This window comes from Bacillus tuaregi (assembly GCF_900104575.1).
Taxonomy (GTDB): domain Bacteria; phylum Bacillota; class Bacilli; order Bacillales; family Cytobacillaceae; genus Bacillus_BD; species Bacillus_BD tuaregi.
In genome coordinates, this window is record NZ_LT629731.1 from 2250924 (window position 1) to 2308594 (window position 57671).

57 protein-coding genes, 1 pseudogene and 1 riboswitch (1 of these 59 only partly in view) are annotated in these 57671 nt (G+C 38.2%); of the genes and pseudogenes, 20 read left to right on the forward strand and 38 right to left on the reverse strand.

Going from position 1 to position 57671, the window contains the following annotated elements; translation table 11 throughout:
* Nucleotides 1-208: 208 nt before the first annotated feature.
* Nucleotides 209-832: a DUF421 domain-containing protein gene (locus BQ5321_RS13085; protein WP_071394906.1), complete on the forward strand. Its 624-nt coding sequence runs from the start codon at nt 209-211 to the stop codon at nt 830-832.
* Nucleotides 833-905: 73 nt separating this feature from the next.
* Here the strand turns inward: BQ5321_RS13085 and BQ5321_RS13090 are convergent, their stop codons facing one another.
* The gene (locus BQ5321_RS13090; RefSeq protein ID WP_071394907.1) at nt 906-1352 is read right to left on the reverse strand and encodes a DUF6376 family protein; all 447 of its coding nucleotides are present in this window, start codon (nt 1350-1352) and stop codon (nt 906-908) included.
* Nucleotides 1353-1510: 158 nt separating this feature from the next.
* Here BQ5321_RS13090 and BQ5321_RS13095 point away from each other — a divergent pair, with 158 nt between their 5' ends.
* From BQ5321_RS13095 to BQ5321_RS13110, 4 genes are all read left to right on the forward strand, one after another.
* Nucleotides 1511-2653: an AbrB family transcriptional regulator gene (locus tag BQ5321_RS13095; protein WP_071394908.1), complete on the forward strand. Its 1143-nt coding sequence runs from the start codon at nt 1511-1513 to the stop codon at nt 2651-2653.
* 102 nt (nt 2654-2755) lie between these two features.
* Nucleotides 2756-3469, forward strand: a complete 714-nt coding sequence (locus tag BQ5321_RS13100; protein WP_071394909.1) for an ABC transporter ATP-binding protein — start codon at nt 2756-2758, stop codon at nt 3467-3469.
* Nucleotides 3462-4607, forward strand: coding sequence for an ABC transporter permease (locus BQ5321_RS13105; RefSeq protein WP_071394910.1), 1146 nt, complete (start codon nt 3462-3464; stop codon nt 4605-4607). Before BQ5321_RS13100 ends, BQ5321_RS13105 begins: the two co-directional genes overlap by 8 nt.
* A gap of 49 nt (nt 4608-4656) precedes the next feature.
* The gene (locus BQ5321_RS13110; protein WP_071396903.1) at nt 4657-5364 is read left to right on the forward strand and encodes an NAD-dependent deacylase; all 708 of its coding nucleotides are present in this window, start codon (nt 4657-4659) and stop codon (nt 5362-5364) included.
* 93 nt (nt 5365-5457) lie between these two features.
* Here BQ5321_RS13110 and BQ5321_RS13115 read toward each other — a convergent pair whose 3' ends face one another.
* Entirely contained in the window at nt 5458-6222 is a 765-nt protein-coding gene (locus tag BQ5321_RS13115) for an NRDE family protein (protein ID WP_071394911.1), read from the reverse strand.
* A 202-nt stretch (nt 6223-6424) separates the two neighbouring features.
* A complete protein-coding gene (locus tag BQ5321_RS13120) occupies nt 6425-6787 on the reverse strand; it encodes a YuzC family spore coat inner layer protein (protein ID WP_139187797.1) in 363 nt (120 codons plus the stop codon).
* Between the two features lie 156 nt (nt 6788-6943).
* Here BQ5321_RS13120 and BQ5321_RS13125 point away from each other — a divergent pair, with 156 nt between their 5' ends.
* A complete protein-coding gene (locus BQ5321_RS13125) occupies nt 6944-7126 on the forward strand; it encodes a YozQ family protein (protein WP_139187798.1) in 183 nt (60 codons plus the stop codon).
* Nucleotides 7127-7171: 45 nt separating this feature from the next.
* Here BQ5321_RS13125 and BQ5321_RS13130 read toward each other — a convergent pair whose 3' ends face one another.
* The 3 genes from BQ5321_RS13130 to BQ5321_RS13140 all read right to left on the reverse strand — a co-directional run bounded on the left by BQ5321_RS13130 (nt 7172) and on the right by BQ5321_RS13140 (nt 9629).
* Nucleotides 7172-8371 carry an MFS transporter gene (locus BQ5321_RS13130; protein ID WP_071394913.1) on the reverse strand — a complete coding sequence of 400 codons (1200 nt, stop codon included), beginning with the start codon at nt 8369-8371 and terminating at the stop codon, nt 7172-7174.
* A gap of 152 nt (nt 8372-8523) precedes the next feature.
* A complete protein-coding gene (locus BQ5321_RS13135; RefSeq protein WP_071394914.1) occupies nt 8524-8895 on the reverse strand; it encodes a replication termination protein in 372 nt (123 codons plus the stop codon).
* Nucleotides 8896-9017: 122 nt separating this feature from the next.
* Nucleotides 9018-9629, reverse strand: coding sequence for a cell wall hydrolase (locus BQ5321_RS13140; RefSeq protein ID WP_071394915.1), 612 nt, complete (start codon nt 9627-9629; stop codon nt 9018-9020).
* Nucleotides 9630-10065: 436 nt separating this feature from the next.
* On the opposite strand from BQ5321_RS13140, the gene BQ5321_RS13145 reads away from it, so the two are divergent.
* Nucleotides 10066-11715: a Na/Pi cotransporter family protein gene (locus BQ5321_RS13145; protein WP_187143742.1), complete on the forward strand. Its 1650-nt coding sequence runs from the start codon at nt 10066-10068 to the stop codon at nt 11713-11715.
* A gap of 86 nt (nt 11716-11801) precedes the next feature.
* On the opposite strand, the gene BQ5321_RS13150 is transcribed toward BQ5321_RS13145, so the two are convergent.
* From BQ5321_RS13150 to BQ5321_RS13160, 3 genes are all read right to left on the reverse strand, one after another.
* Nucleotides 11802-12521 (reverse strand): YebC/PmpR family DNA-binding transcriptional regulator, encoded by a 720-nt coding sequence (locus tag BQ5321_RS13150; RefSeq protein ID WP_071394916.1) that lies wholly within the window; start codon nt 12519-12521, stop codon nt 11802-11804.
* Nucleotides 12522-12756: 235 nt separating this feature from the next.
* The gene (locus BQ5321_RS13155) at nt 12757-13236 is read right to left on the reverse strand and encodes an aromatic-ring-hydroxylating dioxygenase subunit beta (protein WP_071394917.1); all 480 of its coding nucleotides are present in this window, start codon (nt 13234-13236) and stop codon (nt 12757-12759) included.
* Entirely contained in the window at nt 13233-14543 is a 1311-nt protein-coding gene (locus BQ5321_RS13160) for an aromatic ring-hydroxylating oxygenase subunit alpha (protein WP_071394918.1), read from the reverse strand. Before BQ5321_RS13160 ends, BQ5321_RS13155 begins: the two co-directional genes overlap by 4 nt.
* Before the next feature lie 792 nt (nt 14544-15335).
* Here BQ5321_RS13160 and BQ5321_RS13165 point away from each other — a divergent pair.
* On the forward strand, nt 15336-16220 hold the full coding sequence (locus BQ5321_RS13165; RefSeq protein WP_071394919.1) for a LysR family transcriptional regulator: 885 nt from the start codon (nt 15336-15338) through the stop codon (nt 16218-16220).
* Nucleotides 16221-16319: 99 nt separating this feature from the next.
* Here BQ5321_RS13165 and pepF read toward each other — a convergent pair whose 3' ends face one another.
* Nucleotides 16320-18107, reverse strand: a complete 1788-nt coding sequence (gene pepF / locus BQ5321_RS13170; RefSeq protein WP_071394920.1) for an oligoendopeptidase F — start codon at nt 18105-18107, stop codon at nt 16320-16322.
* 178 nt (nt 18108-18285) lie between these two features.
* Here pepF and BQ5321_RS13175 point away from each other — a divergent pair, with 178 nt between their 5' ends.
* Entirely contained in the window at nt 18286-19077 is a 792-nt protein-coding gene (locus tag BQ5321_RS13175; RefSeq protein WP_071394921.1) for a hypothetical protein, read from the forward strand.
* A gap of 162 nt (nt 19078-19239) precedes the next feature.
* Nucleotides 19240-20385 carry a CAP domain-containing protein gene (locus BQ5321_RS13180; RefSeq protein ID WP_071394922.1) on the forward strand — a complete coding sequence of 382 codons (1146 nt, stop codon included), beginning with the start codon at nt 19240-19242 and terminating at the stop codon, nt 20383-20385.
* 59 nt (nt 20386-20444) lie between these two features.
* Here the strand turns inward: BQ5321_RS13180 and BQ5321_RS13185 are convergent, their stop codons facing one another.
* Nucleotides 20445-21128 (reverse strand): TVP38/TMEM64 family protein, encoded by a 684-nt coding sequence (locus tag BQ5321_RS13185; RefSeq protein WP_071394923.1) that lies wholly within the window; start codon nt 21126-21128, stop codon nt 20445-20447.
* Nucleotides 21129-21471: 343 nt separating this feature from the next.
* Between BQ5321_RS13185 and BQ5321_RS13190 the strand changes: the two genes are divergently transcribed.
* Nucleotides 21472-21891 carry a hypothetical protein gene (locus tag BQ5321_RS13190; RefSeq protein WP_071394924.1) on the forward strand — a complete coding sequence of 140 codons (420 nt, stop codon included), beginning with the start codon at nt 21472-21474 and terminating at the stop codon, nt 21889-21891.
* A gap of 95 nt (nt 21892-21986) precedes the next feature.
* Here the strand turns inward: BQ5321_RS13190 and BQ5321_RS13195 are convergent, their stop codons facing one another.
* The 5 genes and pseudogenes from BQ5321_RS13195 to ilvB form a co-directional block, all read right to left on the reverse strand.
* Entirely contained in the window at nt 21987-22910 is a 924-nt protein-coding gene (locus BQ5321_RS13195) for a ketopantoate reductase family protein (RefSeq protein WP_071394925.1), read from the reverse strand.
* A 150-nt stretch (nt 22911-23060) separates the two neighbouring features.
* Complete coding sequence (locus BQ5321_RS25105) at nt 23061-23693, reverse strand: methyl-accepting chemotaxis protein (protein WP_390622188.1); 633 nt, start codon at nt 23691-23693, stop codon at nt 23061-23063.
* 129 nt (nt 23694-23822) lie between these two features.
* A pseudogene (locus tag BQ5321_RS25110) lies at nt 23823-24317 on the reverse strand (protoglobin domain-containing protein); the annotation flags it as partial.
* 180 nt (nt 24318-24497) lie between these two features.
* Nucleotides 24498-25367: a dimethylarginine dimethylaminohydrolase family protein gene (locus tag BQ5321_RS13205; protein ID WP_071394927.1), complete on the reverse strand. Its 870-nt coding sequence runs from the start codon at nt 25365-25367 to the stop codon at nt 24498-24500.
* Nucleotides 25368-25525: 158 nt separating this feature from the next.
* Nucleotides 25526-27229, reverse strand: a complete 1704-nt coding sequence (gene ilvB, locus BQ5321_RS13210; protein ID WP_071394928.1) for a biosynthetic-type acetolactate synthase large subunit — start codon at nt 27227-27229, stop codon at nt 25526-25528.
* Between the two features lie 273 nt (nt 27230-27502).
* Here ilvB and BQ5321_RS13215 point away from each other — a divergent pair, with 273 nt between their 5' ends.
* Nucleotides 27503-27811, forward strand: coding sequence for a phasin family protein (locus BQ5321_RS13215; RefSeq protein WP_071394929.1), 309 nt, complete (start codon nt 27503-27505; stop codon nt 27809-27811).
* An 81-nt stretch (nt 27812-27892) separates the two neighbouring features.
* On the opposite strand, the gene thiT is transcribed toward BQ5321_RS13215, so the two are convergent.
* Nucleotides 27893-28492 (reverse strand): energy-coupled thiamine transporter ThiT, encoded by a 600-nt coding sequence (thiT, locus tag BQ5321_RS13220; RefSeq protein WP_071394930.1) that lies wholly within the window; start codon nt 28490-28492, stop codon nt 27893-27895.
* A gap of 61 nt (nt 28493-28553) precedes the next feature.
* A riboswitch (TPP riboswitch) is annotated at nt 28554-28657 on the reverse strand.
* Between the two features lie 305 nt (nt 28658-28962).
* Complete coding sequence (locus BQ5321_RS13225) at nt 28963-29769, reverse strand: SIR2 family protein (protein WP_200798713.1); 807 nt, start codon at nt 29767-29769, stop codon at nt 28963-28965.
* Nucleotides 29770-30005: 236 nt separating this feature from the next.
* Between BQ5321_RS13225 and BQ5321_RS13230 the strand changes: the two genes are divergently transcribed.
* The gene (locus tag BQ5321_RS13230) at nt 30006-30506 is read left to right on the forward strand and encodes a MerR family transcriptional regulator (protein ID WP_071394931.1); all 501 of its coding nucleotides are present in this window, start codon (nt 30006-30008) and stop codon (nt 30504-30506) included.
* A 149-nt stretch (nt 30507-30655) separates the two neighbouring features.
* Here BQ5321_RS13230 and BQ5321_RS13235 read toward each other — a convergent pair whose 3' ends face one another.
* The gene (locus tag BQ5321_RS13235) at nt 30656-32611 is read right to left on the reverse strand and encodes a lipoteichoic acid synthase (RefSeq protein WP_071394932.1); all 1956 of its coding nucleotides are present in this window, start codon (nt 32609-32611) and stop codon (nt 30656-30658) included.
* Between the two features lie 482 nt (nt 32612-33093).
* Between BQ5321_RS13235 and BQ5321_RS13240 the strand changes: the two genes are divergently transcribed.
* The 3 genes from BQ5321_RS13240 to BQ5321_RS13250 all read left to right on the forward strand — a co-directional run bounded on the left by BQ5321_RS13240 (nt 33094) and on the right by BQ5321_RS13250 (nt 36177).
* Nucleotides 33094-33630 (forward strand): ribonuclease H-like YkuK family protein, encoded by a 537-nt coding sequence (locus BQ5321_RS13240; RefSeq protein WP_071394933.1) that lies wholly within the window; start codon nt 33094-33096, stop codon nt 33628-33630.
* Between the two features lie 498 nt (nt 33631-34128).
* Complete coding sequence (locus BQ5321_RS13245) at nt 34129-35625, forward strand: MFS transporter (RefSeq protein ID WP_071394934.1); 1497 nt, start codon at nt 34129-34131, stop codon at nt 35623-35625.
* 123 nt (nt 35626-35748) lie between these two features.
* Nucleotides 35749-36177 carry a hemerythrin domain-containing protein gene (locus BQ5321_RS13250; protein ID WP_071394935.1) on the forward strand — a complete coding sequence of 143 codons (429 nt, stop codon included), beginning with the start codon at nt 35749-35751 and terminating at the stop codon, nt 36175-36177.
* A gap of 35 nt (nt 36178-36212) precedes the next feature.
* Here BQ5321_RS13250 and narI read toward each other — a convergent pair whose 3' ends face one another.
* From narI to BQ5321_RS13275, 5 genes are all read right to left on the reverse strand, one after another.
* Nucleotides 36213-36917, reverse strand: coding sequence for a respiratory nitrate reductase subunit gamma (gene narI, locus BQ5321_RS13255; protein ID WP_071396907.1), 705 nt, complete (start codon nt 36915-36917; stop codon nt 36213-36215).
* Nucleotides 36918-36956: 39 nt separating this feature from the next.
* The gene (gene narJ, locus BQ5321_RS13260; RefSeq protein ID WP_071394936.1) at nt 36957-37505 is read right to left on the reverse strand and encodes a nitrate reductase molybdenum cofactor assembly chaperone; all 549 of its coding nucleotides are present in this window, start codon (nt 37503-37505) and stop codon (nt 36957-36959) included.
* The gene (gene narH, locus BQ5321_RS13265) at nt 37480-39045 is read right to left on the reverse strand and encodes a nitrate reductase subunit beta (RefSeq protein ID WP_071394937.1); all 1566 of its coding nucleotides are present in this window, start codon (nt 39043-39045) and stop codon (nt 37480-37482) included. Before narH ends, narJ begins: the two co-directional genes overlap by 26 nt.
* Nucleotides 39035-42724 carry a nitrate reductase subunit alpha gene (locus tag BQ5321_RS13270; RefSeq protein ID WP_071396908.1) on the reverse strand — a complete coding sequence of 1230 codons (3690 nt, stop codon included), beginning with the start codon at nt 42722-42724 and terminating at the stop codon, nt 39035-39037. Before BQ5321_RS13270 ends, narH begins: the two co-directional genes overlap by 11 nt.
* 155 nt (nt 42725-42879) lie before the next feature.
* Nucleotides 42880-43842: a phosphoglycerate dehydrogenase gene (locus tag BQ5321_RS13275; RefSeq protein ID WP_071394938.1), complete on the reverse strand. Its 963-nt coding sequence runs from the start codon at nt 43840-43842 to the stop codon at nt 42880-42882.
* 205 nt (nt 43843-44047) lie between these two features.
* Here BQ5321_RS13275 and BQ5321_RS13280 point away from each other — a divergent pair, with 205 nt between their 5' ends.
* Nucleotides 44048-45007, forward strand: coding sequence for an endonuclease I family protein (locus tag BQ5321_RS13280; protein WP_084786786.1), 960 nt, complete (start codon nt 44048-44050; stop codon nt 45005-45007).
* Between the two features lie 144 nt (nt 45008-45151).
* Here the strand turns inward: BQ5321_RS13280 and BQ5321_RS13285 are convergent, their stop codons facing one another.
* Nucleotides 45152-45649, reverse strand: coding sequence for a hypothetical protein (locus BQ5321_RS13285; protein WP_071394939.1), 498 nt, complete (start codon nt 45647-45649; stop codon nt 45152-45154).
* Nucleotides 45650-45819: 170 nt separating this feature from the next.
* On the reverse strand, nt 45820-46029 hold the full coding sequence (locus BQ5321_RS13290; protein WP_071394940.1) for a DUF1540 domain-containing protein: 210 nt from the start codon (nt 46027-46029) through the stop codon (nt 45820-45822).
* 248 nt (nt 46030-46277) lie between these two features.
* On the opposite strand from BQ5321_RS13290, the gene BQ5321_RS24455 reads away from it, so the two are divergent.
* Nucleotides 46278-47117, forward strand: a complete 840-nt coding sequence (locus tag BQ5321_RS24455) for a hypothetical protein (RefSeq protein WP_071394941.1) — start codon at nt 46278-46280, stop codon at nt 47115-47117.
* Between the two features lie 45 nt (nt 47118-47162).
* Here BQ5321_RS24455 and BQ5321_RS13300 read toward each other — a convergent pair whose 3' ends face one another.
* A complete protein-coding gene (locus BQ5321_RS13300; RefSeq protein ID WP_071396910.1) occupies nt 47163-47501 on the reverse strand; it encodes a hypothetical protein in 339 nt (112 codons plus the stop codon).
* 210 nt (nt 47502-47711) lie between these two features.
* Here BQ5321_RS13300 and BQ5321_RS13305 point away from each other — a divergent pair, with 210 nt between their 5' ends.
* The gene (locus BQ5321_RS13305) at nt 47712-48329 is read left to right on the forward strand and encodes a LysE family transporter (RefSeq protein ID WP_071394942.1); all 618 of its coding nucleotides are present in this window, start codon (nt 47712-47714) and stop codon (nt 48327-48329) included.
* Between the two features lie 59 nt (nt 48330-48388).
* Here the strand turns inward: BQ5321_RS13305 and BQ5321_RS13310 are convergent, their stop codons facing one another.
* From BQ5321_RS13310 to BQ5321_RS13325, 4 genes are all read right to left on the reverse strand, one after another.
* Nucleotides 48389-49093, reverse strand: coding sequence for a hypothetical protein (locus tag BQ5321_RS13310; protein WP_071394943.1), 705 nt, complete (start codon nt 49091-49093; stop codon nt 48389-48391).
* 156 nt (nt 49094-49249) lie between these two features.
* Nucleotides 49250-49735 (reverse strand): hypothetical protein, encoded by a 486-nt coding sequence (locus BQ5321_RS13315; RefSeq protein WP_071394944.1) that lies wholly within the window; start codon nt 49733-49735, stop codon nt 49250-49252.
* Between the two features lie 598 nt (nt 49736-50333).
* A complete protein-coding gene (splB, locus tag BQ5321_RS13320; RefSeq protein ID WP_071394945.1) occupies nt 50334-51362 on the reverse strand; it encodes a spore photoproduct lyase in 1029 nt (342 codons plus the stop codon).
* Entirely contained in the window at nt 51340-51618 is a 279-nt protein-coding gene (locus tag BQ5321_RS13325; protein WP_071394946.1) for a transcriptional regulator SplA domain-containing protein, read from the reverse strand. The genes splB and BQ5321_RS13325 overlap by 23 nt, the downstream gene beginning before the upstream one ends.
* Nucleotides 51619-51825: 207 nt before the next feature.
* On the opposite strand from BQ5321_RS13325, the gene BQ5321_RS13330 reads away from it, so the two are divergent.
* On the forward strand, nt 51826-52185 hold the full coding sequence (locus BQ5321_RS13330; RefSeq protein WP_071394947.1) for a carboxymuconolactone decarboxylase family protein: 360 nt from the start codon (nt 51826-51828) through the stop codon (nt 52183-52185).
* Between the two features lie 133 nt (nt 52186-52318).
* On the opposite strand, the gene BQ5321_RS13335 is transcribed toward BQ5321_RS13330, so the two are convergent.
* The 7 genes from BQ5321_RS13335 to BQ5321_RS13360 form a co-directional block, all read right to left on the reverse strand.
* On the reverse strand, nt 52319-53176 hold the full coding sequence (locus BQ5321_RS13335; RefSeq protein WP_071394948.1) for a manganese catalase family protein: 858 nt from the start codon (nt 53174-53176) through the stop codon (nt 52319-52321).
* Between the two features lie 100 nt (nt 53177-53276).
* Nucleotides 53277-54305 (reverse strand): ABC transporter substrate-binding protein, encoded by a 1029-nt coding sequence (locus BQ5321_RS13340; protein WP_071394949.1) that lies wholly within the window; start codon nt 54303-54305, stop codon nt 53277-53279.
* Nucleotides 54302-55045, reverse strand: coding sequence for an ABC transporter permease (locus BQ5321_RS13345; protein ID WP_071396911.1), 744 nt, complete (start codon nt 55043-55045; stop codon nt 54302-54304). The genes BQ5321_RS13340 and BQ5321_RS13345 overlap by 4 nt, the downstream gene beginning before the upstream one ends.
* Before the next feature lie 5 nt (nt 55046-55050).
* Nucleotides 55051-55788, reverse strand: a complete 738-nt coding sequence (locus tag BQ5321_RS13350; RefSeq protein WP_084786788.1) for an ABC transporter ATP-binding protein — start codon at nt 55786-55788, stop codon at nt 55051-55053.
* The gene (locus BQ5321_RS23765) at nt 55742-56239 is read right to left on the reverse strand and encodes an ABC transporter ATP-binding protein (protein ID WP_084786790.1); all 498 of its coding nucleotides are present in this window, start codon (nt 56237-56239) and stop codon (nt 55742-55744) included. Before BQ5321_RS23765 ends, BQ5321_RS13350 begins: the two co-directional genes overlap by 47 nt.
* Entirely contained in the window at nt 56232-56906 is a 675-nt protein-coding gene (gene tenA, locus BQ5321_RS13355) for a thiaminase II (RefSeq protein ID WP_071394950.1), read from the reverse strand. The genes BQ5321_RS23765 and tenA overlap by 8 nt, the downstream gene beginning before the upstream one ends.
* Before the next feature lie 26 nt (nt 56907-56932).
* A protein-coding gene (locus BQ5321_RS13360; protein WP_071394951.1) for an acetylornithine deacetylase crosses the window boundary here: on the reverse strand, nt 56933-57671 show its 3' portion. 536 nt of this gene lie beyond the right edge of the window; 739 of the gene's 1275 nt are visible here — the last part of the coding sequence; its start codon lies beyond the right edge, outside the window; it ends in the stop codon at nt 56933-56935.

Consider the following 57671-nt stretch of genomic DNA (forward strand, 5'->3'; position numbering starts at 1 on the left):
ATTAATAAATTTTATCAATCCTACAGGGAATTATCAGAGTTTTCTATTGAATATTCCCATATACCGCTAATAGACTCGTCACGCGATACAAAAAAAAGATGATTATGGCGGAATATAAGTGTTGGGAAAAGAATAATTTCCCTCGCCGTTACGGATGCTAGTTATTGGAAAAGAATAACAATATTGTTATAAAAGGAGTTTTTATTGTATGGATTTGAATTGGATATGGAAGTCGATTTTAATTGTTTTTGGAGGAACATTGCTGCTTAGAATTGCAGGACGAAAGTCCATTTCACAGATGACCCTTGCCCAAACGGTCATCATGATTGGAATTGGTTCCCTATTAATACAGCCGCTAGCAGGGAAAAGCATTTGGACAACACTGGGTGTAGGAACTACGCTTGTTATTACCTTGGTCGTAATGGAATATGCTCAGCTTAAAATAGATAGTGTTGAAAAGTTCATTACAGGGAAATCAAAAATAATTATCGAGAATGGAACGATACATGAGAAGAACTTAAGAAAATTAAGGTTCACGATTGATCAATTAGAAATGAAATTAAGACAGCTGAATATTTCCTCGATTCATGATGTAAAATGGGCTACTCTAGAACCTAATGGACAAATTGGTTATGAATTAAAAACAGAGGCACAGCCAGTGACAAAAAAGGAATTTCAGCAGCTGCAGCAAGATGTCCAAAGCATCCTTCTACTGTTAAATCCCCAGGCGAAACCAGAGACTTACACAGATACTTCAGAGAATAAGCATGATATTTTTTCGGAAGTAGCCACTAAATCCCATAAAAAGTCTCCACCAAAATATTTACAATAATAGCCCAACAGGAAGTGCTGCAGAGAGATAATCTCCCTGCAGCACTTCCTGACTTTTAATCACGTCAGCACTTCTAGTTTATAAGCTGCTCAATATTTTCCATCAAACTGGTGATTTCGGTTATGGTGGTTAAAAGGCCTGTATCCTCAAGGATATCAGGATTTAGTGTGCCATTTTCTACATTAGTTAAATAAACATCGATACCCTCTGAAAGCTTAGTATTTGAACTGACGATTTGGCTATGAATCTCAGTTGCAATGGAAGGTGGTTCCATTTCATTAAACCTTTCAATTTCGTCCTTCATCGATTGCAATTCACTTTCTAAGCTTTCCATGGCGCTAGCATCTACGACAGCTTCTTTTGCTAATGTTGGTATTTGGCTAGAAAAATCTTTCACGGTATTCATATATTCTGTTGCCTCATTTGCATATTCGACCGTACTATTAACCTCGCTAATCAATGAGCACCCGCTCAAAAACAGCAGACAGCTTATTGTGATCACTGATATCAGTTTTCTCATTTTTCCCCCTCCTCGTTACTATTAATAGTAACATGAAAATTTCGCAAACTCGAAAAGAAGCCAATAATAAATCAATTTGGTTTCTTTATTTTTAAAAATGTACTATATTAATACATATTAAATGGAAAGACATCCATAAACAAAAAAGAAGGTATTATATGAAACAAAACCAAAACTTGTATCACAGTATATTATTTATTTTAGTCAGCAGTATGGGTGGCTTTTTACTTTCTTTGACAGGTCTTGGGATTGGTTGGATGCTCGGAACCATTATTTTAGCTGCTCTGCTATGCTTTCGACAGCCTGAGTGGCTGAGGATGACCAGTTCCCCCAAGGGGCTTCCTGTTAGCTGGCTGAATATTGGTCAATGGCTGTTAGCGATTGAGCTTGGAAAGCAAATTAATTACTCGATCCTACATATTTTTAGTGAAAATTGGATAACCATTTCGATTATGCTTCTTCTCTCAATTGGTTTTTCAATGCTTTCTGGTTTGTTGTTATGGAGGTATAGTAAGACAGATATGATCACAAGCTTCTTTGCCACTGCACCTGGGGGGATTGCTACCTTACCAGGGATTGCTGATGAGGTTGGTGCGAATACAGCAATCGTTAGTATTATTCAAACCATGCGAGTGTTTTTAACGGTTTTAACCATCCCGGTGATTGTTTCGGCATGGCTCGCCGCTCCACTGAAATCTACCATGGCAGTCGAAAACACCCTGATTTCAAGCGGGTTTTCATTGAGCCAGCTCTTCGGCACGGTATTATTGGGGCTAGCAGCTTTGGCCGGCTATTACGTTGGCAAGCTTCTTAAGATTCCTGCACCATGGTTAGTGGGTGGGATGCTTTTCGTAGCCATATTTCAAAGTGTCTATTCATTTTATACTGGACATGATTTGGCCATTTGGTGGCCAGCACTATTCATGATTTTATCACAGGTATTTATTGCAGCTAGTGTAGGTTCCCGTTTCCAAAAGAGTATGTTTATAGGGGTTGGAAGAACCGTATTGGTGGCCTTTATTGGTACGGTCGGATTAATTATTGCTATGTTCCTCTGTGCCGTTTTCGTTTCACAGGTTACAGGCATTTCACTCATCACTTCTATACTTGCTTTTGCTCCAGGTGGAGTAGCAGAAATGTCGACAACGGCGGTTATTCTACAAGCAGATTCTACCTTTGTTGTCGCCGTTCAAGTGCTACGGATTGTTTTCGTTATCCTGGTGCTGCCTCCATTTTTTAGATTATTAAATCGAAAAGACCTTGAGAAAGAAAAGAATTCAAAATCACAAATATCTATCTAATCAATTAAAAAGAGGATGTCCCGATTTGGGACATCCCCTTTTTTAGAATAATATGAAACTTTTTATTTCGCTGCATCGTAATGTATGTCAGGAGGAATGATTATGTCACTTATTTCAATAAAAATCAAGGAAGCTGGATATGAACCAGGGGAAACAAAGATTCAAAATCTCGAGTTTTCTATACATAAAGGTGAATTAATCGGCTTAATTGGAGCCAACGGAGCAGGAAAAAGTACAACGATTAAAAGCATTCTTGGCTATATTCCCTTTTTAGAGGGTGACATTAGGTTAAAAGAAGGTATTGCTACAGCCTATCTTCCTGAGCGTCCTGTCTTTTATGATGAATTAACACTACAGGAGCATATTCATTTTATTGCAGCTGTAGAAGAGCTGCCCGAGGAAATAGTGAAAGCTCGGGTAACACCGTTATTAGAGAAATTCAAGCTAACAAACCATCTCCATGAATTACCTGGTACATATTCAAAAGGAATGCAGCAAAAAGCAATGATTATCCTTGCCCTAATGATAAAGCCAGATTTGCTCATTATTGATGAACCGTTTATGGGCTTGGATCCAATAGCAACAAAATTACTGCTAGATTTAATCCTGGAGGAAAGCCAACGAGGTGTAGGCATCTTAATGTGTACCCATGTATTGGATACAGCGGAAAAAGTTTGTGATCGGTTTGTCTTAATCGACCATGGACAACAGCTTGCACTTGGAACACTAGAGAAGTTTCGTGAAATCTGTGAACGGCCGGACGGCTCCCTATTTGAGTGCTTTCATCATTTAATAGAAGGTAAGAATCATGAGTAGTTTAGCATTTCTATTCAACCGGCTGCTACAGGATTTTCGATTTCAATCTAAAGTGATAAAAATGGTTATGGACTGGACCGTTATGCTGTATATGACCATTCCAGCTGTCTTCATGGCTGGGTTTACCTATCGGTCGTGGTGGATAGAGCTTCCAGATTGGAGTGAATTTGTTGTTTTGCCGGGGCTTGCGTCTATCGTTTTTATCGTTTCTTGGTCCAGCCAGTACCGCTCTTTTGTGAAGGAAGCGGATGAGGTCTTTCTACTTAAATATAAACAGAAATATTTCCAACTGAAGAAATGGGCATATGGTTATTCCTTTATCAAGAATGTCGTGTCGATTCTACTAGCTGTTCTATTAGTATTACCATTCTTATCTCATAAATATTCGTTTTCCATAACGGAAGTGTTCTGTTTTATGCTGTTGTTTATCGGGTTTTCTTCCTTCATCATGTCGATTAAAATGATATTTTCCATGTATTTGCAGGGCTGGTTAGAGAAACTGCTTTTAACTCTTCTGTTTCTATTCTTCTTAGCGGCTACCCTTTTGTCCTTTTCTCAATATGTGTACATGCCTGCTTATCTGATTGGTATAGCACTCATTTTTATCGTGATATCATTCTTTTTATCCTATCGCAGGCTTCATACTACTAAATACTTCTATCAAGAAGTAGCTAAGGAAAATGAAGAATTTATGCGCTATGTTCAATTGGTCTTCGGGGCAGCTCCCGAGCTTGAAAAGCCCAAAATCATAAAAAGAACGAGACCGCTGTTATTTCCACAATCAAAGCGACTCTTTAAACGGAATCTTGCTACCTTTGGGTTTCTTGAATTATTTTTTAAAGTCATTTTGCGTAATTCAAGCTATTTTGGCGGATATTATAAGCTTTTTGCCGTAACGGCTCTAGCGATTATCCTTATTCCACCTCTTTACTTAAAGCTAATCTTATTACTTGGGTTTTGGTATTTTATTTGGATCTGGGCAGGTCATGTATGGGATAAAGTGATACTCACGAACCCGATTGGCAGACAATACGAAAATCATGATGCCTTCTTTTCTGCTCGAAAGCAAGCTTGTCTCGTTTTAACTCTACCGGCAATTTGTTTATTATCTGTGATATTGATTGTGAATCTGTTTTAGTTATCTTAAAATGAAGGCAAGATAATGAAGTAAGGGGATATCAATCATGATGTTGAAAAAATGGTTACGTGAATCAAGCTATACCGTTGTTTTTACTGGTGCAGGAATGTCAACCGAAAGTGGTTTACCTGACTTCCGCTCTTCAAAGCAAGGGATGTGGAATAAGAAGGATCCGAGCAAAATAGCCAGTACAACAGCTTTAAATAATAATGTTCAGGAATTTATTGCCTTTTATCGCGAGAGAGTCTTAGGCGTGAAGGAATACAAGCCGCATAAGGGGCATTTTATCTTAGCTGATTGGGAAAAGCAAGGATTGCTGCAATATTTGATAACGCAAAATGTTGATGGCTTCCACCAGCAGGCAGGCAGCGAAAATGTGGCAGAGCTTCATGGAACCTTGCAAAAGCTGCACTGTCAGTCCTGTGGCAAGGAATACAGCAGCGAGGAATACATCCATCAGGAATATTATTGTTCCTGTGGTGGTGTGCTTCGTCCTTCGATCATATTATTTGGTGAATCACTACCCGAGCCAGCCTTTCAAACGGCCTATGAGCAAGCAATGAGAGCGGAGCTATTTATCGTGTTAGGCTCGTCTTTAAGCGTGACCCCTGCCAATCAATTTCCACTGATTGCCAAGGAACATGGATCAAAGCTAGTTATTGTCAATATGGAAAAAACCGATTTTGATATTTATGCAGATGAAGTGATTCATGACAGGAAAATTGGCGAGCTTCTTGCAGAGCTGGATACCAAATAAAAGAATCGGACTGAAAAAGAAAAAACGGACAAGCTGAGTCCGTTTTTTCTTTTTTTCCTTTATCACTAGACTGTCTTTTTCAACCTTAGATTCCTAATCTTGCTCGATCTGAATCGTGTATTCTTGATTCTTCGTTCCTTCTGAGTTAAACATTCGTTCATGAAAAGAAATTTCAGCTTCAGTCATTCTAATCACAGTGGAGCTTCTTGTCCCATAATCATCGCTTTTAATATACATAGCTGAAAGCATTCTTTCTATATCTAATGGGACACCTGTATTCGGAAGCAGATGGTCTGGAGCATGATCTGAATCTTGCAGAAGCGTAAATAGCTCTTCCACCATATCGCCTTCCTGTTTCGCTATGATGGCAGACAAACCTGTCTTCCCCTTTTGAACCTTCGGCCATTCTGTATCGAGTAAATGATTACTGACCCCATAAATACCCGGTTTTAAAGTGTGTATTCGGTCATTTTTGTTGGAATAGTAGTACAATTGATGGAGATCTCCCGCTAATAAATTAAAACCGGGGTACTGTTCTTTTTTCGTCATTAACTGCTTCATATAGGTATGTAAATGATCCTGAGATTGCAGTGCATCTGCCACCAATTCACCGCGTGAACGGAGGTTTAGTGAAAACTCACGAGGGTCTCTGTAGTTCGTCAATGCTGAAAATCGCCCCTTTTTCGTAACACCCATCCAAGTGCCCATTTTTTCAAGGTCACGTCCGGCAAGAATAAATGGCTTGTCTTCCCATAAATGGGCAGGCTCTGTCGGTCTTTGATAGAATTCGTCTCTGTTTGCTGCAACAATTAGCTTATAGGTTGGATGTACATGATAGGCAAATAAAATTAAACACATTTTTTTCACAGCCTTTATTCTTTTTAGCTTGATCGCTATGCTTAGATGTTATGGTCTATTTTAACAAACTTCTTTGCAAATTGTCCGTATTTTGCATGGTTAAATCCTAAATAACATGGATGGAAAAGACACTGAAGGAAACAATAACGTTTTGTAGGATTGTTTCCCTCCCCTTTTCTTGTGTATTCAAACATTGTCTATTTCAATTCCAACGTAATGAAATCAACAGTCTACAGCATTCCGTATGCTCTGCTTTGGATTTAAACTCAAGTCGTAATCCATCTGGATTAAAATTAATATCAATATCGGAGGTAATACCAATGGATTGAATTAATCGCTTAACCTCTTCTGTATCTGATATCTGGGCTGCAGACATCAATTTCTTATCAAATTCCTTTGAATCCGCTAACTTATTCAATACCATACTCCCTTCCTTCATCAGTGTTTTGGTTTGATTTGCTGATTGATAAAGAATAGTTGGATCAACCGGTAAACTTTGACGATATGACACATACACAGGATAGTAATAAGGATGATAATAATAATTTGGTTGATAATAATACATATAAGGAAACATCCTCTCTTTAAGAATTTATATAACTATATGCATGACAGCTTATTTCGGTAATAGCCGTTATCGGTTATCCAAAATTTAAGTCATCCATATTCAAGAGGAATGGTTCTTCATTTTGAAAAAGCTATTAAAAAGGAGGAATTAGATATGAGTAAAGCAAAAGGGAATTCTTTTAAACCAGTTAATAAAATTTATGATTCAGGTGATTATGAAAAGCAAAATCAGGAGTCTCAAGGGTTAGCGGAAACACATGAACAAGTGAGTGATGCGTATATGGTGGGTGACATTCTCACACATGACCCTTCCAATCAAGATAAGGGTGACAAATAATATATAAAAAACCGCTTACCAGAGAAATCTCTGGTGAGCGGTTTTTTAAGTAAGCTCCAGTTGTCGGGTTTCTTTGCCAAAAAACGCAACGGCAGCTACGCCAATCACAATGCTAATGCAGAAAATCGTAAAAATATACGAAATAGAATAGTCAGCACTGACAAGAGTACCTACGAGGAGCGGACCTAGGATTCCTCCCACTCTGCCGACCGCTGCTGCCATACCTGATCCGGTTCCGCGGATAACAGCAGGATACTGTTCAGGGCTATAAGCATATAGAGCACCCCAGGCGCCAAGATTAAAGAATGACAATAAAACTCCTGAAAGCATCAGCATGAAAGTAGACTCTGCATTCCCAAAGGCAAGCGCTGAGGCTGCGGTGCCTAATAAATAGGTAACAAGAACAAATTTTCGTCCCATCCTTTCTATTAACCAGGCAGCAGAATAATATCCGGGCAGCTGTGCTAGTGTCATGATCAGCACATATTCAAAGCTCTGGATCATACTAAACCCCTTCATAACCATCACGCTTGGAAGCCAAAGAAACATTCCGTAGTAGGAAAAGACTACTGTGAACCAAAGCACCCACAGGACAAAGGTCGAGCGAGCGTACTCCTTTGACCATACCTCGGTAATGTTTTGCCAGGCTGTCCTTTTTTTCATTTTATTAGGTGAAAAGGCTGGAGAATCGGGCAATTTCAATCGTAGATATAAAGCATAAAGGGCAGGTAGAGCGCTGATAATGAGCGCAATTTCCCATCCGTAGGATGGAATGACAAAGTAAGAGATTAATGCAGCAAGCAGCCAGCCAAACGCCCAGAAGCTTTCCAGTAAAACGATGACACGACCACGATCTTTTGCCGGTACGCTTTCGGAAACGAGTGTTGAGGCAACCGGTAGTTCACCACCAAGTCCCATCCCCACAATAAAACGTAAAACAAGGAATGCAGACAGGGTTGTCGTGAATGCTGAAAAGCCGCTGGCTAGAGAAAACATAAGCAGGGTAATGATAAAAATATTCTTCCGCCCTATCCGATCTGCCATAATGCCAAATAAAAATGCTCCAACAGCCATACCGATTGAATTAACACTGCCAATCCAGCCCATCTGTCCTGGCGATAATCCCCAGTCAGCTGAAAGTGCAGCGATGATAAACGAAAGCATCCCGACATCCATGGCATCGAACATCCATCCAAGTCCTGCTACGCTCAGCAACTTTTTCTGAGAAATACTTTTTTTCGTCATATTGAAGCCTCCATCATGTTGTAAACATTTGTCTATATGGTTTAATATAAACAAAAAGTCGATGAATTAATAGAATAACTTTCTTTTCATATAGTTTTTAAGCATTGCTTCACACAAAAAAGACATTCATGAACGAATGTCTTCTGAAGTCATTATGAATAGTTATCCTCTAGTGCTTTTCTTAGTAATTGTGACGACCGATCCAAATCTGCTTTCACCATTTTTTTATAGGTCTTTGCTTTTTCCTTGTCCTTGATGGAGTAAACCGCAACCTCCTGGTATTTGGAATCACCCTTTTTAATTTTCCCTCTTGTTAAAACACCATCTTCTAATAGGTCATGTAAGGCACGGTATATCTCTGAGTGCTGTGGTTCAAAGCCAAATGGTTGAAACTCTTTCCGTATCTCCTCTAACAGCTGCAATCCATACCATCGTTCATTTTCAATATTGGTAATCAGGTATAACTTCAAAAATGCCCTCTGTTTAAGTAGAAAACCAGTGCTTTCTCTTTTTCGGCTACCCATATTCACACACCGCCCAATATTAGACTTTTCTGAATATATTATAACACAATGTGTAATTAAGGAAAAAGAATATGTATACAAAAAGGCTAACTCCAATGGGTCAGCCTTTTTCATTAAAGAAGTTATCTCGCAAAACGGTGGTTGCCGATGGTTACCGTTACCGGTCTTGAATAAATCCAGCTGCTTGAAGCCGTTTTTGGATTATAGAAATATAGTGAGCCATTCCCCTGTCCTCTAAAAGCAAGTGCCTCATAAACTGCTTTTTTCGAGTCTGCATCTGCAGCTTGATGAATCGTTCCATTTTGAACAGGAGTAAAAGCATAATGACCATGATCAATTTGATAAATAACCTCTCTAATCGTATGTGGGAAATCAGGGTGGTCTAAACGATTAAGAATAACAGTAGCTACAGCCACTTTCCCTGCATATGGCTCTCCATTTGCCTCTGCTGATACTAATCGTGCAATGAGGTCTTTGTCACTTTCGGAAATAGTAGATTGTGGAATAACTAGCTTCTGTCCAACATAAATCATATTACTAGACTGTTGATTTGCTTGTTTTAAAGTCGTTAGTCCTACACCATACCAATTACTAATTTTCCATAAGGTATCTCCTGAACGTACCGTATGCGTGGATCTTGCCGCCTCTGCGTCAACAGGCGGTTGAAAGGTAAATAACGATACCGTGGTAACCATAGCTAATGCTGCCATTTTTATTTTTTTTAGTTTTTTCATGTAGTGTCCTCCTAGTAGTCTCTCGTTCTTCACTACTACTAGGCTATCAGTTGTAACAATACGTTTCATGACCCAAAAAATGGAAATAGAATCAGAGATAGGGGGATTCATTGATTTTTCTACTGTTAGTCTATTGGTTGGAAAATTTTCCCTCGAATAAATAAACTTCAGTTTAATAGATGAATTGGAAAATCCCCCCTCTAATATGTCGATATATTTCAGGGAGGTATCAAGTTTATCGCTATTTTTAAGACATTACAGAAGTGTGAAGGATAATAATGGGAACTTGAAGAATGTACAATAGATTGTGAGGTTTTATTAAGTCGCAATAAAATTTCACTAAACTTTACAATATAATTGCTTTACCTTAACAATTCCTTCATAATTTAATAGAATTGTATTTTTTTGTCGAAGATTGTAGTCAGGAGTTGGAAATGTGGAAATAGTAATTCAACGAATGTTATTTGAATTGCTCGGAGGCGTTGGGATTTTTCTGTATAGCATTACAACGATGCGTACAGGTCTGCAGAGTATAGCCGGGAACAAATTAAAGGATATTCTTGATCGTTTTACATCCAATCCACTCATAGGTTTTCTAGCGGGTATTCTTGTTACAGGTATGATCCAAAGCAGTACAGCAACAACGGTTATAACAGTAGGCCTCGTAGGTGCAGGTTTTATGAACCTGCGTCAGGCCATCGGAGTCATTCTTGGCGCTAATATTGGCACAACGGTAACGGCTTTGATTATTGGATTTAATATAGAAGAATACTCTTTGCCTATTATTGCCATTGGGGCTTTTCTTTTGTTTTTCTTTAAAAAGAAAACAATGCAGAATATCGGACAGATTATCTTTGGTTTAGGAGGAATTTTCTACGGATTGGAATTAATCAGCATTGGAGTGGAACCAATGAGTGAGCTTGAGATGTTTAAAGGTCTGTCCCTTCAACTAAGCTCAATTCCTTTATTAGGGGTACTCGTAGGCACTATTTCCACCATGTTGGTTCATAGTTCAAGTGCCGCAATTGGTATTTTACAAGGACTTTATGCAGATTCATTGATTTCACTCGAAGCAGCATTACCGATTTTATATGGAGATAATATCGGAACGACGATTTCAGCTGTCATTGTATCAATAGGAACTTCAACAGTAGCCAAACGTGCTGCTAGCATACATGTCTTCATAAATGTAATGGGAACGATCATTTTTTTAATTCTTTTGCAGCCCTTTGCAGCCCTTATTTTATGGATATCAGGCTCTATTCATCTAAGTCCAGAGATGGCGATTGCCTTTGCACATGCCCTTTATAATATCTTTAGCAGTCTGTTATTTCTTCCGTTCATTAGTGTGTTAATTCTTTTTGCTAAGAAGCTCATTCCTGGTGAAGATTCAGTCATTGAGTATCGGGCTAAAAGGCTCGATCCCCATTTAATAAAGCAATCCACCTCCATTGCGTTAGGACAGGCGAAGGAAGAAGTCATATTTATGGGAGAATTCGCCATAAAGGGGCTAAAAGAATCGCTACTATTCTTCAAAACAAAGCATGAACCGCATGCCATGCATACAAAGCAAATGGAGGATTTTCTAAACAGCTTAGATCGAAAAATAACGAATTATCTCATTGATATTGGATTATATTCTTTAACGGAACGCGAATCAGAAGAACAAAATAAGCTGATAAGTATCGTCCGTGAGCTTGAGGGAATTGGTGATCTTTTTGATGATATTATTGACCATAGCGAATATGGAATCTCGCTGAAAGTTAACTTCTCTAAGCATGGTGTAGGTGGATTAGAGGAGTTGTTTGAATTAACGATTGCTACCGTTAAAGAAGCTATGAATGCGCTTGATCAAAATAATAAGGATGCAGCGAAATTGGCCATCGAAAAGAAAGACCTTCTTAATAAAATGGAGGAAGAACTTCGAAAAGAGCATGTACTTCGAATCCAATCAGGTGAATGCAGTCCCCAAGCAGAAATTGTCTTTATTGATATCATAAATAACCTAGTACGGATTGGGGATCATGCAGTTAATATTGCTCATGTTCTATTAAAAGAGGAAAATTTTTACGAGGTTGTCAGATAAGCGAAGTGAACTTATTTGACACCATATGTTCCATTAAAACGAAAATAAGGCTGTCCCGCTTGCTTTGGGGACAGCCTCATTTTTTATTATTCTCCTAAATCCACATTGTGGTAAACCTGTTGGACATCATCTAAGTCTTCTAAAGCATCAATCAATTTTTCAAATTGTGCAATCGTATCATCTGCTAATGTAACATCGCTTTTCGCAAGCATCGTGAGCTCTGCAACCGTGAATTCACTTACACCTGCGGCCTTAAATGCTTCCTGTACGGCGTGAAATTGGTCTGGTTCAGCATATACAATCACAGACTCTTCTTCTTCAAGAATATCGCGAACATCTAAGTCGGCTTCCATTAATAGCTCTAACACTTCATCAGATGTTTTTCCTTCAATTCCGATGACAGCAGTTTGATCAAACATATAGGCAACAGAACCACTTACTCCCATATTCCCGCCGTTTTTACCAAATGCTGCACGCACTTCAGAGGCAGTACGGTTTACATTATTCGTTAATGCATCCACAATAATCATGGAGCCACTTGGACCAAAGCCTTCATAGCGAAGCTCATCGTAGTTCTCCTCTGAACCGCCCTTGGCTTTTTCAATGGCACGGTCGATAATATGTCTTGGAACATTATATGTTTTAGCGCGCTCCAGCACGAAGCGCAATGCTTGGTTTAGTTCAGGATCTGGTTCACCCTGTTTGGCCACTACATATATTTCTTTTCCAAATTTGGCATAAATACGACTAGTATTCGCATCCTTTGATGCTTTTTTTTCCTTAATATTATTCCATTTACGACCCATAAAGTCCCACTCTCTTTCAACATTATATGTAATAATTCCTTAAATAAGCGATTTCATCCATTGAACATTCTTCATTGTTAGATGTTTACTTATTTATTCACAAAATATATTATACCTAATCAAAGAATAGGATAAAAGTCAAATGTAAGAAAATAGTCTACCTATTTATTTGGTTCTCTTAATGAAAAAACAATAAAAGCACGCATAGAAAGTTCTATACGTGCTTTTTTGATGATTATAGAAGAATACTAACTTTACCTTGTGGACGTAAAGCTTCTAAGTTAAGGATTACCTTCTTAGCAAGAATTTTTAATTCGCCTTCTTCTTGAACTAATTGGTATTCATTAACTCCAACATAAGTATCAAGGAAATCACGCTTCGCACGGTAAGTAACGAAGTTAGCCTTTACCGTAACAACACCATCTTCATTGCTAACGATTCTTACGTTTGATACATTATGTGTTGTTTTTGAATGTGGAAACTCAACGTGAGCTTCTTTCTTTAGTAAACGTAGAGCTCTCTGCTCAAGGCGTGCTCGATCGTCATGTACTAAGAATAAAGCCGTTTTGAAATCTGCATTTGGGCTACCGATAGGAGGGATCACATATGTGCCTTCTTTAGCAAATAAATCAGCCCATGCTTGCATTTTCCATTCATCAAGTAATTCTGCCTCATGGTATAAAAATTCTTCGACTTCTTGACGTGTTATATTCATGCGTTAACCCCCTTAGCTTCCTCTTTACCTTCTTGCTTTGCTTCTTCAGCCAGCATTAATTCATTCCATCTACGCCAGAATGCACGCATCTGTGCTTCGTCCGTTGCTTGAGGAACTTCTCTGTTCATCCCTTTAGAGATATCATTCCAGCCTACCTCTTTCGCATTTAAGAAACCTTCTTGACAAAGTTCAAGTGCTTCGTTATCGTCTGGAGTTGCAAAGCCTGATGGTCCTAAGAATTCTAAGAAGCTGTCGTTACGAACTTGTCTGAAGTTTTCACCTTCAGCTTTAGGTGCTAAGGCATAACCAGTCACTTCAATGTATCCAGGCTCGATTGGATAGAATGTTCTGATAGTGATCGCCATGATATCGTTAATGATTAAGTTAGGGAAAATCCAGATATTACGGTTCTTTTTAGCAATACGGTGTGCTCTTTCTTGCCCGAATTTTGCTTCTAGTCTTTCAATATTCTTATCGATAACTTCTTTCGCTTCTTCTCCGTAACCTTCAATCCACTTACCTACTGGTCTTGGCCAAGCAGAGTAGTATTCCATAACAGCATGTCCGCCGCCAAGGTCTTTCCCTTCACCTACAAGACTGTCTTTTTCCATTGTTCCACCACGAGTAGCAACAATGTCAAAATAAGTTTTGTGTGTTGGAACACCGTGATATAAGTCAACACTGTTTTCGCCTAATAGCTTCCAGTTAGCACGTACACTGTATTGTTGAGGATCTGTTAGAACTTCCATTCCAAGAGTTGGATCCTCAGCCGCATATGCTTGGTCTGCCACTAAATCAAGATATTCTTTAGCATTTCCTAAGTATTCTTCTAAAGAGACAGCGTTATCATCGAAGTTAACAAACATAAATCCACGATAGTTTTCAAGACGCTTTACTGTCGCAAGGTTTTTAGAACCATCACAGTTATGATCATTTGGGAAACCTGCTTTATCAGGCATACCAACTAATTCACCTTGGTTATTAAAGCTCCAAGCATGATAGAAGCAACGGAATACTTTAGAGTTTCCGCAATTTTCACGCGTAACTAAAGCGCCGCGGTGTGGACAGCTGTTATAGAATGCACGGATTTCACCATCTTGGCTGCGTGTGAAGATTAAGTTACGTCCTCCGACTTTTCTTCTATGGAAATCACCTTTATTTGGCAGTTCAGATTCATGTCCGATATAAAGCCAGCATTTACTAAAGATGGCTTCTCTTTCTGTTTCTAAAATTTCAGGCTTAATAAACGCTTGTCGGTTAACTTTGAATGACAACTTCTCTTTGTCTTCTCTTACATATTTCCCCATCAATGTCCCTCCTAGAATTCTTTATCTCATAAAATAATATATATAAAAATAATCTATCAAGATTATTTTTATTGCATCCACATGTTTAAGAAGCTGCCTTGTAGCCGCTTACAATTTCAATAAATAATCAAATGCATTGCATTGATATATCATGATAATAAAAATCCTATTATTCAATGATATTATTTATTGTTTTTTTCATTGTATCACAATATTAATAATTATCGCAAAATAATGATTGTTATTTTAACCTCTACTAATCACACTTTTATTAATCACATGACCTAGTATGCACCTTCATGATACATTGGCTCATAAAAAAAGTTATTATTAAAATTTTCTATGCATTTTTAATAACCTAAGGAATTTAAATATTTTCTTTTTTAACTATATTCACATTATATATGTAAAAAACATCAAAATCTAATCAAAAAAATCTTCTTTTTACATATCAATTTCAATATTTTTTTTATACACCTATTTTCAAATCAGATTATTTACTCTATATTTTTAATTATGTCTACTGTCTAAGCCTTTATTGGCACAATGAACAAATCCTATTTATCATAGCGATTTGTTTACTTAATTTATATGAAGGAAAAAATCACCATTATATTTACTTTTTCAATAGTTTTAATAAATTTTCTATATCTTTATAGAAATTTTTTTGAGAAAATATTAGATAACGACAAAGATGGATTTATTTATAAGACCCTATCGATCCTGCAGTTTTGCAGTTCACGATTAAAATAGGAATGAAGTAAATGGTTTATTATTATAGGAGGTATACTCGTGGATACAAGTCAACTTGAAACATTTCTCGCCATTTATGAGTATAATAATTATTCAAAAGCGGCCGAACATCTAAATGTAACCCAACCAACTGTTACGGCTCGAATGAAGAACCTGGAAAGTGAACTCTCTTGTAAATTATTTGAGCGTTCAGGAAAGAATGTCATTTTGACGAAAGAAGGAAAAGTGTTTCTTAAATATGCAACCACTATTCTTTCTTATGTAAGATATTCAAAAGAAGAAACGCTATCTTCTAAGCTACCAAGTTTAAAGGTTGGCTTTCCCCCTGGTTTTTCTTATTCCTTTATAACGGAGTTGATACAATCCATTATCTCTATTGATGATTTGAACATTACGGTGATTGAGGGCGAGGATTCCAGTAGGTTAAATGAACAGATCATAGCGGGAGAATTAGATTTAGTTCTGACTAGAAATGATGTTGCGTATAATCCCAATCTCATTTCCGAATATCTGTTTGAGGATACACTCGTACTAATTTGCGGCAAAAACCATCGACTCGCTGATTCAGATAAAATTGAAATGGATGATTTACATGATGAAACCATTATTTGGTATCGAAGGAATTCTCCATTAATATCAAACGTTGATCAACGCTTAATAGGCGTTCCAAATATTAAGCATATTGAGGTTGAAAACAATGAAATGTTAAAAAAAGTAGTTGCCAGTGGAATTGGTGTAGGGATTACTCCTTTAATTGGAATTGATCAAAGTGAACGTGATCAGCTGATTGTAAAAGAAATAAAGGAGCTTCGGTATATTCCCAATAAAATCTATATTCAATATCGAAAGAACCTCATTATTGAAAATTATTTAGAGAATATTATTAGCTCCATTATTAACCATAAGAATAATAAAAATGAATGAAAATAGGTGTCCGCACTTACCTGCTCGTTCTGGTAAGCAGCAGACACCTTCTTTTTTTATCACGGTCAGCTATTTAAGGACGAAATGGAATAGAAAACATTACAGCTTTGAGAACTCCTCTACCAAATCTTCAAAGCGTGTTAATGCATTTTCAATTGGTTCAGGTGAAGTTAAATCAACACCTGTTTTCTTTAATAATTCAAGAGGATAATCTGAGCTGCCACTTTTTAGAAATTCTAAATAGGATTGGATTGTTTCCTCATCACCTTCAAAGATTCTCGTAGCTAAATGAATGGCAGAGGCATATCCTGTCGCATATTTATAAACGTAAAATGGTCGATAAAAATGAGGAATTCTTGACCAACCGTATTTCACTTGTTCATCAAAAACCATTTCATTTCCATTGTATTCCCTAAATAATGTCTCATAAGTTTGATTAAACACCTCGACATTTAGCGGCTTTCTCGCCTCTGCCATTTCATGTGTCTTCTTCTCGAATTCTGCAAACATTACTTGAGTAAAGAAGGTACCTTTATATTGATCAATGAAATGATTGATCAGGTGCTTACGGACGTTCGGATCCTTTTCATTTTTTAATAAGTAGTTAATCAACAGCACTTCATTGACAGTCGAAGCAACCTCTGCAACAAATATACTATATCTAGCTGTAATTTGTGGTTGGTATTTCGAGCTGAGCATACTATGTACGCCATGTCCGCATTCATGAACCAATGTAAATAAACTATCTAAATCATCCTGATGATTTAAGAGGATAAATGGATGTACACCGTATACACCAAGGTTATAGGCTCCAGACCTTTTTCCCGGTGTTTCTCGAACATCAAGATACCGTGATTCTTTGAATTCCTTTAGAATCTGTATATAATCTTCCCCAAGCGGAGATAGGGCCTTTAGCATCGTATCGTACGCTTCCTCATAGGAGATAACCGGTTTTACTCCGCTGATTAATGGTACACTCATATCATATTGATGAAGTTCATCTAGATTCAGTTTTTGTTTCCGAATTTGTGTATATCGATGAAGCGGCTTGATATTTTTTTTAGTCGTCGCAATAAGATTTTCGTAGACTTCTTTAGGCACTTTGTCTCCAAATAACCCTTTTTCTAATGCAGATGGATAATGACGAAGCTTTGCCATCGTCACATTATTTTTAATCGCGCCTGACAGTGTGGCAGCTATGGAATTTTTTAATTGCAGGTAAGGCTTATAATAAGCGAAATAGGCTTCTTTTCTTTTTTCGCGATCCTCATCTTCTATTAATTTGGCATACATCCCCCTTGTCAGCTCAACAGACTCACCGTTATCACCTGTTACTTCACCAAATTTAATATCGGCATTATTGATCATCCCAAAGGTATGGCTTGGAACAGATAATGCTTCACCCAATTGGGAAAGGAGTTCCTCCTGCTCCTTGCTTAACACATGTGGTTTATAACGAAAAGACTCCATTAAATCTTCTGTAAAATAATCTAAGCCTTTTTCTTCATTAATATATGCTTGCAAGGTTTCTTCTTTCAGGCTTAATAAAAAGGGCATAAAGAACGAGGTAGATGAGCTTACTTTTACACTTAACTGTTTTGCCTTGTCCAATAATGATTGAGAGGAGGTTTCCCGTGTGTCTTCATCGACCTTTAACATCGCATAAGCATAGAGTTTGTTAAATAGATAGGAAAGGTCCTCGCTTTGTTTGAGGTATTGGTAGAGTGAATGACCATCGTGAATCTGGCCGTCAAACGTTTTTAATCTTTCTGCCATCTCTTCAATTTGTCGAAAATCCTTTTCCCAAAGATTTAGATCTGCATAGAGGTCCTCTATATTCCATTTTTCCTGCAAAGGTACTTCCTGTCTTGTCTTATAGGTAATCAAGTATATTCCCCCCACGTTTTAAAGTGTAATGAAATTCTTACTAAACATTATACCTAATATATTCTCAATTCCGTCCTTTAAACCCTTTTAAAGGGAAAATAAAGATAGCAGCTGCCCCCTTTCATTTCTTTATCAGGTATTATTTAGTGTACAATAGTCTAGAAAGGATGTGGATGAAATGGCTGCGACTTTGCCGCATATTGAGGATTCAAATAACACTACCTATTTTCCTCCAAAAGGAGATTTTGTGACTTTCGACAATGATGAACATTACATAGAAAAGCTTAAGGAATGGGGATTGTCAACGACCAAGGAATCGTTTTGGTATAAGGATAGAACTTTTCAAAGACTTGTGACCATTAAAGGCTATGAGGCTTATGGAGTAACAGATGAGTTTAATACGATTGTTCTTGAGTTTCAAGATGGAAACCTAACCTGTATTCACCCTGCCTATTTAAAGGAAATGCAATCACCAAGCTTTGAAAAAGCAAACGTAACCTTAATTGAAAAAGATAAGGATCAAGCTGCATCGAAAAAGACTACGCCTCCTTCAAAACAGTCACTTGAAAATGCTGAGCAGAAAAAAACGGTTGCAAAGAAAGCAGAGAAAAAAACAGAAAAGAAAACAAAAATAGGAAAGCTCGAGTTGCCGGTTGATAAGGTTCATTTTACAGCAAAGGTAAAGCAATTTGCTTTAAGCTGGAATAATTTTAATGAAGAGAATGATGAAGTCGTTGTCTTAGAAAACGTTGTGATTCAACAGGAAAGTCCACTTGAGGTAGGCCTCGCATGGTGCTCACATTCTAAAACATTAAAGAAGTTTGAGCTTGCTCCTGGAGATGTGCTTGAATTTGACGGTAAAATTGTGAAAAAGAAATTACCAAAAGGAAAGGATGCTGAGGAAGAATTTATTATCGAGGAAGCCGTTCCGTATAAAATAAACAATCCATCGAAGATTAAAAAGGAATAAGAAATCAAATTCGCCCGTCGATACAAAAAGTATTTTCTGAATGAAGTTAAAATGAATGAAAAACACATGCAGTCAAAAGTATGTGTTTTTCATATTTAATGGTTTCTTAGCTATTATTTTATAAGCGATAGATATATACTGATAACCAATACGAGAGGGGGAATGTGTTTGAAGGTTTTTTTTAGGCTCCTTGCTACCATCTTATTACTTGGTAGCCTTTGGATTCTATTTGTTAAGGATCAAGATGGACTGGACGGACAATCAACATATGAAACTATCATAATCAAGCTCGAAGTACTTAAGGAACATCCAAGCGTAACAACAATGTTTGATACAATCGAAACCGGGTTCGATAATCTATTGAATAGGATAGACCAGGCAATTAACTCCAAAAATAAAGAATCAGAGCATGAGAAAATTAACATAGCCAAGCCTGATTTAGAAGCCCCTATTACGCATGCTTTCTCCATTCATAACATTGAATTAGGCGATACAAGAGCAGAAGTGGAAGAATTGGCTGGTGCAGCCAAGCGTTCCTCCTATAATGAGTATGGGACCATGTGGTTTGCTTATCATGAAAACTACCATAACTTTTTTATGGCTGCATATGATGAAAAAGGGAAAGTTATTGGCCTTTATACAAACCAAGATTTGCTTTCCACCAAACAAGGCATTAGTATCGGTTCAGAAAAGGACTTCGTTCTTGAGCAGCTAGGGGAACCACGTTCAACCATTCAAAAGGGGTTTATTTCCTATCAGCTTAATCATAACGATGAGTATCACTTGTTTGAAGCAGACAACAGCTATGTGACCTTTTTTTACGATAAGCATAAGAATCATACAGTTACTGCTATCCAAATCATAAGTGATGAATTGGAGCAGCAGAAAGATTCCTACTATTCGCTTGAAAGCCCAGAGCTGAAAGAGGGCTTTGAATATCAGTTATTTGATTTAACCAATGCTTCGAGAGTGGTGCATGCCCTCCCTGTCTTATCCTGGGATGAAGCGGTTAAAGAAACAGCCCGTAACCATAGTTTAGACATGGCAGAAAATCAATATTTTAATCATACTAATTTAGAGGGCCAGTCTCCTTTCGACCGTATGGAGGAGGACAATATTTCCTTTCATACAGCAGGTGAAAATCTTGCCTCCGGGCAGGTAAGCAGTATTTTTGCTCATGAAGGTCTAATGAATTCTCTAGGGCACAGAGAAAATATTCTACAGCCTGATTTTGAAGCGCTAGGGGTTGGGGTTGCCTTTGACTCTGACTCAAAACCCTACTATACAGAGAACTTTTTAGCAAAGTAAAAAAAAGAAAAACCATTCGTCAGTGTGAATTGGTTTTTCTTTTTTATTTTATAGATAGGTTACATCCCTTTTGAATGGTTCGAGAGTGTCCTCTTCTCCCCTTTTTTCCTTTTTCGTTTATATAGAATCATTAGGATAATCGCTATCAGGATGAACGCTTCAATCAGAAATTCATTTATTTGTGAATTCATCAGACCTGCCGGAATTAGGGTGAGAATAAAAAAATAAATAAAATTACCAAATATCGTTGCTGTAATAAAGGAATTGAAACGGATGGAGCTGATTCCGCCAAGAATGTTGATTAGGCTTGTGGGAATAAAAGGCATAATCCTAGCTTGAAAAACAAATAAAAACCCCTTTTTTTCAATTTTATCAATAAACTCTTTATTAATTCTTGGGAGAACCCAGTCCTGAAACAAATATCTGCTGCCAAAAAACATAAGGGCAGCACCAGCAATGCTGGATAACCAGCTCCAAAGAAAACCGTTCATAAATCCAAACACTGTATAATTTATCGTGATGATGAGAATTAATGGAATAATGGTAAAGGTATTCTGAATAATCATCACCAAAAGCGTTATTAGCAGAGTTATCCATAAATTTTCCTGAATAATCCCTCCTATATCCCCACTTCTAAACGCTTGAAACCATTCAGCATGAAAGATGAAATAAATCATGATTGAAACCAGTAAAAGGAATGAAAGTGATTTAATCCAATTTTTAATGTGTACCACCTTTTTCATAAGGAGTCTTAACGTGTTAATTCTATTATAAACTTAAATAACAATGAAGTGTTCTGTGTTGATTAAATTCGCCCGTCGAATTTGCGTCCGGATTACCTGAGCTCGCTCGGGTAAACTACCTTTAAAAAATCGCATGACTCGCCGGAGGCTTAACTTCATTCAGCATTCATCCCCCACTTGTAGAAGTGGAGGATGAATGCTGAATGAAGTTAAAATAAACCAGAAAGACAATTAGAATTTGGGGCATCCTATAAAACGACAAAAAACGACAACAATATTCGATAAATTTATGTTATAATTAAATAATGTTATGTGAAATGACATTTATGAAGCGTCAGAAAGGATGTTCTCGTTGAGTTATGATATTGAAACCATTTATTATTTAGCCAATCCGGAAACCGATCAATTTGCCTTTGCCACTGGGAGTCAATTACGATATGAAGACATAATTAAAGAGATCTTTGGTGTTGCCAGTATTCATGATTTACCGATGATGATCCAGTACAATAAAAGCTTTCAAACATCTATTTGTAAATATTTCGGTGTCCTAGAAAACGAAATTAACCTTGAAATGATTGTACGTGTTGCAACTAAAATGGATTTGCTTCAACTAAAAAAACAGTCTGAAGAACAAAGGCAACAAATGGATGAAGATGGAGAGCATAACATTTCTTGTCCGTTTGATTCGGTGATACGCTTGCAAGAGGGTATATTCCAATGGGATGATGAACACTCTTCCTATAACCTTGTAAAAACCACTTAAATCTCCAAAATTTATACATCGCCCTTCCTTTCTACAACTTTTCGAGATAGAAAATACCCACCATCCTATAAAAAGTGGTGGGTTTTGTTGTATATTTATTGCTTTAATTGGGTCATCTCTTCAATGATTCGTATCATCTTATAGAGCTGTTCGTTAATGGGAGTTGCTACTCCGTATTTTTTTCCTAATTCACATACCTTTCCCGCAAAGTAGTCTACCTCGGTTTTTCTCCCGGCTTCAACATCCTGCAGCATAGAGGTTTTTCCGTCAGGAGAAAGCTTATTTAGAATTGGCCAGAACTTCTTAACATCCGTCTCGGTTAAGCCTGTTCCAGCTTTTTCGGATAAAGTGACCACTTCACGCATGGCTGCTTCAACCCACTCATACGCTATTGGCAATGATTGGAAAATGCCATACGAGGCCTTTAATACCGCTGAAGTTTGATTAATACCCACATTAATCATGAACTTCCACCACATTGTATGCGAGATATTGCGGGAAATTTCATAATCAATCCCGACTTCTTCAAATAATTCTTTAACAGCGAGCACATCTTCAGACATCGTGTTGTCCATTTCCCCATATTCGATTCGTCCTCGTGTTGTAAAACGAACTTCATTGTTAGTTCGAAGAGCATCAATTTCAACACTCATACTATAGAGGATATGTTCATTTTTATAGGCAGCGTAAATCTCCTCTTCACTAGAAATGCCATTTAGCAGGGATAAAATGATTGTATCTGGTCCGATATGGTGTTTTACATCGTTGATTGCCTGCTTCAATTCTGCATTTTTGACAGCAAAGATTACAAGGTCTGCTGGTTCTGTTTTGACTTCCGGTGTGATGAAATGAAAGTGGTATGGTTGATTATTAATCAGAATTCCCTTTTCTTGATAACGTTTGATTCTTTCTTCGTTCGCCACTACTTGAAATTCTTTACGAGAATCATGCAGTAAGCTTCCATAGGCCATTCCAATGGCGCCTAATCCAACTAATGTTACTTTATTGATTGTCTTCACCTATGTTCCCCTCGCTCTAATTATTTTTATATTACTAGAATATCAAATTATCAGTGTGTTCAAAATAAAAAAAGTAGAAACTAATCCATTCAAAAAGGAACCAGCTGGGTTCCTTTTATTTTTCATTATGATATTGAAATAAAGCAAAGTTTAGTTCATCTTTTGCGCAATCATTGTAAGACCATCGGCCGAAATGGCAACCTCCTCAAATGCTTTCCCTAATTCGCCAACAGAGTGAGCAAAGGAGACGATTTCCTGACTAATTTGATTATGTTTGATTTTTGTTTCATCGAGTGTTACGAGTATTTGTTCGAAATGATCCTCTGTTTCAGACATGCTGTTATTTCCTTCTTTGACGGCTGCTCTAATCTTTTCCAACGATTGTGTTAATTTTTCTACTTCCACATTGGTATTAGTAATTAAGTTAGACACATTGGTTACAGAATTTTTGGTTTCCTCCGATAGTTTGCGAACCTCATCCGCAACGACTGCAAAGCCTCGTCCGTGTTCGCCTGCTCTAGCTGCTTCAATGGCAGCATTGATGGATAATAAATTTGTTTGGTCGGCCACCCCTGTCACAATATTGATGATTTCCTGCATTTGATTCGAAATACTAAGCAAGGTTTGCACATCTCTGGATATATCGTCCACTGAATTTGTAATATTTGACATATTGAGGCTTTGTTTACCAATCTGTTTTTTTCCGGTATAGGCCCGGTCTTCTGCTAGTTGAGATAATTCTGTACCTGTATTGGATAAACTGACAATTTCTTCAGTCTGCATGTTTAATTGCTGCAAAGTGGCATTGGTTTCCTCCGCAATGGCTGCCAGGTTTTGTGAAGACGAAATGACATTATCCTTAATTTCCTCCTTTTGGTCTTCAATTGTTTGCCGCAGCCTTTCTGTTTCAGCGTCATAAGCCTCCAAAACAATCTGCTGTTCTAAATTCAGGATTTTTGATACGGCCTTCATAGCCAAAAAGGAATCAGCCCGTTCTGGGATACGTTCCTCAATGATAGACGTCAAGGATAGTAATAGATCCTGAAATGCACACATATACCATTTGGTTTGCAATCCGATTCTTACATGAACATGTGCAATTCGTATCCGTTTTTCAAAATAGGTTTGGTCTATCACACCATCAAACATCTCTGAAATATGTCTTTTTAGCGTGAATTTTAGTCTGTCAATGGTACTGTTATGATTAATGATTGTGAATAACGAAGGCTGGTTTTCAAGATTACGATAAAATTGATCCACAATCTGCTCAATATTCTCCAAAACAAAAGGCTGTAGCGTATTGATAATCCGCAGGTCTTCCTTTGTTAAACCAATCATTTTGATTTGTTTTGCAATCTCGTTACTAAGGCTCATTTCGAGCTCCGCTCTTCCTTTTGAAAAGTCCATTCTTTCTATTAACCTACTTTTTTTAAAAAACAAAATAGTCTCCTCCTATAATAGTCCCGTTTTTTCATTAGGTTAATAATACCATAAAATGATAATTATTAGTCTATTTTAAAATATTAAAATAGTAAATTTGTTATTTTTATATAAAAAAGAGCTTGAATTTCAAGCTCTTCCACATCATTATTTATTCTCCTTGCTTCTGTGAATCGGGAGTGAGCAACAACGAAACGACCCGCCTGCTTGAACAACTTCCAAGAAATCCACTTCAATTACTTCGAAGCCATGCTGTCTCAGCTGCTGATTGACTTTTTGATTTTGTGGCAAACTGATGATTCGATTATTTCCAATTGATAATACATTTGTTCCCAATGTTGCTTGCTCTCCTTCCGGAACTTCAATGAATTCAAAGCGTGATTGCAGAGTAGCTATGTCTTTCGAATGTAGTGCCTTTGGGTAAATTAAGGCATGGTCTGACGATACAATGTTAAACACGCAATCTAAATGTAAGAATTTATCATGGAAATCAATCGTGTATAAATGGAATTGCTTATGTAGTAGTTCTTTTAGGTGGTTTATTGCTTGTTGATTTGTACGCTTACTTAAGCCTACATAGATGGTATCCTCATCTATTAGAAGGTCTCCCCCTTCAATTCTATCGCCAATAATGTTGTAATAGGAAATCCCATCTTCCTCAAGCCATAGCTTTAAGTATTTCTCTTCACCTTCACGGACAGCATTTGCCATGTCCGCAACAAAAATGGTCTTTCCTAGTGTGAAACCAATATCACGAGTAAATACTTGCTCCGGATATCTCTTATGATACGGTACAGAAATTACCTCTATACCGTAACGTTGTAATGTAGAAAGGAATTCCTGATGCTGCTTTAGTGCCTTTTCAATTTGAATTTCGTCATTCTGAGCTTGAGTTTGTTTTTTATTGATTTCTTCACGGACTTTCAAAAATTGTGGTTGACATACAATCACCCGTTTTAAAGGATCATATTCATTGTAACAGCCCATTTGATGACTTTCGTTTGGAATGCTTACCATTTTTTCCCCTCCTGTTACTATTGATAGTATCCTCAAAAGTATGAGAAGTATGACCATTATATATAGGAAAAAATAATCACAAAAAACCCTTAGAACATCTGTAGAGTGTCCATTGATGTCCTAAGAGCTTAATAAAATCCTATGTATACTTGAATTAGTTATTTTTTATAAAGGGCTTCCGTGTTATTTCCGCCTGGAGGAACAATTGGAAATACATTTTCTTCCTCTGTAATATCAAATTCCATGATAAAGGGCTTGTTTTGTTGAAAAGCCTGTTGAATAATGTTATCTGCTTCTTTAAGATTATTTGCCTTTAATCCCTCGATTCCATACGCAGATGCTAATGCTACAAAGTTAGGTGATAACATCCTTACGGAAGAATAGCGACCTTGATAAAACATTTCCTGCCATTGTCGAACCATACCTAAATAACTGTTCTTAAGGATAGCAATCTTAATGGGAAGCTGATATTGGGCTACTGTGATTAATTCCTGAAAATTCATTTGGAAACTACCGTCTCCACTAACCAGAATAACCTCTTTTCCTGTTTTGGCCAGTGCGGCACCAATCGCAGCTGGCAGCCCATAGCCCATTGTTCCTAAGCCACCTGAAGTAATAAAGGTTCGAGGCATGTTAAATGGATAATAATGAGAAGTCCATATTTGGTGTTGTCCAACATCCGTTGCAACGATAGCTTGGCTATTTGAATAACGATTTAGCAATTCAACCACCTGCTGAGGCTTTAATTGACTGTTTGAATCGGAATCCGAATAACGGGCTACCTTCTTTTGCCAAGAAGATACTTCATTAAGCCATTCGTTTGTATTTCCTGATTCTACCATTGGATTTAATTGATATAAAAAATCCTTTACATCAGATACAATTGGAATATCAACCTTAATAATCTTATTTATTTCAGCACTGTCAATATCCACTTGTATTTTACGTGATTTAGGTGAGAATCCGCTGATTTTTCCAGTTACACGGTCACTAAAACGTAAACCAAGGCAAATGAGCAAGTCAGAACGATGGATAGCTTTGTTTGCTGCGTAAGTTCCATGCATCCCAACCATACCTAAAAAGCAAGGGTGGTCACTTGGGAAGGCTCCTAACCCCATCATCGTGCTGACAACGGGAATGTTTGTTTTTTCAACAAACTCTTTTACTAGTTGAGCAGCTCCAGAAATCGTTACTCCACCTCCAACAAAGAGGACGGGCTTCCTTGCGTTTATGATTTCGTTTTTTACCTGCTCTATTCGTTTAGGAGAAATTGTTTTAGTCAGCTTGTTTCTTTCCTTTTCTGCAAAATGAACTCTTGAATCTGGGATACTACGCATAAGTAATTCTTCCTGAATTTCGATTAGGATAGGTCCTGGGCGTCCTTCGAAGGCAAGCTTAAATGCATCTGTTATGATGTTTTGTACATTAATTGGATCAATTGCCTTGAAATAATACTTAACAATGGGTAACGTCATTCCGAATGTATCGATTGTCCGAGAATCGTCACATTCCATTTTTTGCTTTGGTGTAGGTTGAATGGAAATAATAACAAGCGGGACTGAATCCATTTGGGCAGTTGCAATACCTGTAATGGCATTGGTAATACCGGAGCCTGCAGGAATAATAACTACGCCAATCTTTCCGGTTGCTCGTGCATACCCATCGGCAGCATGGACAATGGCCTGTTCATGTTGCATTATTACTGATTGAATCTTCCCCTCCTGCTGAAGGTGTGCAGAAAACGACGACAGGGTTGGATCACTTGAAGTAAAGATGACTTCTACATTTTCTTTCATAAAGCACTCTTGAATTAAATCAGTTGTATTCAATGGGGTTGAGAGAATATCTCTTATTTTACTCATCACTATATCACCTTTCTTTTTCTAAAAGGTACTAGACTACGAAAGACTTGTAAGTGATGAGCATCACAAATATTCAAATAAGTTCGCCCTTTTTGTATTTTTTATAATATGATTAATCCTGCTATACTGCATATAAATTACGCAAGTTTTGACAAATGGTGTATGATAAGAGTATCAAGTTTGTGGTGCTCATTTGCTGGGTAAATATTTAATATTTACTTTATTTTTCATCAGTATCCATAAATGAAACTTATCAACTGGAGGTATTTTTGAATGGATCTTTTTAAACAGGTTTTTACACTCGGGTTAGGTGCAGCAGTTGTTACAAAGGAACAAGTTGAAAAAATGGTTGATACACTTGTACAAAAAGGTGAAGTGAGCAGAAATGAATCAAAAGAATTGATTCAGCAATGGGTTGAAAAAGGTGAACAAGCGAAGCAAGAAATAGATGATATCGTGAAGACTAGAGTGAATCAGGCTTTAACCAATTTAAATCTCGTGACAAAAGAAGACTATCAGGAGCTAGAGCGCAGAATCCAAGCACTTGAAAATAAACTATCAGCAAAAGAAGAAACCGAATAAGTTTTTGTCCAAGCCTTTCATGGCAGAGAGCACCATAATTAAACAAAACCCCCTTAGAGATTAGCTAAGGGGGGTTTTTTATTATGAGACATGTTTATGTGTTGTGGCAGTATCCTTTGTCTTACGAATAACTAATCTTGGCGCAGTGGACAAGAGCAGCCCGACAACAATGGAGCATAAGACAGCTGAACCGAGCATGGTTGCTCCATTTGCTAGAAACGAGAATAATACCGGTGACATTCCTTCAGGTGCATAGCTACCAAAGAAAAATACCCCTGCGAGGAAATGCCAGAAATATCGGGCAAAGCTGCCTGCAATAACTGCTACCACAATCCAAGCAATAGCTTTTTTCTTCTTGCTGCTTTGTAAATTGCTTTGGATTTGCTTGTGAAAAAGCCCTGCTAAACCAATAAAAGCAAAAGCAAGAAAATATTCAATAAATCCCTGTACAGGTGTGGCAATCCAGGCTTCCCCCATGGCAATTTGCAAGATTCCCCAAAGAAAACCTGAAATCACGCTTACCTTCACTCCCCAACGGAAAGCAAGGATAAAGATAGGTACCATCGCGAATGAAATGGAAATGGATGGTGAAAGCTTAATAGATGGCAGAAAATCAAGAATAATGGCAAATACAGCAAAAAAAGAAGCTTCTACCAAAGCTGTTAGCCTTACTTTATTCATATAAAACTCCCCTTTCATCAAAAAACGTTGAGCCTCAAGGGGAGAATAGATTCATGTTTTGTATCCATTCATACCACATTCCTACGCTAGAATTATCTAACAGGTTCAAAGGGTTAGAACAAATAATTGTTCACTCTCAGCAAATATGCACCCCTTGTGGTTACGTTTTGTTGACATTTTCATTTTTTAGTATAACCTACTTTTTCCGAGCATGAAAGGAAATTCGTGAAACTTGCTGAAATTTAGCAAAAAGTTTTGATGAACACTCACTTCCTAATTTCAATTTAAAATTATAGTATTTTTCAGAATAATTACAATTATTACTTAACTACTCCCCTATTTTACTTGCTATGTGGTATGATGAAACATATGAATGGAATTGATATTTGCATTCATCCTCCACTTGTAGAAGTGGAAAAGTTCTATACCGTCGCAAGCTTTTGCTACAAAAAGCATTTGCTGATTGAAGTTTATAGTTTTTCTTTAATTCCCTTTAGAAAGTTCGTTAAAGCTGTTCCTGGTTCTTCATTTGCAGAGACGATGGGAATAATACCTCTATCCTTTAATATACTTTCTTTAATAGGATTAGGCTCAACTAATAAAATATACGATTTTGGTCTGATATGCTCATGATTAGATTCTTTCCACTGTTTATGAAGCTTGTATAGCATATAGCGAATATTGATATCTGACAAGCTATAGCCAATAAATAAAATCGATTTTTCAAGAGAATCATAACGCAGCTTGATATCTAATGGCGATTCAAAGTCAAGTCGCTTAAAAAAACTCGATTCCGTTAATACAAGTGATGAATCGTCATCAAAGTCTCCATGGAACTTGATAATTTGTGTTTTATTCATTTTAATCCTTGCAATATCCGCTACATTAGTCACTTTTGTATATTCCTTTTTATAAAAATCGTACGCATACTCAAGCCAGCGATCGAAATTTGTTGTATAAATTACGGGAAAATCCAAGTCGATAATCAATTTATATATTTCTGATTTTCCAATATGAATATTGGAATGATGCCATAATCGATCCATCCAGCTTCTTAAAGCACCCAATGTCCCTTTTTGATTATAATAAAATTCAGCCATAATCAGAAAATCACCATTTCCCCAAGAGTTGAATTGTGATGGTTCAAAGCCAAGATTCTCAGCCATTTGGTTGATTAACTCTGAATACACAGGTAATCCTAAATTTTTGGGAACACCAGATCCAACAAAAAGGATAACATCTTTATTTCTAATGGCATTTGCCAATTCCTGTATCATAGGATCCCTCCCACATTTAGTGATTATTATACTTTGCTATTTACATCCTATGACACATATTTTCTTGAAAGAACTTTTATCATGAATCATCAATTCGATTCCTAACACTTGAAGCAATCCTTTCCTTCGATAAGTGGCGAAATCATCACTTTTATTGACGAATTCCTTCTTCTTTTGTCAGCCTTGAAGGAATGGTATAGAGAAAGGAGAATTAGTAGAAAAAGGGAGGGATTTGATTGAATACAAGAGCAGTTGCTAAATTGCTAGGAATCTCGACTAGTACTGTCCAAAGATGGGTAAAACAACTAAAATTAGAGATGGAAAGAAATGAACTAGGTCATTTTATTTTTTCCGAAGAGGATATAGAATTATTAAAGCAGGTGAAGAAGCAGCTTCAGGAAGGAACCCTATTACAGGATATTTCCATACAGCTTCCAAAACGGGCAGGTACCTTCAAACAAAAACAGCCGGATGGGGATATAGATGAATTGGCTCAAAAAGTCAAAAGTCTGGAAATCAGTCTCCAACAGAAAGCTGATGATGTTGTATCCTACCAAATCTTACAGCATCGAAGAGAAATGGAAGAGCTTCAAGAGCAAATAATCATATTAACGGAGAGAGTCACCCAGCTGGAGAATGTGATAAGAGAAAAATCTGAAATAGCCGCAAGCATTGAAATTGAAAAGAATAAGCCTCGTAAAAAGAAAAGCTTTTTCCAATTGATTTTTGGAAGCTAAAAATCAGCACATGTAAGCGTGCTGATTTTTTTGTAAAGAGATTTATTGCTGAAGCTCCAAGCTAATTCCATTTCGACAGATGTAAAGTACGATACACGAGAAGAAGGCTGCCATATGGCAGCCTTCTTCAAGCTTAATACAATTTTTACTTATTCTTCATAGGAGTCATATGAAGGTTTTGTATAATCATACTTAGAACGATCGACCGGAGTAAAGTTTTCTGGGTTATAGAATCGCAATAGGTCCCCATTTACCACTTTATCTGACAAAGCAAGCTTATGGCGAACAATTTCTTGATTTTGCTTCGCTTCTTCCAATCGAGTCTCATCAAGCTCTAAACCTGTTGTTGAATCATAATATCTTCCTTCGACAGATGTGATGGTTGGACTTACGAATTCCCCGTTTCTAAATGGGATCAACTCATCATGTTCTTCAGATAGTAAATCCGTACCAAACTGGACATAATCCTTTGTATCCGTACCTAGTAAGTGAAGGAGTGTAGGCAGAATGTCGATTTGCCCACTGTATTCATGGTTAATTCCCCCCTGCATGCCAGGAACACGAATAAATAATGGAACTCGCTGTAAATCCGCATTATCGAAAGGAGTAATTTCTTCTTTATTTAATACCTGCTGCATGGCCTTATTATGATTTTTAGAGATTCCATAATGATCACCATACATGATGATAATGGAGTTATCATATAGACCTGATTCCTTCAAATAGTTGAAGAATTCTTGTAAGGCTTCGTCAGCATAGCGAGCCGTTTGGAAATACGTGTCAACTGATTTATCTCCCGTTGTATGAGGGGCAATGGTTGCGTCCTCTTCATCAATTGGATACGGGTAATGATTACTTACCGTAATAAACTTCGCCATAAATGGCTGTTGTAATGTTTCTAGCATGGGAATCGATTCTGCAAAAAATGGCTTATCCATTAATCCATAATCAGCTAAGTCCTCTTCCTTCATTTCATAGTAGCTAGAATCGAAGAATTTTGTATATCCAAAGGATTTATAGATTTCATTACGATTCCAGAAGGTTCCTGAATTCGGATGAAAGACAGCAGATGTATAGCCCTGCTGGTCTAAAATAGCAGGCGCTGCCTGGTAAGTGTTTAATCCTTTTGTTGTAAATGCTGAGCCTTGTGGTAATCCATATAATGAATTTTCAAGGATGAATTCAGCATCCGCTGTTTTTCCTTGTGCTGTTTGGTGAAAGAAATTATCAAAATACATCGTGTTAGGCTCTCTAGTTAAAGAGTTTAAAAACGGTGTTACTTCCTCCCCGTGCAGCGTGTAATCAATTAAGAAGCTTTGAATCGATTCGAGATGGAAATAAATCACGTTCATTCCCTTTCCTATCCCAAATGTAGCTGGATTTGGCTCGGCATAATTAGATTGCGTAAAGTTAATCACTTCCGTTATATCACTACTGTCTGCCGTAACCCGCTGCGCTGAGGCTTTCGTGCTTTGAACTGCATCATAAATCGTGTAATTATACGTACCTAAATACTTAACAATATAATTTCGATCAAAGCCCCTCGTTAATAGCTGAGGACGATCCGCTTCAGCCATCGCTAAATTAAGGCATGAAATACCTAACGAAAAGGAAACCAATGCGGCCACTTTTCGACGATTGAAATTTTTCATTTCCATTTTTGCCATTTTAAATATCAGTAACCCTATTAACAAAATATTATCGACAAAGAATAAGAAGTCATACGGACGTAACAGCGAAGTAACACTGCTGCTTACATCACCAAAGTTTTGCGTTTGAAAAATCGTTGGCAATGTAATGAAGTCGTTAAAGAATCGATAATATAGTACGTTTGCATATACTAGAAATGTCATTAAAAAATGTATGATCATTAACCAAATATACTTTCTACGACCTTTAAAAAGAGATGCAAAGCTTAAGAATAACAAAGCTGAGCCTAAAGGGTTTAAAAATAACAAGAATTTTTGAATGCCATTATCAATTCCTAAATTAAATTGCGTTAGTTGAATAAGGTATGTTTTGATCCACAGGAATAGTACAGTCAATAAAAAGAAGCCGATGTATTTATCGAGAATACTTGTACCTTTTAGGAATCCTTTATTCATTTGTTACACCTACTTTCTAACAAACTATTATACACGTTCTTCGAGTATTTTAGGTGAAAAATTATTAATTCTCATAATCTATTTTTTTCTAATTATGAAAACTAACTTTTGTCATGCTGCAAAAATAAAATGTGTACTTATGATTTGGAGCAGAATGATTATCATTATACTTTATGTCAACAAATTGTCAAGTTCATAGTAAACAAATGATTTTTTTAAGTCAAGTATATTTCTTCCTATCCTTATTGTATGCCAACGAATGGAGGACAACAATTAATAAGGTTTTGACGCCTTTATGTCAGACTGCCGAACACGTTTTTCCTTTACATCCACTTTTACATTCACTTAAAAAGTCTTTAAAACTTTAACAAACGATATCAATATTCGGGATGAGACTTGCATAGATATGAATGTAGCAAGTCTGACGAGTATTGGCTTCTAAGACTTTAATCCGCTCGTAACGAAAAAAAAGAGGTGTTGAGATGAAATATGCTGTTGAAAATCATTGCTTGTTTCAAAATTCACAGGAAAGGAATATGACCTTTGAACATGCCTTTAATAAAATCATAAAATTTATGAATTTGGACAGGAATGGCAATTATCGGTTAATGATTGGTACCGATTCACAGGTACATGTACAATATACTCGATTTATTACTGGGATTGTTATACTTAACGAAGGTAAAGGGGCCTGGGCATGTATACGAAAGGTTATTGTTCCAAGACGAATGAGAATGCTCCATGAACGGATATCAAAGGAAACCTCGTTGACCGAAGAAATTGTGACGATGTTTACCGAAGAGAGAATAAATAGAATGATTGATATTGTGCTGCCAAATATATACAGGGGTGCTTCTTTTACCATGGAGGGTCATCTAGATATCGGAGCTGGAAACAGGAATAAAACAAGAGCGTTCGTTGAAGAAATGGTTGAAAGAATTGAATCCATGGGCATTGAGCCAAAAATTAAACCCAATTCCTTTGTTGCCTCATGCTATGCTAATCGGTTTACTAAATAACGGTTATCCTATTAATACCACGCTCTATCCGCCCCTACCTTACCCTAGATAGCTTCCCATTCCGCGGGGAGTTTATGGTTTGGACAGGCTCTTCACCTTTCGTACCTCCCTTCTATTTGCGAAGAATGAAGAAAGCTCCTATTTCCTCCTTCAGTCCAGAATAAAAGTACTCGATTCGGATATCCTAACAAAGTATGATAAACATCCAATCCTTGTGATTAAATGAGCGTAAGGATGATAAGTGTGATTTCTTTTTGGAGCGCCACTAAAGATGAAAGCGTTACAAAATGACTATATATAAATAGAAGAAACACAGTTTAATCTAAAATTTTAATAGATAGTTTATCGAGTAAGCTCGAAAAGTATCCAGACACAAATTCGACAGGTGTTTGTTCACTGTTTACTAAACCGGTAAAAATTGGTCTCGTTGTTTTTAATCGTTTCGTTCATCCTATAAGGGACAAAGTTATATTTTTATTGTAGGAAGGTGCATAACAGATGGCACGAGCTAATTCACAGCTTGTTTTACAAACAGGGAACCTAGTCTTAGGATTTATGGTTTGGGTCATTTTATCTTCACTTATCTCATTTATTAAAATGGATATTGACATTTCACCAAGTGAGTCAGCCATGATTACGGCAGTCCCTGTGATTTTGGGGTCGATTTTGAGGGTGCCGATTGGATATTGGACGAACCGCTATGGCGCCAGATGGGTATTTTTTATTAGCCTTTTGTTTTTGATTCTCCCTGTTTTTTATATTAGTATGGCGGATTCCGTAATGGACTTACTGCTTGGGGGCTTAGCCTTGGGCCTCAGTGGCGCGATATTTTCGGTCGGTGTTACATCGCTGCCTAAATATTACCCTAAAGAAAAACAAGGGTTTGTGAACGGGATATATGGTGCTGGAAACATTGGTACAGCCATAACCACTTTCTCTGCCCCGGTCTTGGCTAATACTTTCGGATGGCGCAGAACCATTCAATTCTATATCATTTTGCTTCTAGTATTTGCAGCACTCACTTTTCTATTTGGTGACCGAAAAGAGAATAGTGTAAAAGTGGCCCTTTCGGAACAAATAAAAGAGGTCTATAAAAGCTATAGGCTTTGGTTTTTATGTCTCTTTTATTTTATTACCTTTGGCTCTTTTGTCGCGTTTACGGTGTTTTTACCATCCTTTCTCGTCAATCAATTTCAGCTGACAAGTGTAGATGCCGGCTTTCGGACTGCTGGGTTTATCATTGTGGCAACTGTCATGCGTCCAATTGGAGGCTTGCTCGCAGATAAATTTAATTCCTATATTATTTTGATTATCGTCTTTAGTGGTATCACCTTTGGCGGATTTATCCTTTCCTTTAAGCCTTCTTTAATGATTTATACAATAGGCTGTATCTTAATTGCTTTTTGTGCTGGTGTGGGGAATGGTACTGTTTTTAAACTAGTTCCTTTATATTTTTCGAAACAGGCTGGCATCGTCAATGGAATTGTTGCTGCTATGGGAGGTCTCGGAGGCTTCTTCCCTCCACTTATTTTAACAACCTTGGTTGACTTAACAGGCCATTATGCAATTGGTTTTATGGCCCTATCAGAATTTGCTCTCGCCTGCCTTGTGATTGTGATTGGTCTTTATTATCAGGATAAGTTGACCGTTTCTGATCGAATCATAGAGGGAACGATTGAGGGGATTATGGTTACTGATATGAAGGGAACTATCGAAAGAGTTAACCCTGCATTTATAGATGTCACAGGATTTGCTGAGGAAGAAATTATTGGTAAGACTCCTGCGGTCTTAAAATCCGGGAAACATGAGCCTTCCTTTTATTCAAATATGTGGGAGCAAATTAAACAGAATGGATATTGGCAGGGTCAAATTTGGAATCGAAGGAAAAATAATGAGGAATACCTCCAATTATTAACAATTACCATGATAAAGGATGAAAATGATAATCCTACACATTTCGTCGGGATGTTTAATGAATTAAATCCAGAACATTGATAGATTTTGTAGAGATGTCCTTAGGGCATCTCTATTTGATGTTTAGTTGTATTTATTCATGTCCATACTTATGCTGATAAAGCTTAAGTACAAGAACCTAAATAAAAGGAGGAAAAGAAATAGATGTCAGGTCCCTCACTATATAAATTAGATGCGCACCGTTCCATTCATGATGGCGTGGTAACAGAAGGAAGAGATTTGCTTAACCTTCTCTTAAAGGTTCGGCGGGAAAAACTTGAGAATCATGAAAAGCATGCAAGAATGACGGCTGAAGCCTTGATTGACCATTGGGAAACAAGATTAATTGCCCATGCCGATTCAGAGGAAGAAAATTTTTATAACGAGAAAATAAAGGAAAATCCTGAATTAGCAACACCTTTAACGATGTTAAAAAGAGATCATGATCTGTTTCGGACCATTATAGATGAAGTAAAGCAATTGATGAAAAAAGACAAAATTAGTGATGAGATGGTGGATTATTTTAAAGCGATTTATGTGCTGGCAAAAATACATAATCAGCATGAGGAAGGCTATTTATTCGATCAACATTGAAAAAGGAACCAACAATGGTTCCTTTTTACCTTTACCTATTTTTCTGCTCCGCGCACGGCTTTGCGTGGATTCATTTTACGATAGACAACATACTTTCTTGATAAATATTCCAGCGGCAAGCTCCAGACATGAACAAGGCGGGTAAACGGCCAAAGAGCAAACAGCAGAAAGCCCGTAAAAATATGAAGCTTAAAGCCAATTGGTGAGATAGCCATTAAATCAGGCATAGGTCTAAAGGTTAATATTCCTCTGAACCAAGGGCCAATGGTTGTCCGGTAATCGAAATCCCCACCGGTTGCTGTGTAGCCAACTGTATTAGAAAACCCGAGTAAAACGACAACACCAATCCAAAGTAATGTCATGAGATCCTTCTTCGAGCTGTTCTTCGAAACACGCTTGTTCGTCATGCGGCGGACAGTCAGCAGCAAACCGCCGATGACAGTGGCAACACCGGCTAAACCGCCAATCCAAACGGCACCAAAATGATACATATGCTCATTAATTCCAATCATATCATAAAGACCCTTTGGAATTAATACACCTGCTACATGTCCGAAAAAGACAAAGACAATTCCATAATGAAAAAGAATACTCCCCCATTTTAGTAATGAATCCTTCTGAATAAATTCACTGGACTTGGCCGACCAGCCAAATTGATCGGTATTATAGCGATAAATATGCCCTAATACAAATATCGTCAGGGTTAAATAGGGGAAAACTACCCATAAAAACACATCCATGAACGTTAACGAAATCACTTGGACACCCTCCAACAAGGACTAACCAGCATGATGGTCAATCCTTTCTTCTTTTCTTGGTAACAGGCTTTCAATGATGATTAAAGCCGCTTTGACTAAATAAGCATAGGGATTCATTTGCTTATGCAGCTCTTTATTTAACGCTTTAATCGCTTTTAAATGGATAGCAAGTACCTTTGTAACACACTTCAGTTCAGCAATGGAAGCGAAGTCAAGAATAAGCGGTAGATAATCCGGTAATTCATTTTCCTTTATATAAAAGCCTGCCTTCGCAAATTCAAGCTTAAGCTTGACAAATGCCGGTCCTCTTTCCCGGTTATCCCCAAAGATTCCATAGGTTAAATAAAGGGTCGTATTTTCCGTGAGATCAAACCATCTTACGTAATTCTCCGCAAGCTCCTCCCAGCTCATTTCACGAGTATAGTTCCAAAAAGAAAGAATGGAACTTCTCACCTCTTCGTTTTCAATCGAAAGAATGAGCTCCTGAATCTCCTCGTTATCCACCCATTCCTTATCAGGGTACCGAAGCATAATTGAGCATAATTTAAAAGTCAACTGGTAGTTGTCCATCCATTGTTCCACCTAGATCACTCCAATACCTTTCACTAAACGCATAAAGATCCTCTTCTCCACTTTGTTCCGGTCCTACACTGCAGCTATTACAGCTTTCCATAAAGGAATAGCCAGTTGATCCCTGTGCCTCGTACATATTTGCTGCTTTTTCTCGATGTGACTTCGGTATCACATAGCGATCATCGTATTTCGCAATGGCTGATAGCTCATACAGCTCAATCGCTGATTCTTTGGTCAGTTCAGCATTTTGCAGCAGCTGTTCATCATAAGACTTGCCAAGATTATGGCTTCTCATAAAGGTTCTCATCGCTACCATTCTTTTCAGCACTTTTTTAATCACTTCTGTATCACCAGCTGTCATAAGGTTGGCTAAGTATTGAATCGGAATTCTGAATTGGTCAATGGTTGGAAAAACAATAGCCGGATCTAGCGTATCAATTTCTCCGCCAAATTGATTGATAATCGGCGATAGCGGCGGCACATACCAAACCATTGGCATGGTACGGTACTCAGGATGAAGTGGCAGGGCTACCTTATGTTCTATCGCTAGCTTATAGACAGGTGATTGTTGTGCCGCTTCAATCCAATCCTCCGGAATTCCGTCACGCTTTGCTTGCTTTATTACGTCAGGATCGTTTGGATCAAGGAAAAGTCCAAGCTGTGCTTCATACAAGTCCTTTTCATTTTCAACTGCAGCAGCTTCTGCAACCCGATCAACATCATAAAGAACGATTCCGATATAACGAAGACGTCCAACACAGGTTTCAGAGCACACCGTCGGCTGTCCATTTTCGATTCGTGGAAAGCAGAAGGTACATTTTTCGGCTTTATTAGTTTTCCAATTAAAATAGACCTTTTTATAGGGACATCCGCTCATGCAAAAACGCCAGCTCCGGCATGCCTCCTGATCCGCGAGAACAATCCCATCCTCCTCTCTTTTGTATATAGCGCCAGAAGGACAGGAAGAAACACATGGTGGATTCATACAATGCTCGCAAATACGCGGCAGATACATCATAAAGGCTTGATCGAAATCCTGTATCACTTGGGCATCCACATTATTCATATTTGGATCACTTTTTCCTGTTTCATAGACGCCAGCCAGGTCATCCTCCCAGTTTGGTCCCCAGTCTAAGTCCATAAATTCACCGGTCAACAAAGATTTCGGTCGAGCTACAGGCTGGTGCTTCTTTTTAGGACTATTAATCAAGTGTTCATAGTTGTAGGTCCATGGTTCATAATAGTCATCGATTTTGGTCAGGTTGGGATTGTAAAAGATATTCAGGAGCTTATTTAAGCGCCCACCCGCTTTTAACTCTATTTTTCCATTCCGCAGCTCCCAGCCTCCTTTATGGGTGTCTTGATTTTCCCATTCTTTTGGATAGCCGATTCCCGGTTTCGTTTCAACATTATTCCACCACATGTATTCTGCGCCAGCACGATTTGTCCAGGTGTTATTACACGTCACACTGCAGGTGTGGCAACCGATACATTTATCCAAGTTCATCACCATGCCGAATTGTGCTTTAATCCTCAAGCCAATCCACCTCGCTTCTTTCTAATTTTCGAATCATCACCTGCTCATCCCGTTGATTTCCGGTTGGACCATAATAATTAAATCCATAGCTAAGTTGGGCATAGCCACCGATTAAATGGGTTGGCTTCATCGTTAGACAGGTTGGACTATTAAAGGTTCCTCCTCTTTCGTTTGTGATGGTTGATCCCGGAACATTTATTAATCGGTCTTGAACATGGTACATATAGGATATTCCTCTTGGCATCCGATGACTTACCACTGCACGTGTGACCGTTACCCCATTTCGGTTGTAGACTTCGAGCCAGTCATTATCATTGATACCGACAGACTGTGCATCTTCATTATTCAACCAAATCGTTGTTCCTCCGCGAAATAACGTTAACATTGGCAAGGTATCAAAATAAGTACTGTGATAGGACCATTTAAAATGGGGCGTTAAATAGCGCAGCCTGATTTCCTTTTTATTGGTTTCTGGCTTTCCGTCTTTGTCATAAAACGCCATTCGTTTGATTGGGCCTTTAAAAACTGGTAAGGCTTCCCCATATTCAAACATCATTTCATGATCCAGATAAAAATGCTGTTTCCCTGTCAGCGTCCGAAACGGAACCAAGTATTCTCGGTTAATCACAAATGGTGCATATCTTCTATTTCCTGTTTCAATCCCACTAAATACAGGTGATGTAATGACTTTTCTTGGTTGTGCCGAAATTTCATCAAAGGAAATATGTTCTTCAGCACGCTCATGTGATAAATGACTTAATTTTTGATTTGTTCTTTTTTCCAGTGCAACCCAGGCTTTTTGATTGGCAGAGCCATTTGTTGTGCTCGATAACGTCAAAATCGCTTCTGCTACATTACGATCAAACGATAAATCAGGACAGTCGTTATACTGGGCTGAATCCTTAGCTGTTCCTAAAATATCCTTTAATTCGTCATACTCCTCTTTTACATCCCAGCTCATTCCTTTTGCTCCGATATTTTCCCTCACGTTCGTGCCAAGGGCGACATATTTATCAAATACCTTTGTATAATCTCTTTCTACCACATGAACACGAGGGAAATTTTGACCAGGGATAGGCTCTGAACCATCCTGCTTCCAATCTGGAACCAATCCGAACTTCTGTGATATTTCATCCCTTGAGTCATGAAGAAGCGCATTTGTCACTATGTCCTTTACTGGACTTGGAAAATACTGCTTCGCCATTTCACTGAAGGTCTGGGCTAATTTCTTAAAAATGGCCCAGTCTGTTCTACTTTCCCATGGTGGTGTAATGGCAGGATTGAATGGATGAATAAACGGATGTGTGTCAGACGAACTGATATCATATTTTTCATACCATGTTGCAGCAGGAAGTATGATATCTGAATACATGCCTGTACCAGACATACGGAAATTTAAATCAATTAGTAAATCAAGCTTCCCTTCGTCCGGAATCGGGATATTTTCATCAACCTCTGTACAACCAAGACCGTTATAAGGCTCAGCTAAAACACCTGAATGAGTTCCCAACATGTATTTTAGGAAATACTCATGTCCCTTGGCAGAGCTACCGATTAAATTGGCTCTCCAGACAAATAAGGAACGTGGGAAGTTAATCGGATTACTTGGTTCTTCGACGGAAAACTTTAATGAGCCATTTTTTATTTGATTCACGACATAGTTCACAGCATCATCATTATTTTGGGCATTTGCCTGTTCATAAAGATTCAATGAATTAGCATTGAATTGAGGATAGGAGGCTACCCATCCCAGTCTTACTGCTAATGCGTTATAATCTGCCATATTTGAATAGCGCGGTTTTTCAAATAGTGGTGAAATATGCTCAGCAGGGCGCTGGTCATCATACCTCCACTGTTCTGTTACAAAGTAAAAGAAAGAGGTTGCGTTTTGCAGCCGCGGTGGACCGCCCCAATCACGAGCCATGGCAATCGTCTGCCAACCTTCGAGCGGGCGCACCTTTTCTTGGCCGACATAATGTGCCCAGCCGCCGCCATTCACACCTTCGCAGCCTGTAAGAAGAACCATATTTAGTATGGCTCGATAAATCGCATCAGAATGATACCAATGATTGATGCCTGCCCCCATAATAATCATGGACCTGCCGCTTGAATCTATCGCATTTTGGGCAAATTCACGGGCGATTTGCGCACATACCTTGCGATCAATTCCACTGATACTTTCCTGCCATGCCGGAGTATGTGGTTTTAGATCATCATAATCCGCTGGATAGTCACCTGGTAAATTTCCGCGCTTTACACCAGCCTGTGCCATGAGTACATCAAATACAGTTGTTACATAAATGGTTTCGCCATTTTGATTAAGCTTTTTTATGGGTACTCCGCGCTTTAGAATTTCGTTCTTTTCTGTGCCAAAATAAGGCAATTGTAATACGCCCGCTTCATCCTCCATGCCAAGCATCGTTAGTGCAGGGTCCAGTTCCTGTAAGCTATTATCGGAATCCTTCATTTCTAGATTCCACTCACCTTTATTTTCCCAGCGGTGACCGATACTCCCATTAGGAGCAGCAAGCTTTCCTGACTTTTTGTCATAAAAAACGGTTTTCCAATCGTTATACTCCAGATCCATTCCAATATCACTTGCCCGCAGGAACCGGCCAGCTGTATAGAGCTCTCCATCCTTTTGTAATGTAATTAAGTATGGGAGGTCTGTATATTGTTTGACATACTCCTCGAAAAATGGTGTTTGCTGATCAACATAAAATTCCTTCAAAATGACATGGGTCATGCCCATTGCCAGAGCTCCATCCATGCCAGCTTGAACCGGTAGCCATTGATCCGCGAATTTAACATATTCAGCATAATCCGGTGCAACACAGACGACCTTCGTCCCTTTATAGCGAACCTCTGTCAGGAAATGGGCATCCGGTGTACGAGTTTGTGGAACGTTTGACCCCCATACAAGTAAATAGGAGGAGTTATACCAATCAGATGTCTCAGGGACATCGGTCTGTTCTCCCCAGACCTGTGGGGAAGATGGCGGTAAATCAGCGTACCAATCATAGAAACTTAGCATGGTTCCGCCGAGTAAATTAATAAACCTCGATCCACTCGCATGGCTTACCATCGACATAGCTGGAATTGGCGAAAAACCAGCAATCCGGTCGGGTCCATATTCCTGAAGGGTATAGATTAATTGTGCACAAATCAGCTCATATACCTCATCCCATGAAGAACGAACTAGACCACCCTTTCCTCTGGCGCTTTTATAAGACCTTCTTTTTTCTGGGTCGTCCATGATAGATTTCCAGGCCTGGACAGGATCATTTATTTGATTCCGTGCTTCCTTCCAGAGTTTAATTAAATCTCCCCTGATATACGGGTATCTAACACGCAAAGGACTATATGTATACCAAGAGAATGTGGCACCCCGTTGACAGCCACGCGGCTCGTACTCCGGCATATCGGGACCTGTTGTGGGATAATCCGTTTGCTGCGTTTCCCATGTGATGATGCCATCCTTCACATGGATTTTCCAGCTACAAGATCCCGTACAGTTAACCCCATGCGTGGAGCGAACTACTTTATCATGCTGCCACCGATCACGGTAGTATTTTTCAGTATCACGATCAGCTCCCTGAAGAGCACTGTGCTCCGATAAATCCTGCGTTTTGCCAAAATACGTTAGCTTCTTCAGTAGCGGCGAGATTTTTTTTCGCATCATTTTGCTCCCTTCTTGGTGGATTTTTCCTATCCTTGCTTATCTTTCACGGTTTGTTATTTATTATGTAATCTGATTGAGAAAAAATGTCAGATACTATGGTTGGCTAAAAAAAAAAGCCCCCTTTCATAAGGAGGAGCTTTTAGTGACTTAGACTATTTATTTAGGTTAGGTGTGACAACAAATTCAAGTGGTTCATTTCGCAAAAATTGGGAAATGTTTTGAATGGTTAGGTTTCCAATTCTTTGAATTGATTCATAGGTAGAGCCGCCAACATGGGAAGTAGCAATCACATTTGGCAGCATAGCTAATTCATTTTGCGGCGGTTCCATTTCAAACACATCTAATGCAGCACCTTTAATTCTCTTCTGCTTCAAGGCTTCAATGAGGTCTTGCTCATGAATCAAGCCACCTCGTGAAATATTGATGAGAAAAGCCGCTGGTTTCATTCGATTCAACAATGCTTTGTTCACCATCCTGCGATTATGCTTCGTTAATGAGGTACTAACAATGATAAAATCAGATGCTGCAAACAACTCTTCTTTCTCAACAAAAGTAACATTCCATTTATCTGCCGTACCATAATCCTTGTAATTTCCCGATGCCAGTGTAGTCATATTGAAGCCATAGGCTCGCTTAGCAATGGCTTTTCCAATGGAGCCAAACCCCAGGATGCCAAGCTGTTTACCATAAATTTCATGACCAACGGAAAGTTCCCATTGATTGGTTTTAATTTCTTTATCCTTTTGCGGGATGCTTCTAGAAGCGGACAAAAGCAAGCCGAAGGCATGATCGGCAACAGATTCTGCATTAAGTCCAGGTGCATTTGTGACGGGAATCCCCTTTTGATCGGCATAATGAACATCGATATTATCATAGCCGGCACCAAACTTAATAATATATTTTAAACGAGGTGCCGCATCTATGACTTCCTGGTCAATCTTTACAATGGCAACAACAATGATGTCAACATCCTTTACTTCCTGAAGGAGATCCTCCTTCTTAATTCCATTGTCCGTGTATAATACCTTAACCTCATCTGCTAATCCCTTTGCGTCCCTAATTAGCTTTGGATATGCATCAACAAATGGGTCACGGATCATAAATAATATTTTCATAGTTCCCTCCCACTACATACTTACAACATAGTTTCATTGTAACCTAGTAATAAGCTTTTCGCTTTTTTTTATGCTTATGATCCCTTTTTAATAAAGATATAGTTATTATCGAATCTTCATTGCAACTTCGTTTGATTTTCGATAATTTAATAGTATAACCTAAATGGAAGCTGATAGATAGGAAGGGTATTTATGGTGGATTATAATGGAGAAACAAACAGATACAATCCTCCTGGAGAGATTGAAGGAGCTAAAAGAACCTTTTAAACAGGATGTACATCAAACAATAGCTACAATCGAAAAAAATAGAGAAATCATTGCGCTGAACCAGGAGCTTTATTTTAATCATAAGAAAGATGAGAGAGATAGAAAGCATTATTACCGCTCGTTATCAAATAAGAAAACTTATTTGTTTTCCAGCTATCATGAATTATTAAAGAAAACACATAAGCAAAAACTCCCTTATTTTATTAGTAAGGATCAATACCTATATTCATGGGTCGATATGCATCCTGACGGTACGATAAAAAGCATTTATTCAGGCTTGAATCAGGATCCTAAAAAGCTGTTACAGGAAGACTTTTTAACCATTCAGAAAAAATATTGGAAATTTCAAGAACTGCTTGAAACTCCAAAAGATGTATCAGCTCTTCGACATGAAAAGATTCCAAAGATTGATTATGAATTAAAATTTAATACCGAGCATATTGTACCGCAATCATGGTACGGAGCGGAGGATCCGATGAAGGGAGATTTGCATCATTTATTTGCCTGTCAGCCGGAGTGTAATATAAAACGCTCTAATTTTCCCTATGATGATTTTTCCTTTTATATTCCAGAATCTCCTCAGGAAAAAATCAAAAACCAATGTGGTGTTACAATGAATAATCGTTTTGAGCCTGAATATGGAAAAGGGACTGTTGCAAGGGCTATCATGTACTTTCTCGTCCGCTATCCAAGAGCGATTAAGAAGTCCTTTTTAAGAACGATAGATATTTCTTTAATGATTCGCTGGCATCAGCAGTTTGAGGTGACTGCCTATGAAAAACATCGTAACCAGGCCATATATACGATTCAAGGCAACCGTAATCCCTTCATCGATTTCCCCGAGCTTGCTGAAAGCATGAATTTTCAAATCACTGCCTCTAAGCATAAAAGAATGTAATAACGAAACAGAGATGATGAAAGTAGCACTTTTTTATGATACCGCAAAAAGGAGCTTGTTTATGCAAGCTCCTTTTTGCGGCATTATAGATGGAAAGCTTCATTCTATCGAAACTAGTTTCCAGGATGCTAGTTGTTGATTACCCTATACGGACTGACGAGCCTGTTCCATATAATTGGTCGCAGACTCCATATGGAATTGTGCTTTTACCGCATAAGGAATGGTTAATTCTTCTGAAATCTCAAGCTTCTTTCCAGCTTTTGCAGCCGCTAAAATATGATCACGAATAGCCTCATCCTGTTTCATGTAGTTCTCCAATGTCATGAGATATTGTTCTTTAGAGGATTTAATGTATTGCTGAGTGGCTTTTGGAAGGTTATATACATATGGAAGAGCATTAATTTTGTCGTAGGCCTTTTTAGTTAACTGAATTCCATGCTCCAGGTTATTCAGATATTCCTTACTTTGTGGTTTTACATAATGTCTGTACTTCTCATTTTCTGAATATTTATCAGAGAAATCATTAAAAATGGTTAGTAAGTACCCAAAGTAATGATCTACATCTTTAATCATTAATTCATTTTTTAAGCGTTTCTTCCCTTCCCGTTTTTCTCCTTTAAAAAAATGATGAAACATCCCCATATCATTTCCCTCCCCTGTATAAAGAAATGAATTGTTCATTATGATTATACAATTCGAGAAGGACAAGCCAAAATCCTGTCAAAATATTCGCTAAAAATAGAAATAACTGTGACAAATGGGTACCATAAAAGACCAAAATATCCTTTTGTCTTTTATGGTACCCCAGTAGGTTATTCTTTTGGTTTGAAGGTTTTGCAGCAGGTGTCTGCTGACTGATTTGCTTCTTCTTTTACCTCATTAAAACCAACCTCAGAAGCGAATTCTGTGTCATAATCTGAGTTGTGGTCCATGTCGATGGTTATTTTATCAGCTCCGCAGATGTTTCCTTTTGCGTGGAATGCACAATTGACGACAGAGCAGTTTACTTGTACATTTGGCATCTGTATCCCTCATTTCAAATAATGATTAGGCGTAACGGCAGACTCAAAATGATAAAGGTTGGTTATTATCTTGCGCTAATTATGTTCAATTATGATGTTAAGATATGACCATATCTGTTTCCTGTTGTAATTCCAAATATTAAAAGGTATTTATTTTCCTTACCATTAACAAAATAAAAGAGTCATTTGAAAGGTTAGCCGAAAACCATGGACCGCTAGGATAAATAACTCAAAGGAACGATTCATTCATGATTAAAAAGTTTTTTTCTCTTGTTCTTGTCCTTATGCTCACAGTTTCTTTACAAGTAAATGCTTTGACATTAGAGGACCAAGATACACCAAACAGTTTTCAAATTGAAATATTGCCTTGGACAATAGTCAATCATATTATTCCAAGAAAATCGATTTTTACGATTACAGATGTTGAAACTGGATTGCAATTTACAGTTCAAAGAAGAGCAGGGAGCATGCATGCGGATGTCCAGCCTTTAACACATAAGGATACGAAGATTATGAAGAAGATTTACAACGGTAAATGGAGCTGGAAACGAAGAGCTATATTGGTTGTGACAAAGGATCAGATGCTGGCTGCGTCTATGCATGGAATGCCTCATGGGGCCGGGGCATTGAAAAACGGCTTTCCTGGACATTTTTGTGTGCATTTTTTAGGAAGTACCACCCATGGTTCAAAACATGAGGATTTGTCCCATAAATTAATGATACTAAGAGCTGGTGGGAAACTGGATGATTATCTCCGCGTCATAAGTCCCTCACAGTTAATAAAAGTATTTGAAGCAGCTGTAAATCAAGGAGATCAAAAGATTATTCAAATGATTGTTGAAAATGGTGAAAACATAAATCACCTTCAGAAAAGGCTAGAAATAATAAAAATAATACGTTTAGGAAAGCCTGCGTTTGCCCTAGAGGAAGGTAGACAAGATGTGGTATTCCAGCAAGTATATGCTGATGCAGAACTGTATAGGAGTGATAATAGTAAAGAACAAAGACAGCTGTCCTTTACGTTTTGGAAGGATATGGTTTCAGGAGAGTGGAGAATGGATGATGAAATCATAGTGGATATAAAGTAGGGACTAAGTTTGGAAAAATAGAACATACATTAATCACTGTATGCTCTATTTTTCCTTATTTTTATCACTTTTCTTATCACTGATCGTCCTGTAAATTTGTGTATACATGCTCCCCTGCACAATATTTTCTAGAAAAAATTGACCAATCAGCTTTCCATACTCTTCATCAATAGACATTTTTTTACTTTGCAGCTCCATCTCTGCCAGACCCTCGTAGGTTGATAGAAGTGCATATGTATGGTCCTCTCCTGAGATTGGTGATAGTATTTCAACCTTGTGATCATAATTTTCATTCCGGAACTTTTTAATTTCTTTTAGATTATCAATTCCCTCTTTAAATTTATCCTGTTTAATCTCAAATGTCTGACAAACAATCACTGACATGAAAAGCACCCCTAGAAAATATTTACCATACCTGCTTTTATCATACCCTGAGAGATTGAATTTATACTTGGCTTCCATTTAGAAAGTTTCCTTCATTACCATAAAAATCAAAAATCAGGAAATTTTCTTGGACTCTATCCCTGTTTAGCCTCATATGATGTACAAGTTAATGGCTATATAAGGGAGGGTGTTTTTCTGAACTTTAGTGTGATGTTCGGTTATATTATTCTAGGTTTTACATTAGCTGCACCAATTGGTCCAGTAAATTCTGCTCGTCTAGATAAAGGAATAAAAAACGGATTCTGGCATGCATGGATGGTAGGGGTCGGCTCCATGCTGGCTGATGGAATCTTTATGCTGTTAGTTTACTTAGGTCTGGTGAAATTTTTGCAAATACCCATCGTACAGATATTTTTGTGGCTATTTGGTGGATTTGTCTTAATTTACTCAGGGTTTGAATGTATTAAGAGCGTTACTCAGCTTACACTCTCCTATCACAGAGAGAAGGCCTCTTTCTTAAAAAGCTTCTTTATTGGTTTTATCATGTCCATTACAAGCCCATTGTCTGTCCTTTTTTGGTTAGGAATATATGGTTCAGTGCTGGCGAAAACAGCCCAAACATCTAGTACTGAAGCACTATTAATCTATAGTTTGATGATTTTTCTTGGACTTGCCTGCTGGGATATCTTTGTTGCAGCCTTATCAACCGGTCTAAGGAAATATCTTACCTTAAAAACGCTAAAAGCTATTTCTATTATTTCGGGTGCCTCATTAGTCGGGTTTGGATTGTATTTCGGATATCAAGGCTTGCGTAGTCTATTGGGCTAATAGTTTCTGAAAAAAAGGGAGTTATTCCTCCCATGTAAGGAATAACTCCCAGGTACTGCTTATAAAAATAATAATTCCTCTTGCTTTTGGTTTAAATGAGGCCAATGGATATGATCCTTTTTAAACGCTTTCCTGATATCGCGGTAAAACTGCTCATCTTGTAAAATTTGTAATGTGACATCCTTATAGACATGATAAAATTCTACCCGATTAAGAATTTGCTCTGCCGTTGGAATTTCCTTGTCAAGAAGCCATTCAACAAAAGCCCTGACTTCAGTTTCCTCAATGCTTTTATGATGAATATGTAGCAGGTGATTAGGTGGATTCTCCAGCATGATGGGAGTGAAATAATCGATTAACTCTTGTTTGGTTTTTTCTATTTGGGTATTTAATATATCGATAATCTCCCGTTTAAATTGTTCGATTCTGATACTGATTGTATGAAATTCTCTTTCGAATGAAGCTTTGTCCTTAACCAACATGACTCTTCCAAACTTTTTTGAAAGTGCTCTTGTATACCGTAACCGACAGGCTGCAACCTGTTCCTTCATGGGTTTTGTAAATTTTGAGAAATTCTCATGAAATAGTGGATAGGTTGCTTTCAGCTTGTCTCCTAATCGTGAATCTTGTGTTATTTGTAACAGCTCGACAGGAATCTTAATGGTTGTTTTCTCTAAACGAGCTCCATTGAATGTGATCTCGACAAATTGAATCATGCTTCTATATTCATCTAGCAATTGCTGCTCATTGACACTCTGGTTCATAGAATCTCCCTCCTTTTTCATTATCTAACGGTTATTAACAGGCTGTTATTCTATTAATATGAAGGAGTTCAGAAAATAATACAGAAAAATTACTAGAATGATGTGATTGGACAACTAACAAATAGAACCCTCTTAAAGAGGGTCATCTCACATTTTTTAATTGCTCGGGAGGGATTTTTTAGTGAAAAATTGCAGAATTACTTTAAACACAAAGCCTATTATAACACCAGGAATAACAAACAGTATGGGCAGCCACACAGGTCCTAACAGCTTCCCGAAAATCGTTAGTTTTGGTGATAGAATCAAGCCTACTGTTACAGAATAGGCCGAGAAAACGAAGGGCATATACATAAATGGTATATTCTTTCCAGGTATTGCTTTATAGCTATCCCACATGGCAAAGAAATATAGACAGGGATAAAACATTAACCATTGAAAATTCGTTACTTCAATTGCCTTTGTAATTTCACCATGAAAGCTAAACAGAATAGCAATATTAAATTTAGCTTGTACATTAATTAAAATCTCAAGAGCAACAAAGATAAATCCCTTAACAAAATTTCCGTTTATTAGCTGAGAAAAACCAGGTAACGCGATGCTCCATAATAAATTTTCAATTGTTTTCTCTTTATCCTTATTCATAGGTTTCACATTAGCTCATGATCGCTAAAAGTATATATTGTTTGTAAAAAATAGGGATTTGAGATGAAATAAGTCCAATAGGTTTGCTGTTCTTCATAAGTTCCTCCAATGCTTGTCAACTAACGTTTTTTACTAATTGATTATATGTAGGTTAGTATCCATATTTTTACATTGAATTATTCTTATTATTTTAGGATGGATTGGATGAGTTAATATGAACAGTTTAGAATCAAATTCGCCCGTCGAATTTGCGTCCGGATTACCTGAGCTCGCTCGGGTAAACTACCTTTAAAAAATCCGTGACATCCGCCGGAGGCATAACTTCATTCAGCCGGGGTTTGAACCCCCACTGAATCGAAGGACCATTTGCCTTCATCCCCCACTTGTAGAAGTGGAGGACTTCTGTACCTGTCGCAAGCTTTCGGTACAAAAAGCATTTGCTGAATGAAGTTGAATCGAGGCATAATCAACATATATGCAGACGAAGGTGAGCTCAAAACCCCCCACCATTCGCCTAATGGGGCTCTTACACCATTATAGGTTTGCCATTATTAACTAACCGATTACCTATAGTAACTATGACCTACAGAAAGTTTTTCTACGTGAAGTATTCTAATTTAGCATTAGGGAAAAATTTCTCCATATAGGTATATAGCTTACTTTTTAAATCCTCCTCCTCATCTTTTTGATAAATATATTTGCCGATTCCATATTTCCCCCATTTATATCTGCGCTTTTCTTCATCTAATTCTAGTTTTGTCATCGGATAATTTTTTTCAATCACTCTTTTTGCTGGCTTTGTAAAGCGATGCTGGATAAACTCAAAGGTAATATCCTTTCTGGCATCTTCCGGTAATTCTGCATCCAAGCGTTCAAACATATGATAATAGCCTTCCTCCCAGCCTTCATGCATATAAATCGGAGCAACGATAAAGCCTAACGGATACCCAGCACGCGCAACCTTTCCTGCTGCTTCAATCCGTTTTAGTAAAGGAGATGTTCCGGGTTCAAAATTCTTGATCACATAATCAGCATTGACGCTGAATCGAAATCTTGTTTTCCCATTATGCTTCGCATCAAGCAAATGGTCGACATGATGGAATTTAGTCACAAACCGCAGTTTTCCGTACTCAGATTCTCCAAAATGCTCGATGGCTCTTTTTAATGTGTGTGTTAAATGATCAATCCCAACAATATCAGAGGTACAGGCCGCTTCAAACCGTGTGATTTCAGGTGCCCTCTCGTCCATATATTTGTCAGCAGCCCCTAGGATTTCTTCGACGTTGACATAGGTTCGAATATAGGGCTTGCTGCCCATCGTGGTTTGTAGATAGCAATAATGACAATGACCCATACAACCGGTTGCAAACGGAATCGCATACTCCGCAGACGGCTTTGAGGTATCAAATTTAAGCGTTTTTCGAATTCCAACAACAAGCGTTGACTTGGCCACCCGGTATTTTTGTAAATCAGTATCACCCGGTAGATTTCTCACCTGGTTATGGGAAGTTGTATAACGTATCTCAACATTCATTTTTTCAAATTTTTCCTTTAATTCAATTCCAAGAGGATATTCCAATGCTTTCGGTTCAAAATAGACAAGCTTAGGAGTAAAAGGCTTCATCATTCCACTCCCCTCTAACATCTCCATAATAGTACTGATAGGCCTGATTAGCTTCTTCTTCCGTTCTATAGATGGCCGTTTCATTTGTTAAAGGGTAATAGGTTTCGTATAAAAACAAGGCTAGTTCTCCCGAACTCTCGGGGTTGTTGACAACAGCAGCTGCCTGAACATTTGCGACATCCTGGGTATGAGGATTTCGATAAAAAACATACACAATATCTCCAGCTTGATAGGCCTGGTTTTCATTGGCCAAATCCATTCCATCACCTTTTTCCAAATAAATTTTGTTCTGCTATAGATTACAATATTAAAATTTTGCCTTGAATTCCTCTAATTATGTTTGCTCGTTTATGGTAAAAGTGTTAAACAGAGGCATTTTTATTCAATTAAATGGTTCGTTTAAACCGATGGTTTTAGCTAATAATAAATTTGGTTCATCTATAATATTAGGAATGGAGTTGAGGTAATGGAGGCTGGAAATTCTACAGAATCCGCTTTATTAAAATACAAGGAAGGTCTTGGGGCATTTACACAGAAGATGCCTGAGTTTGCAAGTAAATTCAATGACTTTACGGAGGAATGCTTTAAAGCGGGAACCCTAACTCAACGGGAAAAGCAATTAATCGCTCTAGGAATTAGTCTTCATGCACAGGATGAATATTGTATCATTTACCATACAAAGGGATGTCTCGACCAAGGCTGTTCAGAGCAGGAAATCCTTGAAGCAGTAGGCGTTACAGCAGCGTTTGGCGGCGGGGCATCGATGAGCCAGGGTGTAACACTTGTTCAGGAATGTATTCAGGAATTAAACCAAATGATGCAGTAATTTGTGATTTCTTTAATAGGTAGTACCAGCGCTTAAGGATGCGGTACTACCTATTTTATATAGGTTCTTGCTTATCATTCAATTTACATAAAAAAGGATTGCACACTAGGCACATTCCTTTTTTATATAAATATTAAGAATTCAGGTCAAAAAGACCTGGACTGTGTTCATTCGGCATGTCAGGCAGCACGGGAACCGGATAGCCCTGTGGCGGCGGAACAACCTGCAGATTTCCGTCCTCTCTACTAGGTGATTCCCCTTGGAAAATTTGCCCTATTAGGCTATCATCCAATCTGAAATTGAATTGTGCATTATGGAAGCCCATTTCTACATATTTACGGCATTCTGGATATTTATTGATATCATAGTTTGGTACAGGAAAAATCTGGCCCCAATTTACCCCAAGAGTCTCTAAAGCCTTTGCAAAGGCATTTTGATGGGCATTATCGCGAACAATCAAAAACGCCAACGTTTCTCTAAAGGTCTTATTTGAACTCATTTCATAAATCCGTGTTTTTTGCAGTACGCCTGTTGATTCTAATACTACATTATCCAATAAGTCGGCAACAAGGTTTCCATGATTGTATACATAGTTTCCATTCCATGGATTACCGGCAGCATCGACTGGCAGAGAGCTTTGTGCACCCATTATATAATGATGAGGGTTTGCGTGCTCTTTAACGGCATCCTCTAGAGGAGCTGCAGAACTTCCCCCTGCACCGACCGCTTCCTCACCTGAACCATTCAATAGCTGGTTGATGGTCGTCTGCACGAGTTCAACATGACTGATTTCTTCTAGAAAGATGCCGCGGATAAGATCACGAAATGGCTTTGCATTACCACGAAAGTTTGAACTTTGAAAGAAAAATTGCATCATCGTACGCATCTCGCCAAATCTGCCGCCCAATGTTTCCTGCAGTACCTTAGCGGCAGCAGGGTCTGGTTTATCAGGCACGATGATATTAATTAAATCTTCTTTGTAGAAATACAAAATGAAATACCTCCCTTTAATAAGTTACTAAAATAGTTTTTCCTAATAAATGGCGCTTATCCTGTTCATGAGGTTTGTAACTTATTGGAAGGTAAGTCTTTTATTCTGCTATATTCGTCATCATATCACTAGCCTTTGGTACTGTTTTAATTAATCCTGCTTCCTTCAGCCATTTGGCTGTTTCCTTCCATGACTGTTCGTCCTGTGAACCAAAGACAGCCCCTTCTTCTTCCATTTTTGGCAGCAATACCTGAAGACTTTCCTTTTCAATCGCTTCCTCTAATGGGAAGTTCACTTGATCTTGATTCGTTAAAAGGATATTTAGGGCTTCGTCTGGATTTTGTTTCATAAACTGATAGCCTTTTTCAGCTGCTTTCCAGAATGCTTGAATAGCATCCTTTTCTTTTTCCAGCGTTTCATCGCTTGTGACAAGAACAATTTCATTATAGGCCGGCACACCATAATCAGTTGGATTGAAGTATCGCGTTTTAAATCCCTTATGGTTTAAGACAGGTACTTCATGATTTATGAAGGCACCGCTGACAGCATCTACATTTTCCGTTACAAGTGAGGAATTTAATTCGAAGCCAATGTCAAGAATATTGACCTCTTCAATGTCTCCGCCATCGTGCGTTATCATTGTTTCAAGGATTGCCTCATTTAAAGGTATACCTGGATAACCTACTTTCTTCCCTTCTAAATCCTTCGGTGACTGAATTGAACTATCTTCTGCAAATACAACATGGTTTAAAGGTGAACGTACAATAGAAGCAACGGACTTAACCGGAATATTCTCATTTGCACGCGCCATGATCACATCAGGCTGATAATATAATCCTAATGTTACTTTACCTGCAGCTGCTAAATTTAATGGATCAGTCGGATTTGCCGGGAATTGAATATCAACCTTTACTCCCTCGTCCTCGAAATAGCCCTTTTCCTCTGCTACATATAAATAACTATGGACCGCATTCGGATACCAATCGAGCATGATGCTGACTTCCTTCAGCTCCTTGCCATCGGCTTCATCCTTTCCATTACCAGAGCTTTGCGAAGCATTACTCCCGCCACAGGCTGCTAACAATAAAACAAAGACAATACTTATAAGCATGAATACATGTTTTTTCATGATTCTTTTCTCCATCCTAAACATATTTTTTCTAACCATGTCACCAGTAAAAATAAGAGAATTCCAATAATCGATAGTAATACAATCGGAGCAAATACAGCTGCTCCGTCCATCTGTGTCATCATTCGCCGGCTGAAATAACCAAGTCCTGATTCCGCACCAAGCCATTCACCAATGGCAGCCCCAATGACACTGACGGTAACAGCCACCTTTAAACCCGAGAAAAAAGATGGCAGTGCGGATGGTACAGCTAATTTAAAAAAGATATCCTTTTTGGACGCCCCCATTGTCAGTAGCAATTCCTTTATATCCTTATTTGAAGAACGAAGGCCATCAAAGGTACTAACGGTTAATGGGAAAAAGGTAATCAAAAAGGTGACAAATACCTTACTCCAAATGGAATAGCCAAACCAAACGACAAAAATGGGTGCTAACGCGATGGTCGGAATCGTCTGTGAAGCAACAATCAGCGGATAAAAGGCTTTTTCCGCAATTTTACTCATGTTCATCCATACAGCAAGGCCTACACCAATCAGGATGGAAATAAGCAGACCAATGACGATGATTAATAAGGTAGCTGGAAGATGCTCGAACAGCAATATTATTTTTAACTCCCAGAGCTTCAATAAAATATCTATCGGTGACGGCAGGATAAAACTTTTATTATACATTCGTGCCCCGAATTCCCAACCAATCATCAGAATGAATACGAGGATGGTGGATGCAATATAGGATTTCATGCTGTTCATACGACCACCTTCGTTCGAAGCTGGTCAATCAACTGTTCCTTTAAAGTGATAATCTCAGGTCTACTAATATCTCGAATAGTACGCGGACGTCCGAGTGGAATGTTAACCTCTTTTATAGAAGTTATCGGTTTATTTTGTAATACCACAATTCGATCTGACAAAAATAGAGCTTCATCTACATCATGGGTAATAAATAAAATCGTTTTCTTCCGTTTCAACCATTGCTGGACTAGCCATTCCTGCATGGTTAACCTTGTTATAGCATCCAGTGCACTGAACGGCTCGTCCAGTAATAAAATATTGGACCCACTTAAGCTCGTTCTCAAAAAGGATACCCTCTGTCTCATACCGCCTGATAGATTACTTGGCAGAGCATTTTCTTGGCCTTCTAAGCCAAAATCATGGAGCAGCGCTTTGACCCGTTGTTGGGCTTCCGACTTTTTCATTCCTTTAATTTCTAATGGAAGCACCGCATTTTCCAATACAGTCCTCCACGGCATTAACAAATCCTGCTGCGGCATATAACCGACTGTACCTAAACGATTCTTAATGTTTTCTCCATTTAAGAGAATCGTTCCCTCTTTGGGCTGCTCCAGTCCGGTGATTAATCGGAATATCGTGCTTTTTCCTGAACCGCTGGGTCCAATGATGCTAACAAATTCTCCCTCTTGAATTTGGAATTGGATTCTATCCAGGATTGGCTGTTGCTTNCAGTAATAAAATATTGGACCCACTTAAGCTCGTTCTCAAAAAGGATACCCTCTGTCTCATACCGCCTGATAGATTACTTGGCAGAGCATTTTCTTGGCCTTCTAAGCCAAAATCATGGAGCAGCGCTTTGACCCGTTGTTGGGCTTCCGACTTTTTCATTCCTTTAATTTCTAATGGAAGCACCGCATTTTCCAATACAGTCCTCCACGGCATTAACAAATCCTGCTGCGGCATATAACCGACTGTACCTAAACGATTCTTAATGTTTTCTCCATTTAAGAGAATCGTTCCCTCTTTGGGCTGCTCCAGTCCGGTGATTAATCGGAATATCGTGCTTTTTCCTGAACCGCTGGGTCCAATGATGCTAACAAATTCTCCCTCTTGAATTTGGAATTGGATTCTATCCAGGATTGGCTGTTGCTTTAGATCATAATGAAAGGTTACTCCATTAAATTCTAGTGCTGGATTATTCATCGCCCGGCCACATTTCTTTGTGATACGCCATATCCCAGAATAAATATTCAAATCGGGTTGTGTTTAGAAAGATTTTTTCTAGCTGACGAAGCTCAGGCTCAGGCTTTCCTGCCGTCAATTTATCTAATAAATCAATACACCACTCTGCTGTTTGGCCAAATTCCTTTGAGCTGTACATGGTAATCCAATCCCCATACCATTCATGATCCGATGCACCAGGAATTTCACTCAAGCTTTTTCCAATTTCCCAATAGCTCCATGCACATGGTAGAAGGGCTGCCACTAACTCAGCCAGTGTTCCATTTTGCGCAGAATGAAGCATGTAATGGGTATAAGCAAGTGTGACCGGAGAGGGATCTGCATGCTCCAACTCCTCCTCTGAAATGCCAAACCGCGCAGCATACTGACGGTGTAGTGACATCTCTTCATTCACAGTCGAATGTAATAAAGCAGAGAATATCTTCATATCTTCAATATCTGTCGCTTTTACAGCCCCTAAGGCAAATAGCTTGGCATAATCAATCAAATATAAATAATCCTGAATCATATAGAAACGGAACTTATCTCTATCCAATGTTCCTGCCCCCATTTCCTGTACAAAAGGATGGACGTGATTTTTTCGCCAAATAGGCTGTAGCTTTTCATGTAAACGCTCAGAAAACTTCATTCTTTGATAACTCCTATTCTCACGATTTATTTTTTCGTATGACACCATTGATAAATAAACGTCAATATTACCTTTGTAAACCTCACGAGCTGTTCAATGGATAGTTGTTCGTTGACAGCATGCGCATGATGAAGATGTCCGGGACCATAGATTGCTGCCGGAATTCCGGCAGCACCAAACCAGCCACCATCCGTGACAGTTGTTGAAACATCTAGTGCAGCAGCTTCTTTCAGAACACTTTCATGTGAATGCATTAGAGCTGCGACAGCAGGGTGCTCGGGATCGACTTCAAGAGAAGGAAAAATTTCACCTTGATCTTCAATCATAGAGGAGCCGCCCCATTCAAAAATTGGAGGATTTTCCCGTAACCATGGGTCTGACTGTGCCACGGAAAGAATATGCTCCTCGATTTCTCTAGCAACCTGCTCATATGTTTCATTTGGATAAAAATGAACCGTAATCCATAACCGACATTCATCTGCAATAAAGGCAGCATGTCTTCCCCCTTCAATGACGGCAGGGTTAATGGTGTTGGTTCCTGCTGGAAAGCCTGGATAGCTTTTCATAACAGCCCAATGTCTTTCTAGCTCCTGCAGGCCTTGCATAATTTTCATCATTTTTTCAATGGCACTGGCTCCAAAAAGCTTTCCCCCGGCATGGGTCATTTCTCTTCGTGTTGCATCATGGAAGGTCTTCTTGCTTTTGACGGTAATCCAGCCAGTAATTACCCCGCCTTGACCTTGTATATGTAAATCACTTGTATCG

Bases quoted from the DNA above. Each gene is read 5' to 3' on its own strand.
- BQ5321_RS13085 (WP_071394906.1), top strand. From the start codon at position 209: ATGGATTTGAATTGGATATGGAAGTCGATTTTAATTGTTTTTGGAGGA.
- BQ5321_RS13090 (WP_071394907.1), bottom strand. From the start codon at position 1,352: ATGAGAAAACTGATATCAGTGATCACAATAAGCTGTCTGCTGTTTTTG.
- BQ5321_RS13095 (WP_071394908.1), top strand. From the start codon at position 1,511: ATGAAACAAAACCAAAACTTGTATCACAGTATATTATTTATTTTAGTC.
- BQ5321_RS13100 (WP_071394909.1), top strand. From the start codon at position 2,756: ATGTCACTTATTTCAATAAAAATCAAGGAAGCTGGATATGAACCAGGG.
- BQ5321_RS13105 (WP_071394910.1), top strand. From the start codon at position 3,462: ATGAGTAGTTTAGCATTTCTATTCAACCGGCTGCTACAGGATTTTCGA.
- BQ5321_RS13110 (WP_071396903.1), top strand. From the start codon at position 4,657: ATGTTGAAAAAATGGTTACGTGAATCAAGCTATACCGTTGTTTTTACT.
- BQ5321_RS13115 (WP_071394911.1), bottom strand. From the start codon at position 6,222: ATGTGTTTAATTTTATTTGCCTATCATGTACATCCAACCTATAAGCTA.
- BQ5321_RS13120 (WP_139187797.1), bottom strand. From the start codon at position 6,787: ATGTATTATTATCAACCAAATTATTATTATCATCCTTATTACTATCCT.
- BQ5321_RS13125 (WP_139187798.1), top strand. From the start codon at position 6,944: ATGAGTAAAGCAAAAGGGAATTCTTTTAAACCAGTTAATAAAATTTAT.
- BQ5321_RS13130 (WP_071394913.1), bottom strand. From the start codon at position 8,371: ATGACGAAAAAAAGTATTTCTCAGAAAAAGTTGCTGAGCGTAGCAGGA.
- BQ5321_RS13135 (WP_071394914.1), bottom strand. From the start codon at position 8,895: ATGGGTAGCCGAAAAAGAGAAAGCACTGGTTTTCTACTTAAACAGAGG.
- BQ5321_RS13140 (WP_071394915.1), bottom strand. From the start codon at position 9,629: ATGAAAAAACTAAAAAAAATAAAAATGGCAGCATTAGCTATGGTTACC.
- BQ5321_RS13150 (WP_071394916.1), bottom strand. From the start codon at position 12,521: ATGGGTCGTAAATGGAATAATATTAAGGAAAAAAAAGCATCAAAGGAT.
- BQ5321_RS13155 (WP_071394917.1), bottom strand. From the start codon at position 13,236: ATGAATATAACACGTCAAGAAGTCGAAGAATTTTTATACCATGAGGCA.
- BQ5321_RS13160 (WP_071394918.1), bottom strand. From the start codon at position 14,543: ATGGGGAAATATGTAAGAGAAGACAAAGAGAAGTTGTCATTCAAAGTT.
- BQ5321_RS13175 (WP_071394921.1), top strand. From the start codon at position 18,286: ATGGCTGCGACTTTGCCGCATATTGAGGATTCAAATAACACTACCTAT.
- BQ5321_RS13180 (WP_071394922.1), top strand. From the start codon at position 19,240: ATGTGTTTGAAGGTTTTTTTTAGGCTCCTTGCTACCATCTTATTACTT.
- BQ5321_RS13185 (WP_071394923.1), bottom strand. From the start codon at position 21,128: ATGAAAAAGGTGGTACACATTAAAAATTGGATTAAATCACTTTCATTC.
- BQ5321_RS13190 (WP_071394924.1), top strand. From the start codon at position 21,472: ATGTTCTCGTTGAGTTATGATATTGAAACCATTTATTATTTAGCCAAT.
- BQ5321_RS25105 (WP_390622188.1), bottom strand. From the start codon at position 23,693: ATGCAGACTGAAGAAATTGTCAGTTTATCCAATACAGGTACAGAATTA.
- BQ5321_RS13205 (WP_071394927.1), bottom strand. From the start codon at position 25,367: ATGGTAAGCATTCCAAACGAAAGTCATCAAATGGGCTGTTACAATGAA.
- ilvB (WP_071394928.1), bottom strand. From the start codon at position 27,229: ATGAGTAAAATAAGAGATATTCTCTCAACCCCATTGAATACAACTGAT.
- BQ5321_RS13215 (WP_071394929.1), top strand. From the start codon at position 27,503: ATGGATCTTTTTAAACAGGTTTTTACACTCGGGTTAGGTGCAGCAGTT.
- thiT (WP_071394930.1), bottom strand. From the start codon at position 28,492: ATGAATAAAGTAAGGCTAACAGCTTTGGTAGAAGCTTCTTTTTTTGCT.
- BQ5321_RS13225 (WP_200798713.1), bottom strand. From the start codon at position 29,769: ATGATACAGGAATTGGCAAATGCCATTAGAAATAAAGATGTTATCCTT.
- BQ5321_RS13235 (WP_071394932.1), bottom strand. From the start codon at position 32,611: ATGAATAAAGGATTCCTAAAAGGTACAAGTATTCTCGATAAATACATC.
- BQ5321_RS13240 (WP_071394933.1), top strand. From the start codon at position 33,094: ATGAAATATGCTGTTGAAAATCATTGCTTGTTTCAAAATTCACAGGAA.
- BQ5321_RS13245 (WP_071394934.1), top strand. From the start codon at position 34,129: ATGGCACGAGCTAATTCACAGCTTGTTTTACAAACAGGGAACCTAGTC.
- BQ5321_RS13250 (WP_071394935.1), top strand. From the start codon at position 35,749: ATGTCAGGTCCCTCACTATATAAATTAGATGCGCACCGTTCCATTCAT.
- narI (WP_071396907.1), bottom strand. From the start codon at position 36,917: ATGGATGTGTTTTTATGGGTAGTTTTCCCCTATTTAACCCTGACGATA.
- narJ (WP_071394936.1), bottom strand. From the start codon at position 37,505: ATGGACAACTACCAGTTGACTTTTAAATTATGCTCAATTATGCTTCGG.
- BQ5321_RS13270 (WP_071396908.1), bottom strand. From the start codon at position 42,724: ATGCGAAAAAAAATCTCGCCGCTACTGAAGAAGCTAACGTATTTTGGC.
- BQ5321_RS13275 (WP_071394938.1), bottom strand. From the start codon at position 43,842: ATGAAAATATTATTTATGATCCGTGACCCATTTGTTGATGCATATCCA.
- BQ5321_RS13280 (WP_084786786.1), top strand. From the start codon at position 44,048: ATGGAGAAACAAACAGATACAATCCTCCTGGAGAGATTGAAGGAGCTA.
- BQ5321_RS13285 (WP_071394939.1), bottom strand. From the start codon at position 45,649: ATGGGGATGTTTCATCATTTTTTTAAAGGAGAAAAACGGGAAGGGAAG.
- BQ5321_RS13290 (WP_071394940.1), bottom strand. From the start codon at position 46,029: ATGCCAAATGTACAAGTAAACTGCTCTGTCGTCAATTGTGCATTCCAC.
- BQ5321_RS24455 (WP_071394941.1), top strand. From the start codon at position 46,278: ATGATTAAAAAGTTTTTTTCTCTTGTTCTTGTCCTTATGCTCACAGTT.
- BQ5321_RS13300 (WP_071396910.1), bottom strand. From the start codon at position 47,501: ATGTCAGTGATTGTTTGTCAGACATTTGAGATTAAACAGGATAAATTT.
- BQ5321_RS13305 (WP_071394942.1), top strand. From the start codon at position 47,712: ATGTTCGGTTATATTATTCTAGGTTTTACATTAGCTGCACCAATTGGT.
- BQ5321_RS13310 (WP_071394943.1), bottom strand. From the start codon at position 49,093: ATGAACCAGAGTGTCAATGAGCAGCAATTGCTAGATGAATATAGAAGC.
- BQ5321_RS13315 (WP_071394944.1), bottom strand. From the start codon at position 49,735: ATGAATAAGGATAAAGAGAAAACAATTGAAAATTTATTATGGAGCATC.
- splB (WP_071394945.1), bottom strand. From the start codon at position 51,362: ATGATGAAGCCTTTTACTCCTAAGCTTGTCTATTTTGAACCGAAAGCA.
- BQ5321_RS13325 (WP_071394946.1), bottom strand. From the start codon at position 51,618: ATGGATTTGGCCAATGAAAACCAGGCCTATCAAGCTGGAGATATTGTG.
- BQ5321_RS13330 (WP_071394947.1), top strand. From the start codon at position 51,826: ATGGAGGCTGGAAATTCTACAGAATCCGCTTTATTAAAATACAAGGAA.
- BQ5321_RS13340 (WP_071394949.1), bottom strand. From the start codon at position 54,305: ATGAAAAAACATGTATTCATGCTTATAAGTATTGTCTTTGTTTTATTG.
- BQ5321_RS13345 (WP_071396911.1), bottom strand. From the start codon at position 55,045: ATGAAATCCTATATTGCATCCACCATCCTCGTATTCATTCTGATGATT.
- tenA (WP_071394950.1), bottom strand. From the start codon at position 56,906: ATGAAGTTTTCTGAGCGTTTACATGAAAAGCTACAGCCTATTTGGCGA.